Source organism: Xylanibacter ruminicola (genome assembly GCF_900107775.1).
GTDB classification, from domain to species: Bacteria; Bacteroidota; Bacteroidia; order Bacteroidales; family Bacteroidaceae; genus Prevotella; species Prevotella ruminicola_C.
Map to the genome: position 1 here is coordinate 346029 of NZ_FNRF01000001.1, position 57671 is coordinate 403699.

35 protein-coding genes (2 of these 35 cut by a window edge) are annotated in these 57671 nt (G+C 46.1%); 12 read left to right on the forward strand and 23 right to left on the reverse strand.

Going from position 1 to position 57671, the window contains the following annotated elements; genetic code table 11:
* The 5 genes from porV to BLU97_RS01195 form a co-directional block, all read left to right on the forward strand.
* A protein-coding gene (porV, locus tag BLU97_RS01175) for a type IX secretion system outer membrane channel protein PorV (RefSeq protein WP_081352851.1) crosses the window boundary here: on the forward strand, positions 1 to 813 show its 3' portion. 330 nt of this gene lie to the left of the window's left edge; 813 of the gene's 1143 nt are visible here — the last part of the coding sequence; its start codon lies off the left edge, out of view; the stop codon is at positions 811 to 813.
* Positions 814 to 816: 3 nt separating this feature from the next.
* On the forward strand, positions 817 to 1296 hold the full coding sequence (gene ispF / locus BLU97_RS01180; protein ID WP_028906791.1) for a 2-C-methyl-D-erythritol 2,4-cyclodiphosphate synthase: 480 nt from the start codon (positions 817 to 819) through the stop codon (positions 1294 to 1296).
* 423 nt (positions 1297 to 1719) lie between these two features.
* Positions 1720 to 2994: a glycosyltransferase family 4 protein gene (locus BLU97_RS01185; RefSeq protein WP_074760374.1), complete on the forward strand. Its 1275-nt coding sequence runs from the start codon at positions 1720 to 1722 to the stop codon at positions 2992 to 2994.
* Positions 2991 to 3569: a serine acetyltransferase gene (locus tag BLU97_RS01190; protein WP_074759875.1), complete on the forward strand. Its 579-nt coding sequence runs from the start codon at positions 2991 to 2993 to the stop codon at positions 3567 to 3569. Before BLU97_RS01185 ends, BLU97_RS01190 begins: the two co-directional genes overlap by 4 nt.
* A gap of 1 nt (position 3570) precedes the next feature.
* On the forward strand, positions 3571 to 4347 hold the full coding sequence (locus BLU97_RS01195) for a glycosyltransferase family 2 protein (protein ID WP_074759876.1): 777 nt from the start codon (positions 3571 to 3573) through the stop codon (positions 4345 to 4347).
* Positions 4348 to 4351: 4 nt separating this feature from the next.
* Here the strand turns inward: BLU97_RS01195 and BLU97_RS01200 are convergent, their stop codons facing one another.
* The 6 genes from BLU97_RS01200 to BLU97_RS01225 all read right to left on the reverse strand — a co-directional run bounded on the left by BLU97_RS01200 (position 4352) and on the right by BLU97_RS01225 (position 14915).
* The gene (locus BLU97_RS01200) at positions 4352 to 6175 is read right to left on the reverse strand and encodes an alpha-amylase family glycosyl hydrolase (protein ID WP_074759877.1); all 1824 of its coding nucleotides are present in this window, start codon (positions 6173 to 6175) and stop codon (positions 4352 to 4354) included.
* 118 nt (positions 6176 to 6293) lie between these two features.
* Complete coding sequence (locus BLU97_RS01205; protein ID WP_074759878.1) at positions 6294 to 7400, reverse strand: arabinogalactan endo-beta-1,4-galactanase; 1107 nt, start codon at positions 7398 to 7400, stop codon at positions 6294 to 6296.
* A 73-nt stretch (positions 7401 to 7473) separates the two neighbouring features.
* Entirely contained in the window at positions 7474 to 8955 is a 1482-nt protein-coding gene (locus tag BLU97_RS01210) for a DUF5115 domain-containing protein (RefSeq protein WP_175456276.1), read from the reverse strand.
* 20 nt (positions 8956 to 8975) lie between these two features.
* Entirely contained in the window at positions 8976 to 10151 is a 1176-nt protein-coding gene (locus BLU97_RS01215) for a SusF/SusE family outer membrane protein (protein ID WP_074759880.1), read from the reverse strand.
* A 31-nt stretch (positions 10152 to 10182) separates the two neighbouring features.
* Positions 10183 to 11781: a RagB/SusD family nutrient uptake outer membrane protein gene (locus tag BLU97_RS01220; protein ID WP_074759881.1), complete on the reverse strand. Its 1599-nt coding sequence runs from the start codon at positions 11779 to 11781 to the stop codon at positions 10183 to 10185.
* Between the two features lie 26 nt (positions 11782 to 11807).
* A complete protein-coding gene (locus BLU97_RS01225) occupies positions 11808 to 14915 on the reverse strand; it encodes a SusC/RagA family TonB-linked outer membrane protein (protein WP_074759882.1) in 3108 nt (1035 codons plus the stop codon).
* A 232-nt stretch (positions 14916 to 15147) separates the two neighbouring features.
* Here BLU97_RS01225 and BLU97_RS01230 point away from each other — a divergent pair, with 232 nt between their 5' ends.
* Positions 15148 to 16788 carry a glycoside hydrolase 43 family protein gene (locus tag BLU97_RS01230; RefSeq protein ID WP_074759883.1) on the forward strand — a complete coding sequence of 547 codons (1641 nt, stop codon included), beginning with the start codon at positions 15148 to 15150 and terminating at the stop codon, positions 16786 to 16788.
* 104 nt (positions 16789 to 16892) lie between these two features.
* On the opposite strand, the gene BLU97_RS01235 is transcribed toward BLU97_RS01230, so the two are convergent.
* The 4 genes from BLU97_RS01235 to BLU97_RS01250 form a co-directional block, all read right to left on the reverse strand.
* A complete protein-coding gene (locus BLU97_RS01235) occupies positions 16893 to 17690 on the reverse strand; it encodes a hypothetical protein (protein WP_081352803.1) in 798 nt (265 codons plus the stop codon).
* The gene (axe7A, locus tag BLU97_RS01240; RefSeq protein WP_074759885.1) at positions 17666 to 18952 is read right to left on the reverse strand and encodes an acetyl esterase Axe7A; all 1287 of its coding nucleotides are present in this window, start codon (positions 18950 to 18952) and stop codon (positions 17666 to 17668) included. The genes BLU97_RS01235 and axe7A overlap by 25 nt, the downstream gene beginning before the upstream one ends.
* A gap of 143 nt (positions 18953 to 19095) precedes the next feature.
* On the reverse strand, positions 19096 to 20394 hold the full coding sequence (locus BLU97_RS01245) for a pectinesterase family protein (protein WP_074759886.1): 1299 nt from the start codon (positions 20392 to 20394) through the stop codon (positions 19096 to 19098).
* Positions 20395 to 20503: 109 nt separating this feature from the next.
* Complete coding sequence (locus BLU97_RS01250) at positions 20504 to 22888, reverse strand: AraC family transcriptional regulator (RefSeq protein WP_081352804.1); 2385 nt, start codon at positions 22886 to 22888, stop codon at positions 20504 to 20506.
* A 208-nt stretch (positions 22889 to 23096) separates the two neighbouring features.
* Between BLU97_RS01250 and BLU97_RS01255 the strand changes: the two genes are divergently transcribed.
* The 5 genes from BLU97_RS01255 to BLU97_RS01275 are packed head-to-tail and all read left to right on the forward strand — an operon-like array spanning position 23097 to position 34473.
* On the forward strand, positions 23097 to 26306 hold the full coding sequence (locus tag BLU97_RS01255; RefSeq protein WP_074759888.1) for a SusC/RagA family TonB-linked outer membrane protein: 3210 nt from the start codon (positions 23097 to 23099) through the stop codon (positions 26304 to 26306).
* 30 nt (positions 26307 to 26336) lie between these two features.
* Positions 26337 to 28406: a RagB/SusD family nutrient uptake outer membrane protein gene (locus tag BLU97_RS01260; RefSeq protein ID WP_028906777.1), complete on the forward strand. Its 2070-nt coding sequence runs from the start codon at positions 26337 to 26339 to the stop codon at positions 28404 to 28406.
* A 22-nt stretch (positions 28407 to 28428) separates the two neighbouring features.
* Entirely contained in the window at positions 28429 to 30021 is a 1593-nt protein-coding gene (locus BLU97_RS01265; RefSeq protein ID WP_074759889.1) for a DUF5123 domain-containing protein, read from the forward strand.
* A gap of 14 nt (positions 30022 to 30035) precedes the next feature.
* The gene (locus tag BLU97_RS01270; RefSeq protein ID WP_074759890.1) at positions 30036 to 31928 is read left to right on the forward strand and encodes a polysaccharide lyase family protein; all 1893 of its coding nucleotides are present in this window, start codon (positions 30036 to 30038) and stop codon (positions 31926 to 31928) included.
* Between the two features lie 10 nt (positions 31929 to 31938).
* On the forward strand, positions 31939 to 34473 hold the full coding sequence (locus BLU97_RS01275) for a glycosyl hydrolase family 95 catalytic domain-containing protein (protein WP_074759891.1): 2535 nt from the start codon (positions 31939 to 31941) through the stop codon (positions 34471 to 34473).
* On the opposite strand, the gene BLU97_RS01280 is transcribed toward BLU97_RS01275, so the two are convergent.
* On the reverse strand, positions 34463 to 35488 hold the full coding sequence (locus tag BLU97_RS01280) for an arabinogalactan endo-beta-1,4-galactanase (RefSeq protein WP_254771630.1): 1026 nt from the start codon (positions 35486 to 35488) through the stop codon (positions 34463 to 34465). The two genes, BLU97_RS01275 and BLU97_RS01280, sit on opposite strands and share 11 nt — an antisense overlap.
* Positions 35489 to 35624: 136 nt before the next feature.
* Here BLU97_RS01280 and BLU97_RS01285 point away from each other — a divergent pair, with 136 nt between their 5' ends.
* Complete coding sequence (locus tag BLU97_RS01285) at positions 35625 to 36485, forward strand: hypothetical protein (RefSeq protein WP_074759892.1); 861 nt, start codon at positions 35625 to 35627, stop codon at positions 36483 to 36485.
* Here BLU97_RS01285 and BLU97_RS01290 read toward each other — a convergent pair whose 3' ends face one another.
* From BLU97_RS01290 to purL, 12 genes are all read right to left on the reverse strand, one after another.
* Entirely contained in the window at positions 36486 to 38537 is a 2052-nt protein-coding gene (locus BLU97_RS01290) for a glycoside hydrolase 43 family protein (protein WP_074759893.1), read from the reverse strand. It abuts the gene before it with no gap.
* Between the two features lie 105 nt (positions 38538 to 38642).
* Entirely contained in the window at positions 38643 to 39695 is a 1053-nt protein-coding gene (locus BLU97_RS01295) for a family 43 glycosylhydrolase (protein WP_074759894.1), read from the reverse strand.
* Positions 39696 to 39715: 20 nt separating this feature from the next.
* Positions 39716 to 41638, reverse strand: coding sequence for an arabinan endo-1,5-alpha-L-arabinosidase (locus BLU97_RS01300; protein WP_074759895.1), 1923 nt, complete (start codon positions 41636 to 41638; stop codon positions 39716 to 39718).
* Positions 41639 to 41721: 83 nt separating this feature from the next.
* Positions 41722 to 43677, reverse strand: coding sequence for a hypothetical protein (locus BLU97_RS01305; RefSeq protein ID WP_254771631.1), 1956 nt, complete (start codon positions 43675 to 43677; stop codon positions 41722 to 41724).
* A gap of 46 nt (positions 43678 to 43723) precedes the next feature.
* Positions 43724 to 45469: a RagB/SusD family nutrient uptake outer membrane protein gene (locus BLU97_RS01310; protein WP_074759897.1), complete on the reverse strand. Its 1746-nt coding sequence runs from the start codon at positions 45467 to 45469 to the stop codon at positions 43724 to 43726.
* A gap of 41 nt (positions 45470 to 45510) precedes the next feature.
* Positions 45511 to 48726: a SusC/RagA family TonB-linked outer membrane protein gene (locus BLU97_RS01315; RefSeq protein ID WP_074759898.1), complete on the reverse strand. Its 3216-nt coding sequence runs from the start codon at positions 48724 to 48726 to the stop codon at positions 45511 to 45513.
* 184 nt (positions 48727 to 48910) lie between these two features.
* The gene (locus BLU97_RS01320) at positions 48911 to 51832 is read right to left on the reverse strand and encodes a two-component regulator propeller domain-containing protein (protein ID WP_081352806.1); all 2922 of its coding nucleotides are present in this window, start codon (positions 51830 to 51832) and stop codon (positions 48911 to 48913) included.
* A complete protein-coding gene (locus BLU97_RS01325) occupies positions 51829 to 53130 on the reverse strand; it encodes an MFS transporter (protein WP_074759900.1) in 1302 nt (433 codons plus the stop codon). Before BLU97_RS01325 ends, BLU97_RS01320 begins: the two co-directional genes overlap by 4 nt.
* A 23-nt stretch (positions 53131 to 53153) precedes the next feature.
* Positions 53154 to 54179: a LacI family DNA-binding transcriptional regulator gene (locus BLU97_RS01330; protein WP_074759901.1), complete on the reverse strand. Its 1026-nt coding sequence runs from the start codon at positions 54177 to 54179 to the stop codon at positions 53154 to 53156.
* A gap of 72 nt (positions 54180 to 54251) precedes the next feature.
* A complete protein-coding gene (locus tag BLU97_RS01335; protein ID WP_028906765.1) occupies positions 54252 to 54827 on the reverse strand; it encodes a chromate transporter in 576 nt (191 codons plus the stop codon).
* Positions 54824 to 55351: a chromate transporter gene (locus BLU97_RS01340; protein ID WP_074759902.1), complete on the reverse strand. Its 528-nt coding sequence runs from the start codon at positions 55349 to 55351 to the stop codon at positions 54824 to 54826. Before BLU97_RS01340 ends, BLU97_RS01335 begins: the two co-directional genes overlap by 4 nt.
* Positions 55351 to 57671, reverse strand: the 3' portion of a protein-coding gene (purL, locus tag BLU97_RS01345; RefSeq protein ID WP_074759903.1) for a phosphoribosylformylglycinamidine synthase. It continues 1390 nt past the right edge of the window; 2321 of the gene's 3711 nt are visible here — the last part of the coding sequence; its start codon lies off the right edge, out of view; it ends in the stop codon at positions 55351 to 55353. The genes BLU97_RS01340 and purL overlap by 1 nt, the downstream gene beginning before the upstream one ends.

The window sequence follows — 57671 nt, forward strand, 5'->3', positions numbered from 1 at the left end:
CTGCGCTATTTCTCACTTGGCGAGGTGTTTGCCAACGACGGTATGACGGTAAAGCCCTACGAGATGTCGTTTGATGTGGCTTACTCGATGATGCTGAGCGAGAAGTTCTCGTTGGCCGCTGCCATCCGCTGGATTTACAGCGACCTGCGCTACGACTACAGCGAAGACTCGAAACCTGCCTCGGCCTTTGCTGCCGACCTGGCAATGTACTATAACAACTACGTGATGCTGGGCAGCAGAGAGTGCCAGTTGGGTATAGGACTGAACATGTCGAACATCGGTAGCAAAATCAGTTATTATGGCGACGACGAGAGTCAGTTCCTGCCCGCCAACCTGCGCCTTGGTGCCTCGCTCATGGTGCCTATCGACGAGTACAACCGCTTTTCGATAGCCGCCGATGCCAATAAGCTGTTGGTGCCCACCGTGCCCCGACAGGAAGAAGGCGAATCGAACAGCGACTACCAGGACCGTGTGCGCCGCGAGTATAGCGACATCAGTGCCATCAGCGGTATATTCAAGAGTTTTGGCGATGCCCCTGGCGGACTGAGCGAGGAGTTAAAGGAGATACAATGGAGCGTGGGTGCCGAATACGTGTACCACGATCAGTTTGCGCTGCGCGCCGGCTACCACCATCAGGCCGAGTCGAAAGGTAACCTGAAATATTTTACCGTGGGTGGCGGCTTTAAGATGAACGTGTTTTCGCTGGATGTGGGCTACGTGATATCAACAGCACGCAGCAACCCACTCGACCAGACACTGCGTTTCTCATTGACATTTGATATGGACGGCATTAAAGATTTATTTAAAAGATAGAATATGAAGATTAGAGTTGGTATGGGCTTTGATGTCCATCAGTTAGTAGAGGGCCGCGACCTTTGGATGGGCGGTATTAAGTTAGAACATAGTAAGGGATTGTTAGGTCACAGCGATGCCGACGTGCTGCTGCATGCTGTGTGCGATGCACTGTTGGGTGCTGCCAACATGCGTGATATCGGCTACCACTTCCCCGACACCGCTGAGTTTACCGACGGTATGGACAGTAAGGTAATCTTGAAGAAGACCATCGAGCTGATAGCCACCAAAGGCTATAAGCTGGTGAACATTGATGCCACCATTTGCGCCGAGCGCCCCAAAATGAACCCACACATACCCGAAATGAAAGCCTGCATGGCTCAGGTGATTGGTTGCGACGAGGATGATATCTCTATCAAAGCTACCACCACCGAGAAACTCGGCTTTACCGGCCGCGAAGAAGGTATCTCGGCTTATGCTGTGGTGCTGATTGAAAAGGCATAAAAAGAGTGATGCCACAACCCTCACGAGCTGTGGCATCACAAAAGCCTATGTTTAACTAAAAATCCTTTTCGTATAAAAAGAAATTTTCAGCCCACAAGGGCCAAAAATTTGAAAGTTTAAAAGGGAGCTTCACAGCGACCTCCAGTTATCCCACTGTTGAAAACTTTCTTTTACCAATAACTAAAAACCTAAAACTATAAATATTACTACTAACCTAAAACAATCTAATCTATTAACCTTTTGACGGGTGCAAAGGTACGACGTTTTTTCGAATCTCACAAGTTTTTCTGCGTTTTAAGTGTATAATTACACAGTTATCTTGATTTATGTCAAGTCTTGTGCGCGGACACAACATATATTTACGTATTTTCACTTGGTTTTAACAAAAACTTATTGTACCTTTGTGGCGAGAAAATAAAAGGCATGAAGATACTCATAGTAAATACAAGCGAGCGTACAGGCGGGGCAGCTGTAGCAGCCAACCGCTTGATGAAGGCTCTTAATAATAGCGGTGTAAAAGCCAAGATGCTGGTACGCGATAAGGAATCGGATACTCTGACGGTAGCCCAACTCCCCACGTCGCCTATGAAACGCTGGCATTTCCTATGGGAGCGTCTGGTGGTATTCTGCCATCTGCACTTCAACAAGCAGCATCTGTTTGAGATCGATATCGCCAATGCAGGAACCGACATCACCAACATGCGCGAATTCCAGGAAGCCGACATCATCCACCTGCACTGGATTAATCAGGGCATGCTATCGCTCAACAGCATCCGTAAGATTCTGCGTAGCGGCAAACCTGTGGTATGGACCATGCACGATATCTGGCCAGCCACTGGTATCTGTCATTACACCCGAGGTTGCGGCTATTTTAAAACCACCTGCAAGCAATGCCAGCTGTTGCCAGGTGGCGGCTCGGCGAACGACCTTTCGACCGCCATCTGGAACCAGAAACAGAAGATGCTGAGCGAGCACCACATATCGTTTGTAGCCTGCAGCAAGTGGTTAGAGGGCGAGGCCAAGAAGAGTGCCCTGCTACAGGGGCAGCATATCTGCAGCGTACCCAACCCTATTGATACGCACATCTACCACCCCGAAGACAAGCAACAGGCCCGTCAGCATCTGGAACTGCCAACCGATAAGCGCATCATACTATTTGTGTCGCAACGTGTTACCGACGACCGCAAGGGCATGGCCTACTTTACCGATGCCATCAACCGCTTAGCAGAACAGCATCCCGAGACACGCGAGAACACGGTGATTGCCATCTTAGGTGGACACTCAGAGGATGTGGCTCCCCAGTTGGCACTGCCCGTTTATCCATTAGGCTATGTAAACGATGAGAAACGCATTGTGGATGTTTACAATGCAGCCGACGTGTTTGTGCTGCCATCGCTTGAGGACAATCTACCAAACACCATTATGGAAGCCATGGCCTGCGGTGTGCCCTGTGTAGGATTCAGAGTAGGCGGCATTCCCGAGATGATCGATCATCAGAAGAACGGCTATGTGGCCCGTTTCCGCGATGCCGACGATCTGGCAACCGGTATCAACTGGGTGCTCAGCAATACCGACTATGCGCAACTCGCTCAGCAAGCCGTACATCAGGTAAACATGAGCTACTCGCAGCGCAGTGTGGCCTCGAGATATATCGAAGTGTATAATCAGGCGATGGCCTACAAGCATTACAAGATATGAATCCACTGACTCAAGCCGTGATACTCTCGGCCTCAACCCTGCGCATGATTCCACATATTATATTATACATGGCGAATCGCAGCAGGATTGCGCCCGATTTAGAGAAGTACTCTGCCGACGGCAGTGGTATAGGGGCCTTTATCAAAGTGTGCACCCGACAGAAGGTGTTCCGCAACCTGTTTTATTACCGCTTGGGCGAGTATGTATCGGTATTCATCAAATGGATGCTTCCCCCCGACCCTACACTCCACATCTGGTGCCCAAGCATCGGACCTGGCGCCCACTTTGAGCACAACTACGCCACCTACCTGAATGCCGAGCGTATTGGTAGCAATTTCTATTGTCTGCAGCTGGTAACATTAGGCAACGACGGTAAGATGCAGCGCCCCATCATCGGCGACAACGTGAAAATATTTACCGGCGCCACCGTGTTTGGGGGCATCACCATCGGCAACCATGTAACCATCGGTGCCGGCGCCGTAGTTTCCAAGAACGTACCCGACAACTGTACCGTTATCGGCAATCCCGCCTATATCGTTAAGAAAGACGGACAGAACTGTAAAATTGAATTATAACATGAGTGAGATACGAATTACATACGTTACCATAACCTATAATGCAGCCAAGGTGCTGAAACGTACACTCGACAGTATGCTTGAGCAGGACTACCCTAACATCGAGCACCTGATTATAGATGGTGCATCGACGGACGACACGCTGAAAATGGTAAACGACTACATCGCCCAATCGAATGCGGCCGAAAACGGGCATCAGATACAGGTAACATCGGAGCCCGACAAGGGTATCTACGATGCCATGAACAAAGGTCTGAGATGCCTCACAGGCGATTACGTATGTTTTCTGAATGCCGGCGATTTCCTGCCCGGCCCCGATACTGCAAGCAAGATAGCAGAAACTGTCAACTGTCAACTGCCAGCAGTTGCGTACGGCGACACCAACATTGTGGATGACGAGGGAAACTTTCTGCACCATCGCCGACTGTCACCACCTGAGCACCTCACGTGGAAATCGTTCCGCCAGGGCATGCTGGTATGCCATCAGGCATTTTATGCCCGTGCCGATTTCGCCATTGCCACACCTTACGACATGCAGTACCGCTACTCGGCCGATGTTGACTGGTGTATCCGGGTGATGAAAGCTGCCGCCAAGGAGAATGTACCCCTGCAGAACCTGCACATGGTAGTGGCCAACTACACCCAGGAGGGACAAACAACACTCCACCACCGCGAATCGCTATTGGAGCGATATCGAGTGATGGAGCATCATTACGGACGCGTGCAAACCTTGCTACTACACTGTTGGTTTGCCGTCCGTGCGTTTCTCAAATACTAACTAACTATCTTACTATGAACTTCTGCTTATTAACAATATAGATGCCCTTGGCCAGTCCGCTGAGGCCATCACTACCCTTCTTAGCCGTCTTAACCAATCGGCCATCAAGTGTATAAACCTTCTGCTCATCCTGAACATCGGTTTCAATGGCACGGATGCCCGTAGTGCTTACCACACCTTGCAGGCCCTCTTCATCATAATAGCCGCCATTAGTAAAGGCCAAGTCGCCAGTCTGGTTAGTGGTGCCATCGTTAAAGATAATGCCCTCGTTAGTGCTACTCTGGCTCTTGCGATCAGAAGCCTTATACGTCCACTTCCAAACAGTACGCCCCTTACTATCCTCACTCAACTTCTCACAGTTCACGCCAGGCCACTGATTACCAGTATAGTTATACTGCTTGTCCCAACGCCAGCACTTTATCTGGCTGCCCCAGCTCTTAGGTGCAACAAAGAATGCACATGTTTCACCCTCGTTTACTGTACAAAACGATGGTATCTCTACGACCTCCGATGATTCATCCTCCTCAGTGATGGCCTTTACAGACGAGAGATCCACACTTTTTGCAGCATATACCTTATAATTCTTTCCTTCTACAGCCAGCTCGTAGGAAGACATATCCTTATCAGTTGCAGTCACATCTAGCTGACCAAGCAACAAAAGCAAATTACCTTTTGCACCCTTTACCTCCAACACGAATCCATTGCTTTTACTGGTGGCCGCCAGGATTTCACTTTGATTTGAAATTTCAGCAGCCTTCCTAAGAGCAATGAGTCGTTTAAGTGTACCCTTATAAGCTTGCCAATGCTTCAGGAACAAACAGGGCGTACCTGGCATTGTGAGAATATAGGCATTAGCCGCACAGATGTTTGCACCTAGAAAATCTTTTTTCCCCTCATCTCTGCGATAGGTATCGTGGTTATCCACAAATGTCACACTATAACGGGCATAATTGACATCGTTCGACAACTTGGAATTTGACAAGGCGCTCCAATATCCACTACCAAAGGCTGAATTAATCTGATATTTCATAGGGAAATCAAAAGCAGCACTCTGAATAACGCCATTAATCTTAGTGCTATCGATCCAGTCTGTTACCACTTTCTTATTACTATCCCAACACTCACCTACGCTATATGTCGGCTTCGACGAGTCATTATACATACCCGTATATTTACCAGCATATCCCTTTACCATATCATAGCGGAAGCCTGCGTAGCCTAACTCTTTCAACAAAAAGTCGAGATAGGTTTTTACGTTTTTCTGCACAGTGGCATTGGTATGGTCCAAATCGCGATAGCCAGGAAAGTTATCGCCTGTATCCTTGGCACCTGTGGTCTTATAGCCATTACTATTACATTCATCATCCTGACAGATGCCCGAGAAGTTGGTATTATCCCACTCTAGTTTGTAATCACCATAAGTTTCAGCAGGAAAATCGGTCCATGAAGTAAGACCATTCTTGTGATTAATAACCACATCCTCGATAATTCCAGTACCTTTATCCTTAAAGGTCTGTATCATCTTCTTTAACTCATCAGTTGTACCCCAACAAGAGTTATGATCGAGCCAGAAACAAGGGTCGTAACCCATTGTCTGTCGCTTATTATGATAGTAATCCGAAGTTTTTCCACTCTGAGGTACCCAAATCAGATCGAAATACTGCGAGAGCTCATCAGCCTGCTGTTCCAACACAGTCCATTTGGAATCGGCATAGCCGTCCCAATAAAAGCCCTGTAGCATGACGCCTTTGTAATTCTCTGGCCATCCCTGTGCCACAGCAGCAACTACCACCAAGCAGAATACCAATGTGGAGTAAAATCTTCTCATATGCCTTTTAGTTATCTGTATTACTGAATCTGCTGCAAAGATATGAAAAAAGCCGCTTGGTTATTCCCCAAGCGGCTCATTTTATGCAAGTTATCTTGTGCAACCGTTTGCACGAACACTAGGATTTCGTTGAGTGATACCTGAATTCTTTCAACGCAGGAAGAGCCTTGCCTGTATGGTTATCGAACAGGCCACGATTTAACCAGCATGGCAACAAATCATTTCCACACGCATTCTCTTCAGGGAACCACCAGAAGACTCCAGTAACATTCTTATGATTAGATAGTTCATTCATCAACTCTCTAACAAAAGACGCCTGACCTGCAAGTGATATGGGATAAAACTCAGCATACTGGTCAGGTCCTGTAGCCCACTTATCATTTTCATGAGAATAATAGGCCGCTGTTTCAACAATCATCACTTCTTTGCCAGGGAAAGTAGACTCTAAATTATTGAGAGTAGTACCGAGGTTCTTAACAGAATTATGCCACATAGGATAATAGCTTAGTCCTATAATGTCATAATCAAGACAATACTTTTGCAAGTGCATATAAAAGGATCTTGTCATATCCCACTCTCCTGCACGTTCTGTATGGATTACAATTTTGGCTTCAGGACACACCTCACGACAGGCTTTGCACCCTTTACTTAACAATTTGCATAGTACGCTCCAATTATCATCTTTCATAGGATGAATGCGCCCGACAGGCCAAAGCATCCCAAAAGTTATTTCATTGCCGACCTGAATCATATCAGGTACCACGCCCTTTGCTTTAAAAGAGCTTAAGACTCTAGAAGTATAAGCATACACACTATCCGACAAAGATTCTGGTTTTACATTTTCCCACAGATGAGGTATGGTTTGCTTGCTTGGATCAGCCCAGTAATCGCTATAATGAATATCTAAAAGAAGATCAAATCCGGCATCTTTTACACGCTTACTCAGATTTAATGCATATTTTAGATCTTGGCAAACCCCCTCTTCTTTATGCTCTTGGGGGGCATATTCAGGATTTACAAAAAGGCGTACTCGTATGGCATTCCAACCCATCTTCTTAAAGAAGGCTAATGGTTCTATCGGCTTTCCATCGAAATCACGATAAACTGTCCCCGCCTGTTCATAGGATGGCAACAGCGAGATATCTCCACCCAGATATTTCCTAGGTTGACCATTTGCAACCATCGCCAACATCAACAGGAAACAAAATAAACCTTTTTTTCGCATGACTTGTTTCTCTAAATAATCAAGCGGGGCACTTTTTGTAAAGTGCTCCGCCCAATTCTATTTAACTATAATTTTATTCAACTACTTTAGCAATACTCCAATTACCGGTGATGTCGTTCAGATAGAAGTCATAAGTACCAGCAGGTACCTTGATGTTTTCACCACCAGGCTTTAAGTAGTACTTTTCCTCATCAATAGATGCACTACCATCGCCACCCCAGCTTACATCCCATTTGTGGTTCGCACGGAATTTAAGCTCAGTGTCCTCAGCAATGGTGCCACGACCATACCAGTTATGAGGAGCTGTTGCTACCTCGGTGAGCTCAATCTCGCCAGTATCTTTCCAACCGTTGAATCCACCAATAACGGTAATAGCCTCATATTCTGCAGTAGGAGCATCAATGATGGTCCACTCGTAGGTTCTGCTTCCCATATTTACTGTGAAGGTAGCCCATACTTGAGACTCGCTCGGACCAATGGCACCACAACCATCAGCGTCACCACCGAAGATCAGACTACCAGTAGCAGCCGTAGAACCATTTTCGCCACCAAAGACAGCATTCCAGTCGCCGAAGTGCTCTTCCGACCAGAACTTCATGCTCCATTGACTGTTCCATGAAGTAGTGTATGAGAAATTATTGCCACCAAGTGCATACATCAGACACTGCTTGTTTTCTGAGCTCCATCCATTGGGCACACCTACCACATAGTACTTGGTTTCCTTTGGCTCATACTTGAAGTAGAACTTATTCATATCAAGGGTAATCAACCAATCGCCTGCACCTTTGATAACAGGAGTCTTAAAACCGCCAAAACGTGGGTCTCCAGCCCATGCCAGGATATTGGGCGAAGCCCCGTCACCATCTTTTTCACTTCCCATAGCTGCAGCATCGAGAGCGCTCCATTCTGGATTTGCACTTTCAACCCAAGGTGTTGCTGCATAGAACTTATACCAGTTATCACCCTCGCTCGTGGTTGTTACCAAAGCCTGATAAACACCTGGTTCAACCTCCGTCATCTTAATTGGATTAGCCTTATTCCATACTTGGAAGTCACCAAGAAGTACATAACCGTCTGAGCATATCTCTGGAGTAGTAGAGTAAGGAGTCAATTTCACCTCTGTCTCTGCAGATACAGGAACAGCCTCACCTGTAGTCAGGACTGCTGCCCATTCAGTATTTACCTTAACAGCATGAGGAGTAGCAGAACGGTCTAAAGTAGCGATTTCAACAAGTGAGTCCAATTGCGATGTCGTCACAACGATTTTACCATTCTCATATGTATAAGGAAGATTTACACCGTTGATAGTACAACTCTTCAGTGCTATCGAAGCTATGCTTTCGTCAGCTGAAGCAGTTACAATTTCAGCTGTCTTTCCTGCATTGTCCATTACGACAGTTGCCTGACTTCCTGCAACAACAGTAATGCCATAAGCAGCGGCTGGGTCACCTTGAGGATTTGACTGAGGTGCAGCCCAGTCGTTGAAATCCTCGTTACAAGAGGTGAATGCTACTGCACAGAGCAGCATTCCACCTAATAATATATGTTTCTTCATACGAATCATTATTTATTTAATTATTCCACAGAACCAGTATTGTTGTCGAAGTTTACCTTCAGAGTCTTACCTGCAACAGCAATAGAGTACTCCTCACCAACATCATCGCGCCAGTTTCCATTGCAGTTATGCTCTTTGTCACGCCATACGATAGCACCGTCAACAACGGTGAACTCTGTACGCCACCAATCCTCACCAGGAACAACTATGTAAGCACGAAGCTCAGCAGGATCGCCAGAACCAATACTCCAGTTGCTGAACGTAAACTCACCCTTAGCATCAGGAGCAGTCATCTCCTCAGCAGTCCAGCTGCCACCGCCAACGCAGTTACCAATAACACAAGCCTTACCTGGGCCTACAACAACCTTTACATTAATCTTATCACCAACAACCTTAGTAATAAACTCAAGGACATACCAACCGGCCTTACTGAATACAATGTTACCATCGCCTGCAGCAGTAATCTCGAGTCCATCTACCTGATTATCCCACTCATCAATGAGGTCGTATCCGAACCAGTCTTCTGGCTTATAACCCCACTTGAATCCGTCACCTCCATTATATATCATGGTATAGAAACGTCCGTCTTTACTATTACCGGTATCGAATACAGGTGTCAGAGGTTTCCATGTGCTCCATGCATCGGCGATAGAGTTACCACACACATAAATAGCAGTTGGTAATGTAACATCTGACGGAGTATCATAACTCAGTACATTCAGCTGAATTACATTAGAGAACACTTCTCCAAAATGCTCACCTGTTCCTGCAAGGAAGGCGCGAATACGGACATACAGAGGTAATGTTCCCTCAGGATCGGCATCTTCATGGGCTGCACGATACATATCCAAAACAGCTGCATTCAATGTTGCTGCAGGAATACTTATCTGAGTAGAAGTATAAGTATCTTTCATCTCATTCCACTCTCCTTCGGTATTACCGTCAAGAGAGAGTTGAACTGCATAAGTCACAGCAGCAGGCCATCCGCCATAGTTAGGCTGTTCTTTAACTGTCACATTAACAGCTGTAGCAGCTGGCAAGTCGTATACGTTATTTGCTGCGAATTCAGGTGTATTGAGTTCAAATGACTCAGGCACAGTCAGTGTAGGGTTGCTACCATTGTCGTCACTACAAGAAGTGAACAAAGGCAAAGCAGCTACCATCGTTATCAGCAGACTATAATATATCTTTTTCATATTCTTAATCTTTTTGATGTTTGATTATTTATTAATAACCCGCATTCTGCTTCAGATTCGAGTTGTTCAGCAAGTCGTTAACAGGTATGCCAAAGATGTAACGGTATGCTGGAACGTTGAAAGTACCAAAGCGGACCTGATCCATACGATTTCGTCCCTCAAACCAGAACTCTCTAACCCACTCGTCCTGAATTTCAGCAAGAGAATAGTTCGTCTTGGTAGCCGCATGAGCACGCTTGTGAAGCTCATTAATCTTACTTGCAGCATCAGATGTACTTCCGTTCAGGCGAGTTTCTGCCTCAGCATAGTTCAAGTAAGCCTCAGCAATACGCATCAGAGGGAGGTCTGTATCAACTTTAACCTGAGAACTTGTGTTATTACCATCAGAACGAACATTACGGAACTTAACACATCCATAACCATTTACGTTTTCAGAGCGGTCTTCGATATTACGAGTAAATCCTGTAGTATAGAACAAAGCACGATCGTCGCCAGCAGCATCTGTAACGTCCTGAGTCTTTGTAGTAATAGCAGGAGCATCAACACCTTCGCCAAAGAACTTGTCAACAACAAAGCCTGTCAGCTTGCCACACTTACCCCATGAGCAGTCTGTTCCTGAAGGTACACAAATATCCATATCGCTATCTGTTGGCTTGTCGTACATAGACAGCACCAAGAAATGCATAGATCCATGACTCTGTGTATCGATACCATGATTCAGTACTGGATAGATATTCTCGAATTGAGCGCCATTGGTATCATTATCTGCAAGGAACAGCATCTGATAGCCAGAATAAACCTCACCAGTCTTTGGGTTGGTAGCACCTGTAGTGCAAAGGTGGTAATAACCATTATTAATAACCTTATCGGCATACTCCTTAGCTTTTGCCCACTGTGCAGTGCCTGTGTAAACTTCTGCATTCAGATAGAGACGAGAAAGAAGAAGCCATGCAGCAACCTTATCTACACGTCCATAAGTATTCGTTCCTGCAGCAGCAAGATCTCCTTCAATAGCTAACAATTCATCTTCAATAAATTTAAAGTACTGATCACGAGTATAACGTTCACCAGCTGTAGTACTAACGTGCTCTGTGAAAGCAGCATTAGCATAGAAGTCCATTACGTAGTAATACAGAAGAGAACGGATAAATCGAACCTCTGCACGCTTTTGGGTAATCTCTGCTGTTCCATCCTCAGGAATTTGATCGAGGTAATAGTTACACAATGTGATAGAGAAGAACAAACGATAGTAAAGACCAACTGAACTTACATTGTCAGCACCCCAGGTCTGATTAATCAACTCTGGGAGTCCAGTATCATCCCATCTCCATGTTGCCTCACCAGTAGTGAGCTCGTTAAGTTCCCAAGCCTTACGGTATAGGTCAGAACGACCCTCGTCGATATCAAGGATATCTTTCCATGCATCATCATTATCACCAGGACCTTTCTGGCCTGTAAGAGCAAAACAAGAGTAAATCTTGTTAAGCAAAGCATCAGCATCCAACTCGCTGGTTTGTTGCGGATTGATATTCTCCACATCAAGGTCTCCTGTGCATGATGTCGTCATAGTGCCAAACGTCAAAATAGCGACAACTACAGGAATCAATGATTTGATTTTATTCAGTATCATAACTTATAATCTTTAAAATGAATGATTTAGAAATTAAGGGTCAGACCAAGAATTCCAACAAATGGACGTGGATACATGTTGCCATCATAGCCGCCATCGATTTCAGGATCGAGTCCCTTATAATCAGTGATAGTGAATACATTCTGTGCTGTAGCATACAAACGACCACTGGCCTTAAGACCAAAGAGTGTGTCGAAGCTATAACCGACTGTAATGTTGTCACACTTCAAGTAAGAGGCATTCTGGATGTAATAGTCGCTCAAAGCGCCAATAACTGTACCGGTCTGCCAGTTCTTTGGTCGAGCAATATCAATCACATTGTGCCATGAATTACCCAAGAACACATTTGAAAGCACAAGGTTAGAATTACCAGCCTCTACACCATTATATACATAGTTGTTGAAGCTTGCACGAAGAGAGAAACCAAAGTCCCATTTCTTCCACATCAGTTTTGAGGTAAAGCCCATAGTTACATCAGGCGACGACTTCTTGTAGAAGTAGCGGTCGTCATTGTTGATGATGCCATCAGCATTGCGATCTACATATTGTCCCTCAATAGGCTGACCATTTACGTCGTAAACCTGCTGATATACGTAGTATGCTTCAACAGCATGTCCTACCTGCCAAGCTTTCACACCATCGGAACCTGAGTCACCAATAGCCAGGCCACCATGCAAAATCTTATAGCCTTCACCAGAGCTGGCAATCAGTTCGTCAATCTCATTCTTGTTGTATGTGAGGTTATAACCAATTAGCCAATTCCAATCCTTAGTCTGGATAGCACGCCAGTTTGCAGCGAACTCGAAACCAGTATTGTGCAAAGAACCAATATTACTGGTTACTTTATTCTTAAAGTTAGTACCTACAGGAACTGTAACTGTATTAATCAGGTCCTTCGTCTTACGATGATATACATCAAAATTCATAGTCAGACGATTGTTCAGGATTCCGAAATCGATACCAGCATTCCATGTAGTAGTCTTCTCCCAAGTCAATTCTGGATTGTAAGCATCTGGACGATAAGTACGTCCGTCACCAAATATCGGATAGTATGCGCCCTGAGAGTTTGGAGTATAAGTGGCGATATAGGTATAGTCGCCAATACCCTCCTGCTGTCCAGTGATACCCCAGCCCAGACGGAGTTTGAAATCAGAGAGCCATTCAGCTTTCTTCAGGAAAGGTTCTTCGTTAATCTTCCAAGCTAAAGCTAATGATGGGAATACACCCCAACGGTTGTCCTTAGAGAAACGTGAAGAACCATCATCACGAAGTGTGAAAGTCAACATATAACGGTCCATCAGTGAGTAGTTGAAACGACCGAAGAATGAAACGAGGTAATTCTCTGTCTTGTAAAGTGTATTCTCGGAAGGCAAATAATACTTACCAGCTAAGGCATTGCCATTCTCATCAACTTTCTGTGAAGTTGAAGGGTAGATACCATAGTAGAAGTAATCACTCTTCTTATGGAAATGCTGCCACTCATAACCTGCCATGATATCAAAGTGATGGATGTCTAAAACATCTTTCATGTACTGAGCATACATATTAAATGAAAGGTTGTACGTATCCTGCGTATTCCATCCATAGTTACCATAGTAGTATGTACCTGAAGAATAGGTATAAGGACTCTGCGACTTGTTTGTCTTACCTGTGCTGAGATCCATACCCATATTCAGATGAATGTGCAAATCCTCAAAGCCGTGGATTTTATAGTCAGCCTCAATATTACCAATCAGAGCCTTTGATTTACCCTCATCACTATAGTTATTCAGAGCTGCGACTGGGTTACCTGTAGCAAAAGTGTTAACATTAGTATTACCCCATGCAGGATCTTGCCAGTCTGTAGAACCAGGCCACTGCCAGTATCCACCAAAACCATTATTCTTGTTAGAATCATAGATGGGCTTTGTGGGATCCATGTAGATAGCGCCACCAATAGCAGATCCTGCATTAGCATATCTTGTCTTAGAATACATTCCTTTGGCATTGAAGTTAATGTTCAAGTGGTCGTTCAGGAATGAAGGAGACAGGTTTACACTTGCTGTATAACGCTGATAGTTACTAGTCTTAACAATACCATTCTGGTCAGTATATCCGAAAGATACGCGATAAGGCATATTCTTTACACCACCAGAAACTGTAATATTGTGGTCAGTACTTATTGCGGTACGATAAATCTCATTCTGCCAGTCGGTATTGGCAAAAAGATGATTACCATTAGCATCATAATAACCTAAGTTCTTGTAGTAATCGCTGGCCATGTACTGTTCTTCCGTCAGGCCTTTCTCGTTCATTACACGATCCTTGACATATTCCATGAACTGAGGACCGTCCATTACGTCCATAGTCTTTTTAACGGCACTTACAGAGATATTGCCATTATAAGAAATACGTGGTTTAGAGTTCTTCTGACCTTTCTTAGTTGTGATGATAATTACACCGTTAGAAGCACGGCTACCATAAATTGCAGTAGCAGAAGCATCCTTCAATACCGTAAACGACTCGATATCATTCGGGTTTACCAAGTTCAGAGGGTTAGAAGCACCCTGAATACCATAGCTGTCCATTGCCAGTCCATCAATTACAATCAGAGGATTGTTTGAGGCATTCAGTGACGAACCACCACGGATACGGATGGTTGCACCACCACCAGGTTCACCACCGCTGTTAACGATATTTACACCTGCAATCTTACCCTGCAACATATCCTGTGCAGAGGTCTGCAGTCCGTGGTTCATCTCGTCAGGTTTAATAGCTGTTACAGAACCTGTCAAGTCACTTTTCTTAGCACGGCCGTAACCGATAACAACGACGTTCTCAAGTACTTGAGCGTCGTCTTTCAGCGTTACGACAAGATTGGGTGCTGCCTTTACGGTGGCGTTCTGATAGCCTACATAAGAGATGGTAATAGTAGCACCTTCGTTAGCCTTCAGCGTAAAGTTACCGTCGAAATCAGATACGGTAGCGGTCTGAGTGCCGTCAACACGTACTGTTGCGCCGATAATGGGTTCGCCTGTAGCATCTTTCACATGGCCCTTTACATCAATCTGAGCAAAGGCACTTACCGACAGGAACAGACCTAAAATAAGGCCAATTATCCTCATCGGGAATTGAATGTTTACCTGCTTCATCATTACATTTGAATTAGAGTTAATTTGTTATTGTTATATCGTTTTAAGCTTCTTGGGAGCTTGAATTTACAGTTTCATCGGTGCAAAGATAAATCAGATTTCAATACGTTCTTCTTTTTTTTGTTTAAAATTGTTATTTTTACGATGCAAACGTTTGCATAACAATTCAGCTACCATAATCTTGCTTAATTATATATAAATATGTATATTTGCAGCGAAATAAAAAAGCTACCAAATGAAACAGCTACTACTGCTAATGGTCTGCATGCCACTTATGGCATCGGCCCAGAACATATCAAAGGTGTGGAGTCCAGATAATGGCGACGGGACCTACACCAATCCCGTTATTAATGCCGACTATAGCGACCCCGATGTATGCGTGGGTGCCAACGGCGAGGATTATTACATGACGGCATCATCGTTCCAATGCGTACCCGGTCTGCCCATCCTACACTCAAAGGATCTGGTAAACTGGGAGATTATCAATTACGCATTAGGCAATCTGTACGAAGGCGATGAGACTTTGCTCGAGCATTTCAGCACCCCTCGTCATGGCGCAGGTGTATGGGCACCCAGTATCCGCTATCATGCGGGCTGGTACTATATCTATTGGGGCGACCCCGATTTTGGCGTATATATGGTAAAAACACAGGATCCTGCTGGCAAATGGTCTGCTCCACTTTGCGTTATCAAAGGCCAGGGCTATATCGACACTACCCCGCTTTGGGATGAGGATGGACGTTGCTATATGGTTAACGGATGGGCCAACAGTCGCTCTAAATTTGCATCGGTACTTACGGTTCGGGAGATGTCGGCTGATGGCACCCGCCCTATCGGTCAGCCGGTGATTGTGTTCGATGGTAACGGCACCGAGAATCGCACTTGTGAGGGTCCGAAGTTCTACAAGCGAGATGGCTGGTACTGGATTATGTGTCCGGCAGGTGGCGTGCCTACGGGGTTCCAGTTGGCAATGCGCAGCCGCAGTCCATACGGACCATACGAGCACAAAATTGTGTTAGCCCAGGGTAAGACCGCTATCAATGGTCCGCACCAGGGCGGTTGGGTGCATACAAAATATGGCGAAGACTGGTTTCTGCACTTCCAGGACAAGGAGGCTTATGGACGTGTGGTTCATCTCAACCCCGTTGACTGGAGCACCGGTTGGCCCATCATGGGTAAGAAAGGTGAGCCCGTAAGCACTTACAAAAAGCCCAAGAGCGACTCGAAACTGGTAGTGAACCCTGCTGAGAGCGATGAGTTCAACGGTGTAACATTGGGCAAGCAGTGGCAATGGCACGCTAATTACGATGAGAAATTCGGTACTGCCACCGCTTTTGGCACCTATCGCATCTATAATTACAAACTCTCCGATAACTTTGTAAACTTCTGGGAAGTACCGAATTTACTGCTGCAGAAGACACCAGCCGACAAGTTTACGGCTACCACCAAGATTCGCTTTACCTCGAAGGCAGAAGGACAGTTAGGCGGACTCATCATGATGGGGCTCGATTATTCGGCGCTGGTTGTTAAACGTGTGGGAAAACAGTTCCAACTGCTGCAACTTACTTGTAAAGGAGCTGATAAGGGAAATCCACAAGCAGAACAACTCATTGCAACCCTGAAACCCACTGCCGAGGATAGAACCGACTACAAGCCAGCTATCCACATGGATATCTATCTTCGCCTGAATGTAGAGCATTCGAAGTTGAACTTTGCCTACAGTCTGGATGGCAAGAACTTCAAACCCTGCGGTACTGAATTCCAGATGCGCGAAGGCAAATGGATTGGCGCAAAATTCGGTTATGTATCCGTTGATTCTAATCCCAAATCAGATCGCGGAAATCTGGATGCCGATTGGATTAGAATTACGCCATAGGAGAAACTGGTACAAATAACTTGCTAAGCAAGTACAAACAGTAAGCTTAACAGGTACAACGAGCCTATTCATCTATCATTAGGGTATAGGCAAATTGAAATGTACTACAGATGCTTCTTGAAGAATTCGAGCACACGCTGCTGGGCGTTCAGACCACAGCTGTGGGGGATATCCCAGAGTTCGGTTTCCAGTTTATCGTCGGCACCCTGACTTTGCCAGGTGTTATGCATGATGGAAAAGGCCTTTTCGACACCAGGCACAGGGAACAGTTTATCCTGTTTACCATTGATAAAGAGCATGGGTTTAGGGCAGGCGATACTGGCCACATGGGGATAATCCATCCAGCGACGCAGACCAGGGAAACAGTTGGCAAAGCCGCCATTCTCGGTACGATCGTACTTAAACGACAGCTGTTCGTCGGCATCTTTTACAACTGCCGCCTCTTCGCAAGCCAAAGGTCGAATCATCTTTTCCTTACCTATATATAAATGGGCGCCATGATCGTGCAACAGGTTGATGGCTGGGAACGGGCCTTTACCATCGGGAACCAATACATAAGCCGGTACGGTGTAGTATTGCGACAAACGGATTTCAATCTTCTGAGCCTTATAGCCATCGCGCTGTTCCTCGAAGAGCACCTTAGTCTGATAGCCACCGGCAGGTGGTGGCGGTGGCATCAGCATGCAGTCGAACACTTTTTGGCGTGCAATCTTCTTCCACTTCCCAAACTTCTTGATGCCACTATTCTCCCAAGCCAAGGGATAATCGAAATGGGCAATCAGCGAGTCGGCATAAACGGGCAGATTACTCACAAACTCGAATTTTTCGCGTTTCTGCGCTGTAGCATTAAGACAGCTGAACGCCATCAACGCAAGGATTATTTTACTTGTTTTTTGAGCCATAGCATCTGAGTATAATTTGTTTCTGAAGTAGTCCAATGTTCATTGATAGGTGTAATGAGCGATTCCTTGGGTGCTGTTATCAGATTCCAGACAATATAGCTGGTAGTTGGCGGACACACATTATCATTGTATCCCCATGTAAGATAAACCGGACAGGTAATACGACGGGCAAAGTTTACTACATCGTAATAAGCCATAGTGTTAACCTTTTCGGGAGTGAACATATTCTTCAATCGGTTAAAATGAGGATAGCCACCAGCACGGTTATCCAAGTAGCCGGCCATATCACTTAAAGCCGGATGGTTGGCAACACAGGCTGTTACACGAGGATCGAGACCTGCCGTAACGAGCGAAAGGGCCCCACCCTGACTACCGCCTTGTACAAAAACATTCTGACCATCCCAATCGGGGAGTGATGTAAGATAGTCGATAGCACGCACACATGCCACATACACATGCTTCATGTAGTAGTTATCGCGATCGTCGAGCCCATTAGTAAGATACCCGTTTTCGTAATCAAAAGCCGTGGTTATCTCCTTAAACTGCTCGTCGGTCATCTCTGGGTTCAGGCCGTGAATTTCCATCTCCAGACGGATAAAACCATTCTTGGCGTAGAAAGTACTACGCATAGGCTCCTTGATGGTTTTGATGCCAGCGCCTGGAGGACAGAGCACAACGGGGTACTTGCCTGCCATCTTGGGCTTGGTAAGATAGCCATAGACGCTGTGACGACGATCGGTCATGATTTTCAGAAGATAGCAATCAAACTCGTTGGTAGTATACTTATCTACCTTATTACAACTTACCGAGACAGGCGTTTTGCGAGCCTCATTAAGGTTTGCTTTCCAGAAAGCATCAAAGTCCTGAGGATTTTTGGTATAGGGTTTCAGTTGCTCAGGCGAGAAGCCTACCTTTACGTGGTGCTGATACTTGCCATCAACACTCAGCCGCAAATCAAGAAAACCAGGTTTCTTCATCGTGCCCATATCAATCACGGCACGACCATTCTTAAGTGCTACCTTTCCTGATGACGTAGCAGGCATCATATCAGGCCCAATCTCATAAGTCACCTCTACATTCTGTGGCATGCCATATAGGCTGAACGACACTTCGACCTTAGCACGCTCACCAGTCTTATAGAGCCAATCGGCATGATTGGGCACTGTGAGCCACATGTAATCCGAACGATAGGGATAATTCTCAGCCAGAACAGTCGCCAGACTGCCTAACACCAAAAGCAATGTAAATAGTAATTTTCTCATCTCTGTAGTTTGTATGGGTGCAAAATTACACGATTATTTTCAAAATGCAAAAGTTTTATCTTTTTTGTTTCTTCTTTAAAAAAACTTCCTGCTATTTCACAACAACAGGAAGCCATAATACTTACTTCAATTAACTAATCTAACTATAATCCTATATGAATCTCTGTCTTATTACCAATATGACCATAATGATTAATAGTACTAACTGTATATAACTGACTATGCTTCTGTGTTATTATTAGATGGTTATCCTTTACAATACCAACTACTTCGTTTTTATCGTTTGTAACCAGATATCCCTTTGCTCCTTTTACCGATTTCCAATGCAGTACGCCTTTTTTATAATAAAGTTTTTCAGGAGCAGGTAATGATTCCATATAACTGCGGGGATTCCAGCCATCGGCTGCCATAATCATATTCTGATAGTTGTACTTGGCAGCTTCGGATGCTGTGATTGTAGTCTGACTACTGCCCGAATACTTGTTTCCCGTGTTGCGGTCGGTATATGTATAGACGGTTTTACGCTTCCCTGTATTTATTAATTTTCCTTGATTATCATGGCTACGGTATTCAGCAAAAAGATAAGGAATGGTACCCATATCAGTCCAACCTTCAGGGGCAACAGGAATAAGCATCTTGGTGTTAATCCACACGTTTACAGGATTGTTATGCCAAGGACGACCTAATTTCAGTTTTCCATCGGCTGCCTTCTGATTTCCATCCACAATACAGTTTAAGAACGCATAACCATAACGTGCTTTGGTGTGGCATGGTGCGGTAATAATCGATCCGCTACGCACATTGTAAAAGGTAGTTTCTTCAGCAAGAACATCGCCACTACCATAGATGTAGTCAACGGCACCCTCCAGATAGCAGTCCTTAATATAATGGCGATCGGTATCGTTGGTGGTTGTAAACCATGTATCTTGAAACGACAGAAATCTGCAGTTGTAGAATGCCATCCTATCGGCAAACGTTCTGATGGCCAATGCTTGTGGACCAGCCTGTTGGCGGGTTCCCCAACTATTCTCAAGAGTTATATTCTCCATATAGAAGTTACTACCCCAGTTATCCATCACCGCATGATGTTTATAATTTTCTGATTGGGGATTGTTAACCGAGTATTCAAATTGTTGGCTATCCTTACCGCCACAATGCATGGTATGACGGATGATGGTACTTTTTGCATCTTGTCCAATAAGATGTATATAAGTCTTTTCAGCGGGAATATCCACCAGCTCATCATATACACCATTCTTAATAAAAATAAGATACGGGCGCGTAGAATTCGCAGGAGCAGCATTAATAGCCGCCTGTACGCTAGTGTAATTACCACTGCCATCAGAGGCAACAACCATATCAAACACCTTATTGGCTTTATTCTGGCCATAGCCTACTACACTTACCAGTAGCGATAATAAAATTGTTTTAGTACGTTTCATTTTTTGTTTTTAAAGATTTTGATGGCGCAAAGATAGAAAGCCATACAATATTTTAGGGCGATAATCGTCCTAAAGACTGCGTGGCGTATATTTTTCCTCGTTTTCGGGATTATTTTTTACCCTCGGCAAACTCCTTCGGTAAAACTCCTGTTAGTTTCTTAAAGCAGCGGCTAAAATATTTGGGGTCGGAAAAACCGCTCTTATAAGCTACATCCGACACACGCATATCGGTAGTAAGCAAAAGTTTCTTGGCATAGTTTATACGGGTATTGAGCACATAGTTATTGGGCGAGCTATTGAATATATGCTTCATGCGTACGAACAATACTGTACGACTAACATACATAGCCTGTGCAATATCGATAACCGACAGATCAGCATTATCAATATTGTTCTCAACATATTCCTTTATGCGCGAAGCAAACAAACAATCTTCATGGCTTAGTGTTTCATTATCTTCCTTTATCTCCTTTACTTCTTCAGTAATCGGGAGCAACTCTTTGATACGTTCACCCAGCAGTTCTATTTGTTCTTTGCTAGAAAGTTGTACATTTTTCAACTCACGCTTTAATCTTCGTACGTATCTGATTGCCGAAAATCCACCGATCACAAAACATGTAATGAGTAATCCATACAACATCCAAGCCCAAGGTGTTTCGTTAAAATATGCAGAACGGTGCAGAATAATCGTCTGCTCGTTATCAGTCCAAACGCCATCGCCATTGGTTGATTTGATATGCAATGTGTAATCGCCTGGCGCCAATCGGGCATAATTCAGTTCATTACTTCGGGTATATCGCCACTCACTGTCAATGCCATCCAGTTTATATGCATATACAATCTCTTCGTTTTTATTGTAATCTAATGCAGCAAAGCGGATACAAAAATCTTTCTCATCGGGCGACAGAAATACTTCTTGAGCACAATTAAACACAATTCGAGGTACGAAATTACTTTTCTTCATTTCGTTAGGATTGATGGGTAATATACCTAAAGTGGTACTGAATACGAGCGTTCCATTTGGCAGGACTGCAGGTGTTGCCTCAGTAAACAACTCGCCAGCATCCGGAAACAGATTCCAATAGTTAGTGGCTAATCCTGTTTGGGGGTTTAACATGCTTAACGACCCTGCAGACACTATCCACACATTACCATTATTATCTTCGGTCAGCGTTTGGTTCATATCCGACGAGATACCCTCATCAACGGAGAAATGTTGGAAATGTATCGTATCGCAGAGAAGTTTATGGGAAAGTATTAAATCTGTTCCTCCACCTGAAGTCGTAATATAGAATTGACCACTTTTGGTTTTAAGTATCTCGGTAACAAAATTATTACTGATACTATGAACATCGTTAGGTCGACGGTTGTTGATATAGAACACCATCTTTTCGTAGGGATTGTTCAATGATGCCGTGTACAGTCCGTCGTTAGTACCTAACAACAGTGTACCATCAGGCAACACACTCAAGCATCTACTCCTAAGCCCCTTCTGAGGAAACTGTTTCAACAAATTTCCACAATGCATAAAACGGGTTTGGCCGTTTGACAGCTGTTCGGCAATGTTCAGTCCGCCACCAAAGGTTGCAATCACAAGTCTGTTCTTTGCATCCTCAGCAATGTCGTATACCGAATTACAATTGATAGAGAAAACATCCTTAGGGTCATTACAGAAATGCTCCACCTGATAGCCTCCATGATGAGGAGTAAGTTTAAACAGTCCATCAGGTTTGGTGCCTATCCACATCCGTCCTTTGCTATCTTTGTAGATGCAATATGCAGCATAACCAAAAGGTGTGCGACTATTCGAGAGACCACCATCGGCCGTAAGATACTGTGTTTGTTTATTCTTGTTTAGCAGTCGGATGTAGCCGTTCTTATCAGCCACCCACAGGTATCCTTCATCGTCGGCATAAAGGGCACTTACCACCTCTTCTTGCTGACTGTCTTTCAAAGTTGTAATGGGTGCGGATATATCCGAGATACGCTCCAACCCACGATGGGAGTTTACCCAGATACCATTCTGCTGGTCTTCCAACAATATGCTAAACTCAATATTCTGATATTCCTTAATGTTCTGTACCTTTACTTTAACTTTGGGCGAGGGATGAAACAGATGAGGTTTCACCTTTTTATTATATAAGGTGAACTGCGACGTCGCAGGATTGAAAAGATAATATTTATCATTCGACCAGCATACAATCTGATGATCTGGCGTCTCCTCTACATAATTAATACGGTTAGACTCCAGTGGCGAACGATCGCCTGGACGTGCTTTGAAGGTTTCAAACCGATAGCCGTCGTACCGACGCAAGCCATCCCAAGTAGCCAACCATATATATCCGTTGCTATCTTGTATCATGTGTACGACAAGTGCTGATGAAAAACCATCTTCCTCACCAAAGTGCTGAATCTTGGTTTTATGTCCTTGGATGGCAAAAGCACATATAGCCACCAAGCACCACGCCGTTAGTAGTAAAGAGAATCTTTTCATGTTAAAACAGTTATTTGCCGATACAAAAGTACGAAAAATAAATCAGAAAAGTGTATTTTAGTTCTAAATCTGCCGAAATAGGACTTTTTTAACCGTAAAATGTACTTCCTTCACCCTATTGCGTACATAACATGTATAATTTTGCGGTCGATTTTAACTACTAAGTTTTATTTAAATCAATCAATTTTAATAACTAAATCAAAAAAGTATGTTTAAAAGAACTCTCTTTTCTATGATTTTCCTGTTAGCCCAATTAATGGCTTTTGCTCAGGGTGGACAGGTAAAAGGTATTGTAAAAGATTCCAATGGCGAACCTGTTATCGGTGCTACCATTACCGAGGCAGGTAATTCCAGGAATGCAACTGTAACTAATTACGAAGGTAACTTTACGTTGAAACTGTCGCCCAAAGGACGTCAGATTGTGATTTCCTATATAGGAATGAAGACGAAGACCTTACGTGTAACAGCAGGTAAACCTATTAATGTTACACTCGAAGAAGATGCTACCACATTGAGCGAAGTAGAAGTGGTAGCAGTAGGTTATGGACAGGCTCGACGCCGTGACTTAACAGGTTCAATATCGTCGGTAGGCGAAAAAACGCTCAAGAATATCCAGACTACCAATGCTGCTTCGGCAATTACAGGTCGTGTGGCAGGTGTTAACGTTGTTACCACCCAGGGATCGCCCGATGCCGATGTTACCATCCGCGTACGTGGTGGTGGTTCAATCACCCAGAATAACGAACCTCTTTATATTATAGATGGTTTCCAAGCTGGTAGCATCAGTGATATCCCTGTAACAGATATCGAAAGTATCGACGTTTTGAAGGATGCCTCATCTACGGCAATCTACGGTGCCAAGGGTGCCAATGGTGTTGTACTGGTTACCACCAAGAGTGGTCGTGCAGGTAAAACCGAGGTAACCTTTAATGCTTCGATGGGTTTGAACAACTTCTATAACGAGACCGAGGTGCTGTCGCCATACGAGTATGTGTACCTACAGCGCGAGCTTGACAATACCGACAAGGCCAGTTTCTTTGACCGTTACGGACGTTGGGAAGATATCGACATCTACAAATCATATCAGGGAACCGACTGGCAGAAGAAACTGTTTGACCGTACTGGCGTAAAACAGACCTACAATGTGAATATCAATGGTGGTACGAAAGACCTGATTTACAGCATCAGCTATACCCGGGATGACGAGAGCTATATTATGGAGGGCTCTAAATTCAAGCGCGATGCACTGAACACCAAGATAAGCAAGAAGTTCTCGGATAAGTTACGCCTTGACTTTAATGCCAAGATGACCTATCGTGTGATTGACGGTCCGAGTGTGTCGTATGGCAACAAACTGCGTGACTGTGTAAAGTATCCACCCGTTAAGACCTTGATTGACCTTGGTATCGACGATTTGGGTGGCGACGACCTCTCGTACGAAAATATCAGCTATCTGCAGGACCCATTCTATAACATTGCCAACGAGTACAAAAAGCAGAAGAACTTTAATAACTCGTACAACCTGGCACTTACATGGGATATTACCAAGTGGTTGCAGTGGCGCACTGAGGGTACTTATGGCTTTAGCTACAACCGTCAGGACAACATATTCCTGGCCAATACCGGTGAGGCTAACGGCCGTTCAGGTATGCCTGTGGCTAAGCGCCAGTATCAGGAGGGCAACAACTGGACTTTCCGTACCATGCTGAACTTCAAAAAGGATTTTGGCAAACACCACACTGATGCCATGGTTGGTTTCGAAGGTAACAACTCTGAGTCGGACCGCATGAATATTGAGGCCGACTACTTCCCTCTCGACTATACCGTTGACAACATCCTTGCCATGTGGAACAACGGTACATCAGAGCCCACCTGTAGCACTATTAATGAGCCAGGCCGTACGCTGTCGTACTTTGGCCGTGCTAACTACGTATATGGGGGCAAGTACTACTTTACCTTTACACTGCGTTCCGATGGTACCAACGTATTCTCGCCAGGCAACAAGTGGGGTGTATTCCCTGCAGTGGCAGCTGCTTGGCGCATTACCGACGAGAAATTTATGGCAGGAACACGTGATTGGCTCGACAATCTGAAGCTCCGCTTGAGCCATGGTGTATCGGGTAATGCCCGTGTTGGTAGCTACTGGCGCCAGACCTACAGCCCTGTAACAGCTGTTCGCAACCTGTATTTCCAGAATGAGACCGGTCAGAGCAGTCTGCAGCCCTCAACCGTGTTGCGTAACGACAAACTTACTTGGGAAACCAAGCACTCTACTAACGTAGGTATCGACTTTACTATACTTAAGAAGAAACTCGACGTATCGGTTGATTGGTACAACGATGTAACTAAAGACCTGATTATGTCGGTACAGCTGCCCTCAAACTCTGGTTACAACACCCAGTATCAGAACTTAGGTCAGACCACCAACCGCGGTATCGAGTTCACTGTTAATGCAAATATCATCGACACCAAGGACTTCTACCTGGGCGCCAACTTCAACATCTCGTTCAACAAGAACAAAGTTGACCACTTGTATGGTACCGAGAATGACGAGATGATACTTTCGGGCGGTTCGTTCCCCAGCACAGGTAGTGATAACTACCGAGTATTTGTGGGCGATGAGGTAGGACTGATGTATGGCTATGTTTGTGATGGCTATTATAGTTTCGACGACTTTACCTATAACGAGACCACTCAGCGCTGGGTGCTTAACGAAGGCGTTGTAGATGTAACAGGTGTATTGTCGCGTTCAGGCGCTTGGTTCGGTCCTGGCCATTTGAAGTTGAAAGACCTGAATGGTGATGGCAAGGTAGATGCCGACCACGACCGTAAGGTAATTGGTCGCGCACAGCCCAAGCACACAGGTGGTTTTGGTATCAACATGGGTTGGAAGGGCTTAGACCTCACAGCACTCTTCAACTGGTCGTATGGTAACGATGTACTGAATGTGAACAAGATTGATAACACCTCTTACGATCTCTCAAAACGTTATCAGAACATGAGTACCGAGATGTCGTTGGCCAACCGATTCACCGTTATCGACCCTGTTACAGGCTTTAACATCTATAATGGCGAACATGCCGATCCTGCAAAATTACAGGAGTTGAATCAGGGCAAGACCATGTGGCACCCACTGATGAACAACAGTATTACTACCGACTGGGCTGTTGAGGATGGTTCGTTCCTGCGTCTGGGTACACTCACACTTGGCTATTCACTGCCTCAGCAGTTGCTGAAGCACGCCGGTATCAAGCGTCTGAGAGTTTATGCCACAGGCACCAACCTTTTCTGCTGGACAAAATATAGCGGACAGGACCCTGAGGTAAACATTTCATCAAACAACATGGTGATGGGTTACGACCGTTCGGCCTATCCTAAGTCACGCTCTTGGGTGTTCGGTCTTAATGTAACATTCTAAAAATGTAATATCAAACAAAGAATAATGATTATGAAATACAGAACATTAAAATATATGCTCGCTGCAGGCGCACTCTGTGCTCTTACTACTGGTTGCTCCGACTACCTAGACACCGAATCACCTTCGCAGCAAACCAGTCAGGTGATCTACGAGAACGAGGGTATGGCTCGTGCTGCCATCATGGGTGTTTACAGCGATTTGGCAGGAACTTACGTATATGGACAGAAAATGTCGGTAAACTGGCAGGGTGTCAGCGATATCGAGTTGGCCAGCGGTTATAACAACGACCCCTCGAAGGAGTTGACATCCGATACTGGTGCAGCCAATTTTTATAGCGATTGGTATAACCACACCATCCAGTGGCAGTATATCTTCAAGATGGCCGAGCGTGCCTCAACTGCCGTTGAGGGAATCCGCAACTCTGAGGCTTTCAAGAGTGGCAATAAAGCCATGCAACGCTACTTGGGCGAAGCTCTTGTTTTGCGTTCACTTAGCTATTTTGAACTCGTACGCCGCTGGGGCGACATTCCTTACAAGGAGGGAACATCGGCCAGTGACCTCTCGAATGTATATGCCGGCAAGACCGACCGCGACGAAATCTATTCATATCTGGTACGCGACATGCAGGAGGCCATCGACTATTTGCCTTGGCTTGGTGAGGTGTCTGACTACAACTGCGAACGTATTACCAAAGGCTTTGCCAAAGGTTTGTTGGCACGTATCGCCTTATTTGCAGGTGGTTGGAGTGTACGCGACGGTAATCAGTTTGCCGACGACTCGAATGTAGAGCACTATCCTTCAACGGTTCCAGGTATGGGCGAGATGAACGGTTTCTATGTAGGACGTCCTAAGAACTGGCGCGACTACTATGCCATTGCCGAGCAGCAGTGTGCTGAGATTATCGGCGACGAACAGAATCCTCATCATCTCGATCCTGATTATGGCGACATCTGGAAAACGGTTTGTCATCTGGATTACAATGCCTATAACGAAAACATGTTCGAGGTAGCCAATGGTATGGGTTATAGTGGTGATATTGGTACTTTGATGGGACGTGAGATGGATGGAAACTTGTTTGGTGCCACTGGTTGGGGTTCATCGTATGTAAACTCTAACGGCTATTACTTCTACTCATTCACCCCATCCGACACCCGTCGTGACTATGCATGCTACTTCCCCAAGTTTACCAAGGAGAACAACAAACTGACCGAAACCATGAGTGGACGTAACGATATGCTAAACGTTCACTTTGGTAAATGGAGCTATTTCTGGACAAACGATGCCTATAAGGCTCTGGCTCAAACAGCCAGCGGCCGTCCCAGCACTGGTATTAACTGGATTCTGATGCGTTATCCCGATGTACTGCTGATGTTTGCCGAAGCACGTTATCAGTTAGGAGAGGGCGAAGACACAAAGAACACGATTGCCAAGATGTCGGCTCGCGAAGCTCTGGAGCTGGTTCGTGAACGTGCCTTCGGTGCAGGATCGGCAGAAATCAAAAACTACGATAGTGATTTCTTTAATGCCATTGTAAACGAGCGTGCCTGGGAGTTTGGCTGCGAAGGCATTCGTAAACTCGATCTGGTTCGTTGGGGATTACTCGACCAGAAGATTGAGGAGATGAAAGAGGCTCTTGTGAAGATGTATGATGGTACTCAGACAGTAAAGATTTTCGACAAAACATACGAGCCTAAGGACTTCCCTGAGAAGGTTTATTATAAGATGATTTCGAAGGGCATCAGTGGCTATCCTGAGGTTGATATTTCGAGCATCAATTTCTATCGTCAACTCAATGCCAATCCCAATCCCGACCTTTACAAGGAGCTTAACTGGCTGCGTAAGGATAACAGCGAGACTGATGTTGTGAACCGCTCGGTTAGAATTCTGCTTTGTGCCTCTGGTTTGCGCGCCAACTACGACTATAGCGCCCTGCTCAGCCAGTTGCAGTATGGTTCGCAGATTCAGGAAAAACTGCAGACCTACACCATGGGAAATGGTGTATGTAACTATCGACATCTGTACTCTATCTACTACGACGACATCTATAAGTCGAACGGATATCTTAAGAATTCTTATGGTTACGACCACAGTATTAACTAATCCACTCAAAAAAAACTGTTATATGAGAACAATTAATAAGATTGCCTGCATAGCATGTGCTGCTATTGGCCTTGCTGCGTGCAGCGAAGATGCAAACCAGTGGCCTGTAGATGAGAGCTACAGTCACCTGTTCCGTACCACCAACCTATCGTTGGTTGAAACCGAACCAACCTCGGTGGTACTAAGCTTTAATGGTGTTACCAGTGCTACCCAATACGTATTGGAATTTAGTCTCGATAGTCTGGAGTTTAACGAAATCGTCAGGACCGAGGTTATCAAGGCCGACACCTTAACACCCTATAGTACAGGTAAGGTAATGGTACAGAACGAGTACCACAAGCTGATAGAAGACTTGTATGGTACAACTACCTATTCTGTCCGTTTAAAGGCAATGGACGAGACTACTGGCGATGAGTCGGGTTGGTACGGCGTTAGCTTCAAAACACCTGCCGAGCAGATTTTTACCACAGTTACACCAGGTATCAAGGATGTGCAGTTGAACTGGGATCCTGAAAAGACAGCTACAAACATTAAGTTGGGTACCATTGGTGAAAAGGATACCACATGGATATCAAGCCTGAATATTACTGCCGACATGCAGAAAGCAGGTAACAGTATGATTGACGGTCTGAATCCGGGCACTAACTATATCGCACAGATATACAACGACACATTCTTACGCGGCACCTATAAGTTCAAGACGCTGGGTTCTGCAACAGGTCAGACCATTGATGTGGCAGTTGGCGATGATGTTAACGAGTTGCTTGCAGCCGCTACCGATGAGACCGTAACACTGGTATTTAATGGTGGAAATACATACGAGGTTGGAAGAGTCTCACTTCCTGCAACAATCAAGAACGTCTACTTCTCTGGAAAGATGGTTAACGGTGTAAGACCAGAACTGAAGATGCCTGCATTTAGCATCAACAGCAAAACTGAGAATATCAACTTCCAGTATGTTGATATCGATGATGAAATGAAGAATGCTTTCTGGTTCGACATGCGTCGTGCCGATGGCTTCGGCAATATCAACTTCGAAGGCTGTATCATTCGTAACATTCCACGCTCACTTGTGTTTGTAAGCAATGGTAGTGCTGAGGTTAATAGTATCAACATCAACAATTGTGTTATAAATAACGTGGGTACATCGGGCTATGGCATGATTAATATTGGTAGTGCTAAAAGCATCGGCACCATATCTATCACCAACTCAACACTTATGGAGATTGGCGACCAGATGATGGACCTGCGTGCACAAGCAGACATGTTTAAGGTTGACCGTTGCATCTTCTGCAACTATACCACCAAACTGCAAAAGTGGATTCTGGCAACAAAAACACCAAAAGAGGCTCAGGTTACCAATATGATATTCTGTGGACCTAATGGTGGACAGAAGATGAACTCTGGTTATGGCGACTATTCTGGCTGGCTCGATTTCTCAGGTTGTTATCTCACAGCCGACTTCCCAGAGAACAGCAAAAAGTTCACAAACGCTATCCGTTTGGAACTGACAAGCGAAGAACTGTTTGAAGACCCACAGAATGGTGACTTCCATCTTAAGAAGGGTGTTATCTTCAAAGGCAAGAAGGTTGCCGGCGATCCTCGTTGGTGGTAGAGAATAGGATATCTATGAATTTAAAATCATTAATAGTTTGTTGCACCTTTTTTCTGATTAGCGGTGACGTCCTAGCACAGGACGTCACCGTGTCAGTGAGCAGCAACCGTGAAACAAAAATGTCTAACGGCCTCATCAGTATTACCATTGGCAACAACGGGCGAATCAGTCAGATGACTCCCACAAACGGTTCAAATGTCATTGGTAGCAACGGCGTATACTTTGACTACACCTCCGACAAAAATCGCGCACTCAACCCATCGAAGGTAGATATTGTACAGCAAACCGCTGATTATGCCGAGGTGGTATACAGCAACATGGATAACCATCCACATTTGCAGCAGGGATTTATTATACGGCGAGGCGTTTGTGGTGTCTATGTTTATATGGTTGTTAGCGGCACAAACGCTTCATCAGCAGTAAAAATGCGTGAGATGAGAGTTTGCACACGTCTTGCCTCCTCTTTCATCAATGGTTATGTTGACGATCACATGCAAGGACGTATCCCATCCAATAGCGAGATGAAAACGGCCGAGCGAGAAGAGAACAAAGTAGCCGATGCCACTTATAGAATGGCGGATGGAAGTATATATACCAAGTACGACTGGGGACAATACATCGTAAAAGATAGTTTGCATGGTTTAATGTCCGACGACACAGGCGTATGGAATATTGCTTGTAGTCATGAGTGGGTTAATGGTGGACCAATGAAACAAGAGCTGACTGCTCATGCCACATCAAAAACACCTATTACCATCCAAATGTTGCAAGGCGAGCATCTGGGAGCCTCTTCGCATAGTTTCAAGGAGGGAGAGCATAAAATTTACGGTCCTTTTCTGATTTATGTGAATAGGGGAAACCACGAGGAGATGATAGCCAATGCCAAGGCGATGGCACATCAGCAACAGGCAGAGTGGCCATTCCAATGGTTCCAACATGAACTATACCCCACAGAACGTGCTACAGTGACAGGTAGGATTAATGTCAAGACTAACCAAGGGCGCGAAGGTATACAGGTTATTTTAGCAGAGCCTGGTAGCGATCCTTACAGTCAAGGTAAACGTTATATGTTTTGGACAAAAACAGATAACAACGGTTACTTCTCCATCCCTGCTGTACGTCCCGACGACTATACACTCTATGCCTATGCCACACAAGGTGACATAACCGACCAACTGGTAGTTGATCATGTTCAAGTAGAAGCAGGCATATGCGACTTGGGGACAATTGAGTGGGCACCTAAACAATATGAACATTTGTTATGGATGATAGGCGAAAATAACCGTTTGAGCGATGGTTATGCGCTAAGCAACGCATCGCGTTCCTATTTATTACCCGAGACGGTGCCATCCAATCTTACATTCGTGATTGGGGAAAGCAGTCAAAGTACAGACTGGTATTATGCCCAAACAAAGAAAGGAACATGGACGGTAAAGTTTAATTGCACCAAATCGTATACAGGCAATGCCCACCTCACAGCCTCGCTAGCCGCTGTTACCAGCAATCCCACAGTAAAGATATGTCTTAATGGTCATACCCTTACTACATGGAGTTGGAATACCAATGACGGAGCAATCTACCGTAGTGCTACACAGAGTGGGCGACACGATGTAAAGGCACTGGTTTTTGACGCATCCCTGTTGTCACAAGGAGAGAATACTCTCACCTTCAACCTGACAAACGGAACGGGCAGGAACGGCGTGATGTGGGATTGTATCAAACTGGAAACTGGCGATATGACAACCTCTGATATTGGTCAGAATTCTATCGCATCACCAAAAGTAATTGCTATAGAATATTATAATCTGCAAGGAATACGTATGTGCCAAGCCCCAAAAGGCCTCTGCATTGTAAGTACGATAACTGAGGATGGCAGAAGAGAAAATAAGATTGTAAACTACAAATAAAACTATCATTATGGAAAATAAGAAAAAAAGAATGACACTGATGGCGCTCATCTATGTATGTGTGTTGAGTATCTATGCTCACCCACACGTATTGTGGTACGACCGCCCAGCCAAGCATTGGGTTGAGGCTTTGCCATTAGGAAATGGCCGTTTAGGAGCAATGGTTTATGGTGGTATTGAGAGCGATACTATCCAGCTGAACGAAGACACGTTTTGGAGTGGTTCACCGTACAACAACGTAAATCCTAAGGCACTTGGTGTGCTGCAGGACATACGGGCAGCACTTAATCGTGGCGATTATCAGCAAGCCCAGTACCTGTCGATGCACAACATTACTGCCGATAGGAGTATTACTGGTCATGGTATGATTTACGAGTCGGTAGGTAATCTGATTCTTACCTTCCCTGAGCAAAAGGTTAACACCTATCGACGAGAGCTTAGTCTGGATCAGGCTGTAGCCACTACAACCTATCAGGCCGATGGCGTAAGTTACGAACGTCAGGTTATCACCTCATTAACTGATAACGTAACACTCATCAGACTGAAAACGACTCATGCTGGCAAACTGCAGTTCAGTGCATCGTTTGCTGGTCCGTTAAAGAAACAACGTGTGTTGGCCGATGTGAGTCAAGTAGGTAACGATATGCTACGTGTATTCAGCCACCCTACTGCACCCAAAGAAGAGAATGTGCCCAATGGCTTGCACTGCGTATCTTACATCAAGGTGATTCCTATAGGTGGAAAAGCAACTGGTACCAATGGTACTATCCATGTAAGTGGCGCTACCGAGGCGCTTGTTGTGGTTAGCTCCGCAACCAACTTTGTACGTTACGACAATATCACGGCCGATGCCGATGCAAAAGCGATGACAATCCTGAACAACTATCTAAAAAAACACGAGACCTTCGAAAAATCGTTGGCTAATCATGTGGCTCGTTACCAGGAGCAGTTCAACCGTGTCAGCCTGGATTTGGGACATAATCCCGTACAAGAAAAGAAGCCTACCGATGTACGAATCCGCGAGTTCTCAGAAACAAGCGATCCCGGGCTGGTAAGTACTTATTTCCAATTTGGACGTTATCTGCTCAGCGCCTCATCGCAGCGTGGCAGTCAGCCTGCTAATCTACAGGGCATTTGGAATCCTGATGCCGACCAGTATCCTGCATGGGACTCAAAATACACCACTAACATTAATGTAGAGATGAACTACTGGCCTGCCGAGGTAACTAACCTTTCGGAATGCCACGATCCATTCCTGCAGATGGTAAAGGATGTAAGCGTAACAGGTCGCCGCTCAGCCAGCGAGATGTATGGTGCCCGAGGCTGGACACTGCATCATAATACCGACTTATGGCGCTCTACTGGAGCAGTTGATTATCACTCATGCTCCATCTGGCCAACATGCAACGCCTGGTTCTGTTCGCATCTGTGGGAACACTATCTGTATACAGGCGATAAAGATTACTTAAAACATGAAGCATATCCAGTGATGGCCGAGGCTTGCCGATTCTATCTCGATTTCTTGGTGCGCGAACCCAAGACGGGCTATTTGGTAGCCTCGCCCTCCCACTCTCCCGAAAACCATCCAGGTATAGGCAGATATCACGACGACATTTTTAATAACGATCAGTCGCCATCGGTTTTTGCTGGTGTATCTATGGATAACCAGATGATCTATGACTTACTTTACAACACTCGATTGGCAGCCAACGCATTAAGTATTGATCAGAGTTTTGCCGATAGTCTAGACCAGGTTCGCAGTCAGTTGCCACCTATGATGGTAGGCAAATACGGTCAACTGCAGGAGTGGCTCGAGGACTGGGACCGCGAGGTAAGCAACCATCGCCACGTGTCGCATCTCTGGTGCCTCTACCCTGGTCGTCAGGTATCCCCTTATAACAATCCTGTTGCTACAGCTGCTGTCCGCAAGTCGCTCATCGGTCGTGGCGATGCATCGCGAGGTTGGTCGATGGGATGGAAAGTTTGTTTATGGGCCCGACTATTAGACGGCAACCACGCCTACAAACTTATCCAGAATCAGCTAAAACTGAAATCGCCCCAAGCAACCATCAAGGATCAGGATGGCGGCACCTATGCCAACATGTTTGACGCACATCCCCCTTTCCAGATAGATGGTAATTTCGGTTGTTGTGCCGGTATTGCAGAAATGCTGGTGCAAAGTCACGATGGTGCCATAAACCTACTGCCAGCTCTACCTGATGTATGGTCGGATGGCGAGGTAAAAGGTCTGAAAACGCGTGGGGGCTTCATCATAGAGCACATGAAATGGAGAAAGGGCTGCGTAGTATCTCTCACTATCCGTTCTACACTGGGTGGCAATTTGCGCATACGCTCAGCAGTGCCACTCAAAGGTAAGGGTATAAAGAAAGCAAAAGGCATAAATACGAACCAACTTATGCAGGTATATGATATACCCGCCCCGAAGGTCAAAGATTCCTCGAAACTACTGCAAAACAAACTACTATCAACATATCTGTACGATATCAGCACTCAGCCTGATAAAGTAGTACATCTTACTCATTAAAGGCCTCCATGATGGCTGTAGGCGCGGCGTTGCTGTTAAAGGCGCCAAGCTTATAGCCACCAGGCAGGCACTGGGGCTCCCAATAGAACACGCCACGGCAACGGCCATTGGTTTCGTTACGAGCCTCGCGAATCACACGGGTTAGCTGGCGGCGCCCCTCGTCCATCTTTTCTGGGTGCTGCTCATCTACCTCAAAACCCGTTTCTACTATCATCACATCGCAGCCGTATTTTTCGCTACAATGGCGGATGTTGGCCATACAGTCGGTAATAATTCCATCGGGATTCAATTCGGGATGATCCTGCATGGCCCAGTAGGGATAGAGCGACATGCCTATCATATCAAACTTACCACCATACTTCTTCACAATATCCAGATTATAATCGTAAAGGCTCTGCAGGTGGCCGCGATCCAGATGCACAATAACAATGGCTTGAGGGAACACCTTCTTCACAGCATCGTAGCCAGCACGGATAAAACCTGCATACTGCTTGGGATTCTGCTCGATATGTCCCATGGGCCAGAGCAGTCCGTTGGCCGTTTCGTTACCCACCTGCACCCAACGTGACTCTATACCATTGGCTTTGAGCAACGATAGTACATCGATGGTATGTTGGCGCACATCCTTCTTCATCTGCTTGTAACTATGATTTTTCCAAGCCTCGGGGATAGGCTGCTTGGCAGGGTCGGCCCACGAGTCGCTGTAATGAAAGTCGACCATCAGGTCCATACCAAGTGCTTTGGCACGCTTGGCCATAGCCAGCAACTCATACTTATCGTTCATGCCGCCACGTGGGTTCACCCACACTCGCATGCGGATGGCCTTCATCTGGTAGTCGTTCTTCAGCAGTTCCAGACACTCGCGTTCTTTACCATCACAGTCGTGAAATTTCACGCTATGTTTCTCCTGCCCAGTGAGAAATCCCACATCGGCTCCTTTCACAAAATCACTCTGAGCAAAAGCACTCTGCGAAACGAGTGCCATAACCATAGATACAAGTAGTAGTTTCATCATTTTAGTTTATTTATTTCCTGCAAAAATATAACTTTTTCGATAAAATACCAAGCTTTTACTGCAAAAAAAAACATAATTATTCATTGTTTTAAAATAATGTTGTATATTTGCAGCCAGGAAAAATAGAAAATTCACTATGCGAGCTATCTTTAGAATATTTATTTTTGCCCTGCTGATGCTCTGGCAGACAGCGACATTAGCGGCAAACCTTATTAGCAATACCAACGAGAAAGCCGACTCAACACAGCTGGTTATCACAGGCGATGCGGCTTACAAATGGGTGGGCGATCATCTCGATTCGCTGGCAAACTCGTATCTGAATAAGAGTGGTAATATTCTCGACCCCGACAATATTCGCGAGGAGTTGAAATGCATTGGCTACAACGGACTGAACGTTACCGATTATATCATGGCCAGCCGACAGATTGATAGTCTGGTACTCGCCAGACTGCTCGACTGTGCCGAGACCGAAGGCAACAAAACCATCTTTTTTATGATGGGTTCTACAGCTTCAGGCAAATCTACTGCTCTAAGAAACAACCCCAAGTTGAAAGAGTTGGCACATAGTGCAGGTTTGGTATACGATGGCGCTTTTATCAGTATTCCATCGTTCGAGAGTCGCCTGAAAATGGTACAAGACCGCGGTTTTAAAGCCAGCATCGTGTTTGTGCACAACGATCCGGTAACAGGATTCACAAATATGATTAACCGACTTATCAGGTCGAACCGTGCCATGAGTCACTATTACTATGTGTATTGTTACCCGCTCTTTAAGGGGCGCATTGCCTATCTGCAGAAAGAGCATCCCGACATCACGCTCTATTGCTTGGACAACAGTCATAACAAGGGCGGTGTACGTGTTAGCATCGAAGAGGCGTTAACATGGGATTACACCATCACCGAAGAGGTTGAAAACAAACTCAACGACATCATGCAAGAGTTTATCAGCTCAGGCAAACTCACCCCCGCCCAAATCCAAGCCCTCATCGCAAAATAATTACTCCCAACGGAAGACGGCACCGTTGCGACGGGCAGGATCGGCACCTGCGTAGTCCATCGAATAAGGACTACCTGTGGTGGGACTCTTACCGATGTAACGGTGGGTACGCAAGGAAAGGAGCATAAACTCGTGGTTGAGATAGTCCTGCCAAAGGAACACCTCGGCTTTCGACTCATCGGTAGTCAGGCGCACATCGCCAGGAATACCAAAGCCCGAGCACCATACGTAGCGACCATCCTCGCACTGCAGCACTACCTTTCCCTGTCCTTTATCGATGATACGGAAACGTGTTTGTGGACTCTTGTCGGCCTCATCGGTATCGTAAAGCAAGCCATGCTTCTGGGCGATAGCAGGTTTGCCCGTGGCTAAATTAATGATGCGAAACGACTTGCCGTATGGGATATTCTGACTGCGATCTGCCTGCGGTTCTACTACCTTAAAGTTGTCGAACTCGGCATAACCACCCTGTTTGCCCTTATGATTAAAGGCGAAAAGGGCATGGCGCGAGCCCTGGAACGAGATAAGCTGATAGCTAAGAGGCATTTCGCGACCTAACTGCTGATAGGTGTTACCATCGAGCGAATACTCGTAATGAGCCTGATTGTTATCGTAATCACCAACCATGCGCAGCCATAGCTTCCCGGCATTCACTTCTTGATTGATGGTATCGTTGGTGGCTTGCTCGTAGCAACGGAGTGTAAGGGTATTACCATCTTTTACAATGCCTATCCACGAGCAGGGCACGTTGATATTGCCAAGACCTGCCACATCGCCATCTTTAAAACCTTTGGTAAAGAGCTCGACAGTGGTGATAGACGTAGGACCGATGACACGCTGAGTGAGCGAGTTACGTGCCCACATCAGCTGTTCGGCAGGCATCGACTGAAGACGCAAGCGGCCTTTCTTCAACCCCCACTTAGTATCATCGGGGTTGTGATTCCACTGCCATACGTTACCCAGCTTTGCCGAATTAAAATCATCGTTACGAAGATATGAAGCATGTGCTTTTATGTTGGTAGCGATGTTGGGTTTGAACCAGGTACGTGGAGCGCGACCAAGGTTGCCTTCGAGGCCAATCATAGGCCACCCATCCTTCCAGGTAATGGGCGAGAGACATACGGTGCGACCGATGGAGTGGAAGTCCATCATCAACAGCGCCCACCACTGTCCATTCTGGTCCTGCACAATACCACCCTGGTGGATGTTGGTACAAGCGGTAGCATCTTTATCAACTTGAGGTATGCCAAACTTAGTACCATCCACACCAATACGATACTTTTCGCCACGTGGCACTTGTGTTAGAGGTGCGGCATGATAGCCAAAGGTCTCGTCGGCGGTAATGGTAACGGTTTCGTAAGGTCCCCAGATGCTTTTGGAACGACTGCAGAGGGTACGGCCATTAGGCATATAATCGGTTGATATGATATAATACATACCATTTATCTTATACACATGATGCCCCTCGCCAATGGCATTGCCATCGGGGATAATCACACGATCGGTTCCCTCAACAGGACCACTCATATCGGGTTTCAGTTCAGTACAGTGTACCTCACCATATTTATGGATGGCATAAATCTTACCATCGTCATCGAAGAGCACGGAGAGATCGTAGATGTTGCCCTGCATGTTATGATGCTGCCAAGGGCCACGGATATCCTTTGAGGTGTAGCACTGAAGGCCTTTGCCATTGATATTGGTAAACACATAAAACTGGCCGTTGGCATAACGGATGGCAGGTGCCCAAACACCCTGACCGTAGATTTCCTTGTGGTTTTTGAGTGAGAAAGCATCGTCGGCAAAGTCGAATCGATCAAAGCAATACGAGATATTCTCCCAGTTAACCAAGTCCTTAGAGTGCAGAATCACCAAGCCAGGCACGGTATGCATGGTGGTGCCTGCCAGATAATAATCGTCGCCCACACGCAGAATGTCGGGATCGGAAAACTCATCGTAAAACAGCGGATTGGTAAATGTGCCGTTACCGTTATCGGCCGTCCACGACTGGGCGAATGCAGGACTAAACGAAAAGTGAAAAGCGAAAAGCATCAGTATCGCCTTTAACCAAACATTACTGCAAAAAACAATATTTCTAACTAACTTATAACTAACTATGGTGAACATAACTTTCCACTTTATCACTTTTCGCTTTTACTATTTCAAAATAGGCCATCCGTCTGACGTCCAGCTGATAGGGCGCTGGATGAGGATGGATGCACCCCGATGGGCGATGCTATAGCCATGACAGATAAACACGTCCTGACAGTCGATATGGTAAGCAGCACAATGACCAGCAGCCTCGAATGCCTTTTTATCGCCCTCGATGAAGAGGTTGCCGCCACCATAGCGCATATCGATACCATGACGGTCGAGATACGGACCTTCGACGGTTTTGCTACGACCTACCGCTACGCGATAATTACTTTTGCTACCCTGACAACAATAATCCCACGATACAAACAGATAATAGTATCCTGCGTGTTTGAAGATAAATGGAGCTTCGATGGCATTTGGTCCGGCATAGTCGGACGTTGGATTCTTGGGTGGATTAGGATTGATGGGCAGCGCATTCTTGCTGGCCTTATTATCCAAGTTAAACCTGCGGGCGATGGTACGAGTTTTTTCGCCCTTGGCAATATGCATGGTGGTATCGAGACGAGCCAGTTGGATGCCGTCCCAGAAACTGCCCCATACCAGCCAAGGCTGATCCTGGTCGTCGATCACAAAGTTGGGATCAATGGCATTCCAGTTGTCACGACCTTCGCGCGAAGTAACGATACAGCCCTCGTCGTTCCACAAGCCAGAAGCCAGCTTCTGGGTAGAGAGCAGTCCGATGGCCGAGCCATTCTTACCAAAGGTAGAACAGCTATAAGCCAACCACCATTTGCCATGCCACTGGATAACATCGGGTGCCCAGACATGCTGTTGGAAGCCTGGTACGGAATCGTGGGTCCACTGAGGAATGACCAACATGACAGGTTCTGTGTGCACTGTCCAGTTCTTGCGATCGACAGATGTCATCTTCTGGATACCCATGCCGGTGGCAAAGATGTAATAGGTACTATCTTCGTAGGCCATCACAGGATCGTGGACCATGGGTGTGTCGGTAACAAACGATTCGCGTTGCAATCGTTTCCTGTTCTGAGCGTTTGCTCCTTGTATGGTGCTCAACATAAGCACCACAAGGAGTATCATAGCTTTCTTCATAAAATGATTCTTTTACTTAATTATTTCTTCTTACCCCAATAGGTTTTCTGATTAGTAACTCCAGCATACACGATAGTATGCTTGCGAGGAGTGGCCTCCCAGTCGCACTCACGCTGTAACAACAGTTCTACCCCATTGGCTGTAAGTGTGTTGGTGGTAGCATCAAAGCTCCACTTGCCACCTTTCCAAGTTCCTGACGTAATGGTGTGATCGGCAGCAAATACCATCTCAGATGAAGTCTTCTGTTTGGCATAACTATAGGAGAGGTCGATATGTTCCCAAGTGCCAACGATATCTTCTTCGGTAATAGCCACATCAGGCACGGCACCATAACGCTCTGGCATAACCACGGGCCAGCCGTCCTTAGTCCAGCGGATGGAGCGAACGCCACCCATCATGACAGCATTGGGAGCATTGCCTCCTGCTGAGTCGGGGAAGCGCTGCTGAGAAGCATAATACCAGTTACCATTACCATCGTCGAACACGGCACAATGGCTGATTCCTACCCAACCGTAACCGCTACTGAACTTGTAAGGATGGGTCATGATGGGCAAAGCATCACCTCCATTGGTAGTTACGTCGGCGCCACTGATAGTGAAGTAAGGACCATCGATGTTCTGCGAACGAACCACACGGGTGTTATAAGGAACATCAAGCCCGTCGTAAGCCAGGAAAAGATAATAGTATCCATTGCGGTAGATCACCTCGGGAGCCTCAGCCCCCTGCCAACGGCTATTCTTGTCACGGGTATAGACACGCTTCATCACCTTGTTCAACTCAGCCATGGTTGTACAGAACTCAGGCATCTTACTGATAGGCTTACCCGTGTCGGCATTTACCTGTAGAGCAGCAAATCCTGAGTGCCAAGAACCAAAGATGAGCCAATGCTCGCCCGAAGGAGTGATGATGTAGGTGGGGTCGATAGCATTATAATAGAAGTAACCATTCCAGTCCTTTGTACTGCTACGTGCCCAGTTGGTGCCCTTGTCGGACATAGAACTGAGAACAAAACCCTTGTCTTCCCACTTATTCGATGCGGGGTCGCTGGTTTCCATCACACCGATGAAGGCGCGCTCGGTCCAAGACTTATCGAAGTTAGCCTCAGTATTGGCCTTTCCTGTAAGAATATAGTTATCAACCACGATACAATAATACATACGATAAAGACCAGATTTGACTTTTCGAACGCAAGGAGCCCAGTAGCCATAAGACGGATTGTTGATGGCTGGTAAGCCGAAACGAGCTCGACTATTATTCAATGTATCCTTAACCCATGCTGGTGCAGCGGTCATCGTACCTCCCAGATACTCCCAGTCGATGAGATTCTTTGAGCGACGAGCATGAAAATGTCCGCCAGCTGTGTGAGCATTACCATAGGATGCATCCGTTTGATACATATAGAAATAGCCATCATCGGCAAGCATGACAGAAGGGTCGTGGACATTGGCCAGATTCCATTGACTGCGCTGTGCCCAACCAGCTATATTACGATAGTCATCGATATAGTTTGGAGCCACATAGGAATCCAGAGCAGAACCAGAATTCTCTTCAGTTTTAAAACTGGTAACCTCAGAATATGTAGTACCAAGTGCTGATACGGCAAAGGCCTTGACATAATAAGTAGTACCGGCCGATAGTCCGCTTGCCGTTGCCAACATATCGTCGAGCTGGGTAGTTAGCGTCTTGTCTGAAGTTGTTGGATTAGAAGACGTGGAATAGCAGAATCCACGCTTAGTTACATTCAGTCCAGACGAAGCCGTTACCTGAGCTCTGAATTGGGCAGATGTCGTTGAGATATCTGACACTTGTGGAATAGATATAGTTACCGTCCCGGTAGGTGTTGGTGTAGGAGTGGGTTCTGGATCGTCGCTTCCACCACCACAGGCAGCAAAGGCAACTACCATCAACATCAGACACCCCCATTTAGCAAACATATTCTTCATGTTACCTAGATTTTATACATTACTATCTTTATAAAGAAAAGCGGGGCAGGGCAATTAAGCCTGCCTCGCTATTTAGTTACCATTTATTCGAATACCATATGACATCCATCAACTGTCAGACGGAAATAGAGATTATCCGGATCGATGGTGTTGATACCGATGTAGTTCTGAACATATTCGTTGTTATCAGTACCATGCATTACGGCCTTGATGCTGGCTGTACCATCGCCATTGTTGGCTATGGTGAGCTTTACCTTTGCGCCATTCATGGCAGCAAGCCATGCGCCCCAGTCAGTCTGTCCGCCACTTGGTGTGCAAGCAGCATAGCCATCACCCCAACCATAGTTGTCGGCACGTACCACAGCATACTCCTTGGTAACGTCCTTGGCGTTCAGAACAACTACAAAGTTATTCCAGTTGCTGGCACCACTGGTGTAGTTTGTGAAGTTAATCGTGCACACTGTGTGAGATGGAATATGCACATTGGGAGAGTGTGCAGTCCAGAAACCAGAAGAGTTGTCGGCAGCACCAAGCTCGTTGTCGAATACCAGATGACAACCATCGATAGTAAGACGGAAGTACATGTCGTCAGGATTGACAGTGTTGATACCTGTGTACTCCTGAACATACTCATTTCCATCATTACCAATCATAACAGCCTTGATGTTTGCTGTGCCATCACCATTGTTGGTAATGTAAGCAGTAACCTTAGCGCCATTCATAGCAGCACGCCAAGTATCCCAATCAGACTGTCCACCACTATTCTTGGCTGCAGCATATCCATCACCCCAACCAAAGTTATCTGCACGAACAACCGCATACTCTTTAGTGGTAGAGGCATCATTGAGTACGATAACAAAGTTGTTCCAATTGTTCTCGCAAGAAGAGTAGTTGGTGAAGCTTACAACCTTTGTCTCCTTAGGAGCAACCTTAATATTGTTGGTATGAGCAGACCAGAAACCCGACGAGTTGTCGGTAGCACCCAGTACATGCGGTGTGGGAACGACTACGGTCTGAGTAAAGGCAGACAACTCTTTTACGACATCAAACTTCTTAACAGCCACAACTGGAGAAACACAAAGTTCGCCCTTAAATGTCTTGTTATACATAACAACCAGTGTCTTCTGTCCAAGATCGTCCATATTAGGAATGGCCTGGAAGATCAGCTGATCGGCTGTAACATTCTTAGTAACACCCTGCTCGAAAGTAACCACTGCTGTAACCTTGGCCATAGCCTCGGCAAGCTCAGTGCCAACCAGAACCTCGCTGGGCACACCAGTAAGTTCCATCGACAATGGCTGCTTATCCTCCTTCGTGGTGAATCCGCCGATTGGTTCTACGGTAGAACCCAGGAAGCTGATATAAGAACCCTCGGGAACCAGGAATGCGCGGATGGTCTTGTTAGAAGCATCGGCATTCAGGTTGGTCAGCGATGAAGTCTGATTATAAACCTTTGTTACAACACCATTGGTCATAGTAACAACCAGACCACCAGAGGTACGATCAACGGTCAGCGTAACCTTACCACCCAACTTATCAACACCCGTATCGGTATCAGTTTCAAAGGTCAGATCACTTGTAACCAAGCTACGATCGATATATTCACCCCACTCAGAGTTACCGCTGGGCTGATTATCAAAACGGATAGCGCCATACTCCTTATAGTCGCCTGCACCACGATCCTCATCGTTAGTGATAATCATGGCAAAGTTCTTATAGGTGTTGGTTGCATTAGGATTGATGTTCAGGTTGAACTGAGCAATCCACTTCTCACCATCCTTTATCTGATAGTACTTAGAGAACTGAGCCCACCAGCCTGTAGAATAGTCGGTGGCACCAATGGTGTACACATCCTCCTCCATACCTTCGATCACGTCGTCGCCCTGATTCTTGGCCTTTTCGGCAGCAATAGAGTCAGCCTTCGACGAAAGCCAATCTGGTGCATTGATGCTGAATAAATCACCACCTTCGCAACCTGTCAGCGTGAGCAAGCTCAAGGCAGCCGAACAGATGACTGTTGCTAATTTATTGTATTTCATAATCTTATCGTTTTTACTTTTTTACCTTTTTACTTATTACCTTTCACTAGAGCTTCACTACTGGATGAACAGGACCATAGAGCTTATCGGCATTGCTCTCGCTCTTATTGGCCGAGTTACCCTGCAGGTTGGGGTTATCGTTCAGTGTTCCCTGGTAGATGGGGAAGAACTCATGACCCTGAATCCAACTATCGTACGAACTCTTGAGCTCAGGATCGGCACCAACTTCTGAGTAGCTAACAGGCTCCTTCACACGAGTCTTGTCGTTGGTACGACGGAAGGTACCATGCTCCTTAATCTGCTGGAGGCGATCGGCGCTATAGAAGAAGCCCCAGCGAACAAGGTCGAAACCACGGCCGAACTCACAACCAAACTCCTTTGGACGCTCCACGTTGGCAATCTGCTCGAACAACTTATCGGCATTTCCTGAGAAATCGGCAAGTTTCAGATCGGCCAGACCGGCACGGTTACGAACCTGGTTAATCCAGTCGATAGCCTGCTGTGTAGGACCATTTACCTCGTTCTCGCACTCAGCAGCACGCAGCAGTACATCAGAGTAACGCATCATGCGCAGGTTGATACCGCAGTGCAGACCTGTTACCACCTTATCGTAAAGACCTGTGCGCAGGTTGGTATTCTTTGCAATAGGCAGTCCACCATTGTTGTTATTAGTTACCACAGGTGCATCGGCAGTCATAGGCACGGTATAGCAAACGTTTCCATACTCAAATCCGTCCCACTCGGGCTCGTAAGTACCGATTGTCCAATAGAGGCGTGGATCGAGCGAACCAGCGGTGGTCTTCTCGGACTTGAATAGCTGATAGAGCCATGGAGAGGCTGAAAGGTCGGCCCATCCACCCATATCGCCAGGACCAAAGTTACTCTCAATAGCATGACCCTGTGTAGCATTAGGACTGGTGTTTACAGGTGTCCACTCGTCGTCGGTACCCTGTGAACCATAGTCCAGATACTGAATCTCGAACAAGCTCTCGGCATTGTTCTCGTAAGCCGATCCCTCACGGAAGTTATCACCGTAGTTCTTCATCAACTCATAGTGACCATACTTACCTCCAATGATATCCTTCAGCACGGCAAGTGCTTCGGTGTACTTATGGCGCATCATCAGTGCACGGGCATAATAGCCTGCTGCGGCACCATTGGTAGCACGGCCCTGAGCCCACTGACCACCAGTATCGCGACTAGGCAGCAGTGTCATAGCCTCAGCAAAATCCTTCTCTACCTGATCCCAAGCCTCATCGTAGGTACTGTTTGTACCATAAAGGCCATCGAGTGTAGAATAGGTATTATAATCGGTAATCAGAATAGGATTCTGATAATAACCTGTCAGGTTGTAATAAGCCAGACCACGCAGGAACAGCATCTGTCCCTTGATACGTTTCATGGTCTCAGAAAGTACAGAGTTGTCCTCACCACAACGGGAAATGGTGTAGTTACATACGTTGATGGTATAATACCAGTCGCGCCACGACCACTGACCAATCTCGTCGGTGAAAGGTGCATTCAGATCATCGAAAGGCATGTACCATACCTGCGATGAGTTCCACACTTCATCACCACGACATACGTCGAGTGTATAGCCCACACGGGCATAGGTGCCCTCCATACGAATGTGGTTGTAGGCAGCAATCACATTCTCTTCTAATGATTCGACATCGTTGCCGAATGTGGCTGTGGTCTGCTGGTTGGGGTTAGACACATCCAGCTTGCTATCGCAAGATGCAAGTGTGCCAAGACCAACGAGTACAGCCAATGAAATTTTATGCAGTTTCATATACTTCAATTTTTCAATTATTCAATATTTCAATGCTCATCTTAGAAAGTGAAATTCAAACCAGCCATAAAGCTCTTAGCTGTGGGGTACGAACAATAGTTGTAACCTGGGGTGAAGGTACCACCGGCATAATCGACATTGTAACCCTTATAACCAGTGAAGGTAAAGAGGTTCTGTGCCGATACATAAAGGCGTACACCAGTTACATAGTTGGCGAACCACTTGTTTGGCAGGTTGCAGCCAAGTTCAACGTTGGCAATCTTCCAGTAAGCTGCGTTCTGAATCTGACGGCAGCTGAACAGGTCGTTCCAAGCCAGGGTAGCACTGTTTGAAAGATAAGTGCGGGGGATGTTTGACACGTAGGTTCCACCATCCCACTGGTTAGCACCGAGGATGTCAACACTCTTGTTGCCATAGCCATAGCTTGAGTTCAGGGTGTTATAGAGATAATCGGTTACATGGTAGCCAAGTGCACCATAAGTAGAGATACTCAGATCGAAGATCTTGTACTCGAGGTGTGCACTCAAACCAAAGTTAACCTTTGGCAGACCACTACCCAGAACCGTCTGGTCGTCGGCATTAATCTGGCCATCACCATTTACATCGCGATAGTAGCAATCACCCACATTGGCTCCTGGCTGATACTCATTCAGTCCCTGAGCCTGTGCAAGGGCATTCAGCTGGTCGAGCTGCTCCTGGGTACGGATGATACCCTGATAATCCCAACCGTAGAACTTACCTACTTCCTGACCAACCTCGGTGATATAAGCACCAGTGATATATTTCTCGGTACCGAAACCAAGCGATGTTACCTTGTTTTTCAAAGTGCTCAGATTGGCACTGATTTCGTGCTTCAGAGCATGGTCGCGGTTACGATAAGTAAGCGAGAACTCAAATCCACTGTTCTCCATCGAAGCTGCATTCATGGTAACCGAAGTATTGGCTACACCAGCACTGGCAGGTACAGGTACGTTATAGAGCAGATCCTGTGACTTATTCTTATACCACTCGGCAGTAAACTCGATGCGGTTGTTAAAGAAAGCCAGATCAAGACCAACGTTCATCGTCTTTCTCTTCTCCCAAGTCAGGTTCTCGTTCACGAAGGTTGAAACAGCCGAACCTGTGATAGGCTGGTTACCAAAGCTATAAGTCATGTTGTTACGGGCCATGGTAGCCTCGATAGCATAGTCGCCTACAGCAGCCTCGTAACCCAGCTCACCATAACTGGCGCGGAGCTTGAACATGTTAACGATGTCGCGATCGATGGGGAAGAACTTCTCCTTATCGAAACGCCAACCCAGAGATACTGATGTGAAGGTATCCCAACGGATATCCTTTGACAAACGAGAGCTACCATCACGGCGTACGATACCAGAGATGAGGTACTTACCGTCGAAATCATAGTTCAAACGAGCCAGGTAAGAAGCCAGTGTGTGCTTGTACTCATAGCTGTCGGCACTCCAAGAACTGGCATTCTGCAACTGCAGGAAATAAGGTTGCGACAGGTTTACACCAGTGGCCGACTGTGTCTGAGTATTCTCCTCCTGATAAGTCTGACCAACAACGATATTAGCATGATGCAAACCAATGGTACCATCATAGGTAAGTGTATTCTCAATCAGTGCATCGGTGTACTTACGATGAGCCTTAGTCAGACGCTCGTTCTCCTTAGCCAGATATACACGGTTACTCTGTATCCAAGCAGGAATCCAAGTCTTGTCGTTGCATGATGTGGTGCTATAAGACAGGTTAATTCTATATGTGAGCTGATGGTTCTTGCTCTTGATACCAACCATCGACAGCAGATCAACATCGGCCGAAGCTGTACCAACAAAGCGATCGACGATGGTATTACGAGTAAGCATCTTATTGATCAGCAGTGGGTTCATGGCCGAAATATCACCATGTACAGTATCATAGTAAACACCATAGCCATAAGCATCGTACTTGTAGCCACTGGCAGAGCCTACCACATCATCGAGTACCCATGTTGAAGCGTCGTAAGCCTTAATGGTGGGCTGCATATTGAGCACACCACCCAGCACATTACCCAGATTACCATACAAACCCTGTACATACTCATTGGCATTAGATACAGCCAGATTGTCCTGATCAGAGTGAGAATAAACAAGACTGGTACGGAACTTCACGAACTTTGTATCCATCGTGTTGTTAACACGAGCAGTATAACGCTCGAAGTTAGGACCTGCACCCTCAAGGGTACCCTTCTGATTATAGTAATCAAGACTTATATTATAGGTATTATTAATACCACCACCACTCAGGTTCACGCTGTGGTTCTGACGGATACCTGTTTTGAAAGCCTCTGCCAACCAGTCGGTATTAGTATTATCACGGAAGTGATAGTAACCATCGGCACCCAAACTGTAACCACCAGGAACAGGAATACCTGCATTTTCGGCAGCAATACCCAAATAGCGACTATACTGCTCGGCATTGGTCAGATCGTAAACACCTGTTTGGATCTTATCCACACCGAAGTAACCTTTATAATCAACCTTCAGTGGTTGCTCCTTCTTACCGCCCTTTGTAGTGATGATTACCACACCATTAGCAGCACGGCTACCATAGATAGCACCGGCAGAAGCATCCTTGAGAACCTGAATAGTCTCGATATCGTTTGGAGAGAAATCACGAATACTGGTACCAACAGGCACACCATCGACAACGTACAGAGGTGCAGTGCTACCAAAGCTACCGATACCACGAATACGCACCGTTGGGTCGGCACCAGGCTGACCATCGGAGGTAATCTGCACACCAGCAACCTTACCTTCTAGCATTGAAGAAATGTTAGAGTGTGAAACTCGCTTCAACTCGTCGGCATTCACAATTGATACAGAACCAGTAAGGTCGGCTTTCTTCTGTACACCATAACCTACCACTACCACCTGATCGAGCAACATAGCATCACTTTCCATTTCAATAGTTTCAATGATCGCGCGTCCGCGTACAGCTATTTCACGATCTTTGTAACCTACGTAGCTTACCACGAGTGTACCATTGGCGGGTGCATCGATAGTAAACTTTCCGTCGAAGTCGGTAATGACACCATTCTGTGCCCCCTTCAACTTCACTGTAGCACCAATGAGTGGTTCTCCCTCTTGGTCTACAACCTGGCCGCTAACCTTAATAGTTTGCTGTGCCACTAATGCCATGGCAGGCACCGGATAAGCCGACAGGCCGCCCAGCATACCTAACGCAAGCATCGCAGAGAATAATACATGTTTTCTCATTTGCTAATTGTTTTAAGTTTTAATTGAATTAGTTAAAATTTGAAATAATCTGGCGCAAAGATACTGATATATAACAATGCGATGGTGGACAAAACGATTAATAAGGTGGACAAAACGATTTTTGTCCTCCAGTATACATATTTTCCACTTCTTGAGATATATCAAGACCTATCCCTGAGCTAAATCAAGACCAAGAACTAGGATTGACACCATACATCTTAGTGAAGCAACGAGTAAAGTATTTGGGATCATTAAAGCCTACAGCATAGGCAATCTCGGTAATGTTACGGTTAGTGGTTTTAGACGACAACATCTCCTTAGCCATATTCAAGCGGTAATTGCGGATGAACTGTCCGACAGGCAGTCCGGCCTCGGCATTAAGATGCTTACTGGCCACGCTACGACTCATGCCTAAGGCATCGCAGAACTCCTGTACGCCGAATTCTGAGTCCATATAATGTGCTTCCATAATATCCATCACACGTTCCATAAAAGGTCGGGTACTTTTAAGTTGTTCTTCCTTATCGGCCTCAACGCTCTTTGATACGCTCTGCTTGTAGCGTTCCTGATTATCTAAGATATTCTGAATACGTGACTGCAACTGACGCGGGTCGTCGGATTCTTCCAACACCTTACGGATAGGAGTAATGAGCTGCTCGGCCTCACGACGCTTGACAATAGTAGCCCACCTATTATATAAGTACACCATGAGTACTACAAACAGAATGCTTAACAGCAGGCGGAACCACCAGCTGCGCCAGAAGTAGGGTTTCACCACCACCTCGATTGAGATAGTGTCGCCCTCGCCTGCCATCTGTACCGACTTGTATTTTACTTCAAAGGTATAATTACCTGCAGGCAAAACACTATATCGCACAGAATGCTGGCCAGGTTTCAATACTTCCCAATCGTTATCGAGTCCTTTCATACGGTAACTATACACGCCCTGCATCTCATACCCATAGTCAAGTGCCGAGAAATCGATAGAGAAGGAACGATGGCCCTCTTTCAGCCATATGGTGTTAGCCACCGAGATATCTTCTGAAAGATAATCGCTACCTGCGATAGCTTCCTGATTATCAACCATCAGATGCGTAAACGTAAGATGACCGTGGTAATGTGTATCGGAATTATCATCCAACATCTCAATCAAACCAGCCTCACTACCCAGACAAATATTACCTGCAGCATCCTTCACAGCAGAGTTCCAATAGAAATGCGGACTAATAAGACCGTCGTACTGTGAGTAGTTGGTAAATGCCTGCAATTTAGGATCATAAACCGACAAACCATTCTGGGTGGTAATCCACAGGCGCCCATTACGATCCTCAACAATACCTTTCACGCCATTATACACCAGACCATTTTCCTGGGTCAGCACTTCAAAACGCTCATCACCATTCTCATCCTGTACACGTTTATAGAGTCCGTAACCGTTACTACCCAACCACAGCGTACCATCGCTGGTTTCGCAGAACGAGGATATCTTATCAACGATTTTTGATGTAGGATCGGCCAAAAGATGGCGGATATTGCGAGTTGCAAACTGTCCATTCTTCTCTGATTTCAAATCGACGATCACAACACCTTGCATGCAACCCATCCACAAGTTACCATCGCGCGTTACGATCGAACCAATACAACCTCGCACCAACTGGCACTCTTCGAATGGTTCTATCAACTGTTTGTTTTTAAAACTATAGAAGAACAATCCATCGTTACTACCAATCCACATGCCGCCGTTAATGGCATCGTAAGCCATGGCGCCGATATAATTGGTTAACCGGGCCTGTTCAGCAGGCAGCTCAAGACGGACAATGGTTTGAGGATTCTTCATATCAATCCAGCAAACGCCCCCACCCCAAGTACCAATCCATAATCGACCGTAAGCATCGGCAGTTAATGTTGATACACTATTATGTGGTAAGGCCGAGTTGGTCTTGGTATAATGAATAAAACTACGCTCGCCCTTGATTCTGCGGTTCAGCCCACCTTCAACAGTACCCACCCACAGCGTACCATCAGGGGCAGCATACATAGCATTAACCGGATTGGGTGATAGCGAACCGGGATCCTGCGAATGCACACTATTCTGCAGCAGCAACTGTCTGGGAACCAATCGGATAACACCACCAGCCTCGGTACCAACGTATATCAGACCGTCGTTTACCAACAGACAATGAACAAAATCGTTCTTTAATGGCGGTGTGCTGGCCTGTGTCCAAGCCGTAAAGGTGCCCGACTTATCGTCGTATATGTTCACACCGCATAGCGAACCCACCAACAATGTGTTATCTGGCATCAGGGCAAGACTCGACAGGAACTCGTGCGAGAGATGCTGAATGGGTGTCTGATCCAATCGCTGCAGATATGGATCGTAGCGGAAGAGACCATGGTTAGTGGTGAGCCAAATAGTATTACCTCGCTTCAGGATATCGGTAATATAAAGACCATACAAAGGATGGAGCAAGGTGGATATCTCTTCTCTTACCAATTTGCCATTCTTCTCAACCATTCGATAGAGTCCATAATCGATACCTACCCAAGGTTTACCATTACCCTCAACATCACAAATGCATATCTCGGGGGTGTTACCTCGATACTGATATGAGGCAATATGAGCTACGCTACCATCTTCAGCAAAAGTAATGAGATTAACACGCTTATCGGTTATCAGCCATATACGTCCAAGAGCATCGCAATAGGATTTCACACCCGATTGGGACAATAATGCAGCTATATCGGCCTTAGGAGATTTTGGAACGGTGGTAAGCATGGTACGCAGGTCGATGACATTGGTTCCTTCGTCGAAAGTAACCCATAAGCGTTTAAAGCGGTCTTCTGCAATCGACTTGCACGACAAACTCTTCAGACCGAGCATCGGCGACATCATACCATAACCATCGTAACGCACTAATCCGCCACCATATGTTGCTATCCACAAAAAACCATTAGAATCGGTATAGAGCGAACTGACATTGTTGTGCGGCAACCCATTCTCGAGGTTGATATACGACAGATTATACCGCTCAGTTAATATGTTGCCGCTGGCCAACATGGTCAGCGACAACATACAAGAAAGTATAATCGCCGTTAATCGATTCACTTTTTAGTCTTGATATTGAACACGGCACAGGCACCGGCAAACAATAGGACACCTGATACAATCATCATATAGGCCTGGTTGCTACCAACAAGTGTGAGGATAGAGCCACCCAACAAGGCTGCTACAATCTGAGGCACACAAATGGTTCCGTTGAAGAGTCCGAGATAAGCACCCATGTGACCATAGCCCTGGAGGGCATTGGTGACCAGTGTGAACGGACATGCCAACTGGGCAGCCCAAGCACAACCAATAAGCAAGAACGGTACAATCTGCAGGTACTGACCAGGACAGAATGGAATAAGTGCAAAGCCTAAGCCTCCCAACGCCATGCTGACAGCATAAGCCAGTTTGATACTCTTGAAGCGTGGAATAAGAGCAGCCCAAGCTACCGAACTCATGGCCTGAATGGCATAAAGCACACCCGTCCAGTTACCAGCCACCTGATAAGCCTCGCTAGCAGAATCGGCAGTATCCCAAACCGTAATCGACACGGCATCAACCACATATGTCCACATATAAAGGAAAGCAGCCCAGCTGAAGAACTGTACCAAGCCGATACGCCAGAATGCCGTAGGAGCATTCTTAAGCAATACGAACCAGTTGCCAGAATCTTCTTTCTCGTTAGATACAGGATTGTATTCGGCATACTCCTCAGGCGACCACTCCTTGACTTTGAGCGTAGTATAGATAACGCAGAGAATAAGAATGGCAGCACCAATATAGAACGACCAAATAACCGTATCGGGCACAACGCCTTCGGGAGCCACATTATTCAGACCAATCCATGCAAATATAAACGGGAACAGGAAGCCCACTACACTACCCGCGTTACACAGGAACGACTGGATAGAGTAAGCTTTACCCTTTTGCTCTTCATTTACCATGTCGCCCACCATCATCTTAAATGGCTGCATGGCCATATTGATACTAGTATCGAGCAACATCAGCATGAGCAAACCGAATATCATTACCATCGAAATGCTAAGGCCTAACGAACCAGCATTTGGTAACAGACACATCACAGCCACAGCCGTCAGGGCACCAATAAACAGATAAGGTATACGACGACCGAAACGAGTCCAAGTTCTATCACTCAGTGTACCCACGATAGGCTGCACCAGAATACCCATCAACGGGGGTAATATCCAGAAGAAACTCAGAGAGTGAGGATCGGCACCTAACGTGCGGAAGATACGTGAAATATTAGCACTCTGCAGAGCATAAGCAATCTGCACGCCAAAGAATCCGAAACTCAGATTCCACAATTTCCAAAAAGACAAATCAGGTTTTTGTTTCATATCTCTTAATTCTTAGTTCTCAATTATTTGGTTGTTCCTCGTACAACGAGACGGGTTTTAACCACGCGTTTCTCAATCTTCTCGAGCGGCGACAGGCCTTCGACCTTATCCATCAGAATGGTAGCTGCTTCCTCGCCCACACGATGACCACGCTGTTCGACGGTAGTCAGCATCGGATCGCAGGCCACTGCACGCTGGCCATTTGTAAAGCCACATATCTGCACGTCATCTGGCACTCTGAATCCTGCATGCTTTACAGTATAGAGTACACCGATGGCCGTATCGTCATTCACTGCAAAATAGCCATCCGGCGGATTTTCCATCGCCATCAGTTTTGGCGTAAGTTCCTCGGCTTCGGCACGGTTATCGCACACCTGCACAATACTCTCATCAATCTGCATACCATGACTCAACAAGGCATCCTTATAACCGTTAAATCGGTTCTTGGATATCTCGAGCTGCAGCGGACCACCATAGAAAGCAATACGTTTGCAGCCCGACTCTATCAGGTAACTAACGGCGTTCATGGCACCCATATAGTCATCTACCACCACACGACTGGCGTTTACACCCGTACATATTCTATCGTAGAACACGATGGGCACACCAGCATCAATCAACTTTTGATAGTGATCGTAGTTCTTGGTATCCTTGGCTTGCGACACAATAACACCGCACACCTTAAAGCGATGGAAGTTATCACATATCTGTGCCTCACGCTCGTACTGTTCGCCACTAAGCGCCACCATAATACGATAGCCACGGGCAGCAGCAGCCTCCTCGATACCTGTAAGGATGGACGAGAAATAATAATGCGTGAACTCTGGTACGATTACACCAATAATACGCTGAGGCATAACACGACTATGTCGAAGAGCCTCGCCAATGGCATTGGGATAGAAATTATGCTCGCGTGCAAACTGCTGGATAGCCCTGCGACGTTCTTCACTGATACGGGGCGAATCCTTGAGTGCACGCGACACGGTTGCCACGGAAATACCAAACTCCCGTGCGATATCCTTCATTGTCATTGGCGCCTTTTCTTCCATCGGTTTCCAATTATTCCGTGTGCAAAGATAATAAATCTTTGCGAAAAGCATCCTAAAATATCAAAAAAAATATCAGTACAGCAGCAATAACCCCGCAAACGCAGCATAGCAGATCATGCGGATGGGATTGATTTTAAGATAGCCTGTACCAAAAGCGGTAGCTACAAAAAGGGCGCAACTGATACCAAACTGCCAGGGATTCTCGATAGGTGTAGAGAAGTTCTCGGTGTTACAAAGCAACAGGGTGGCAGCAGCCAACAGACCTACAACAGCTGGGCGCAAACCAGTAAAAATCGACTGTACCAGCGGGGTGTTCATGTACTTCATAAACATCTTGCTGATAAGTATCATCAGGATAAGCGATGGCAACACCAAGGCAAAGGTAGCTGTAGCAGAACCCAGAATAGACACCAGATGGCCATAACCCGCATTATGGATGGCGGTATAACCACAGTAAGTGGCCGAGTTGATGCCGATAGGACCAGGCGTCATCTGAGAGATGGCTACGATATCGGTAAATTCTGATGTTGAGAGCCAATGATGCGCCTCGACCGTTTCGTGCTGAATGAGTGAAAGCATACCATAACCTCCACCAAAGCCAAAAAGACCTATCTCAAAAAATGTGATAAATAAACTAACGAAAATCATAACCTACCATAAATATAGCCTCCAACAGCAGCTATCATAATAATATAAATAGGAGAAACACCTAAAGCCCAGATAGCCAGGGCGCAGGCGATGGGAATCCAAATGGTGTACCTGTTAAGTTTGGCACGCTGGCCTAAACGGAAAGTAGGCACAGCAATCAAAGCCACCACTGCCGGACGGATACCACGGAACATAGCTGCCACCACCTTATTATCCTTAAACTGGCTGAAGAACATGGCAATCGCCAGAATAATCAGGAACGAAGGCAAAGCCGTTCCAAGCGTGGTACAGATGGCACCACGTGTTTTGCGCAGCTTATAACCAATAAAGGTCGCGATGTTGATGGCAAACACGCCAGGACAACTCTGGGCGATAGCTATCAAATCTAGCATATCGTCCTTGGTTACCCACTTCTTCTTGTTCACAACTTCTTCCTCTATCAAAGGTATCATGGCATATCCACCGCCAAGGGTGAATATGCCAATGTGAAAGAAGGTCTTAAAAGAATCCCAATATATATTCATTACTTGTGAGCCTCCACCCATTTACGTGCATTGACGAAGGCCTCAATCCATGGAGTAACCTCGTCCTGACGACGATCGGCAGGATACCAGGCATTCTGCCATGGGAATACGGCTCGCTCTAAGTGAGGCATCATGCAGAGATGACGACCATCGGCTGAGCAGATACCAGCTACATTATAGTCGGATCCGTTAGGATTAGCGGGATAGCCAGCATAGTTGTACTTAGCAATCACATTGTAAGCGCTCTCAGCCTCGGGCAGTGAGAACTTACCCTCGCCATGAGCTACCCACAAACCGAGTTTGTTGCCACTCAATGAGCCGAACATCACGCTGTTGTTCTGAGGAATGCTCAGGCTGATGAACTCACTCTCGAACTTATGAGAGTCGTTGTGCAGCATCTTAGCACCCTTAGCACCTGTGAGACCGAGTTCTACCATCAACTGACAACCGTTACAGATACCCAGCGACAGAGTGTCCTCGCGAGCATAGAACTTATCGAGAGCCTCCTTAGCCTTAGGATTGAAGAGGAAAGCACCAGCCCAACCCTTAGCCGAACCAAGTACGTCGGAGTTAGAGAAACCGCCACAGAACACAATCATATTGATATCCTCGAGTGTCTCGCGACCAGAAATCAAGTCGGTCATCATCACATCCTTTACATCAAAACCAGCCAGATACAGGCAGTAAGCCATCTCACGCTCACCGTTGGTACCCTTTTCACGGATGATGGCAGCCTTGATGCCAGAAGCCTGACGACGATCGGCAGAGATTCCATACTGAGCCAACTTACCAGTGAAGTCTTTGTTAAACTGCATCTCGATAGGCTGATTCTTATAGTTAGCGAAGCGCTCAGCAGCCTTGCCATTGAAGCTCTGCTTGCGATCGAGCAAATAAGAAGTCTTATACCATGTATCACGGAGAGCATCGATGTCGAATGTCTGCTCTACATCACCAGCCTTCACAACGATGGTGCGGACATCCTCAACAGGATAACCAATCTTAGCATAACCAACGCCCTGCTCCTCCATGAAGTCCTTGAACTCCTGCTTGTAGTCATCGCTTACCTCGATTACAACACCTGGGTTCTCAGCGAAGAGAGTCTTAACGACATCGCCATCGGCACAAATGTCGTGCAGGTTGATATGCATACCACCCTTAGTGTTGGCAAAGCACATCTCGAGCAGAGTGGTAATCAAACCACCGGCTGAGATATCGTGACCAGCCATAATCCAACCACGATTAATCATCTCCTGAACGGCCATGAAGGCATCGGCAAAATACTCGGCATTCTTAACTGTAGGAACATCGTCGCCTACCTTACCTAAGCTCTGGGCAAAGGCCGAACCACCAAGGCGCTGCTCGTCGAACGAGAAGTCGATATGATAGAGTGATGCATTCTTATCGTTAACCAATACAGGCGATACAACTTTCTTAATGTCAGAAACCTCACCACCAGCTGATACAATCACTGTTCCTGGAGAGATGATCTTCTCGCCATTAGGATACTGCTGAGAGAGTGACAGCGAGTCCTTACCTGTTGGTACGTTGATGTGCAGGTCGCAGCAGAAATCGCTCAGAGCCTTAACACCAGCATACAAGCGGGCATCCTCACCCACCTGAGAACGGCAAGGCCACATCCAGTTAGCTGAGAGTGAGAGTGAATCCATACCCTCGGCCAATGGAGCCCAAACAATGTTAGTGAGAGCCTCAGCTACAGAGAGTACTGAACCTGCAGCAGGATCAGCCAGACCAGCCTGAGGTGCATGACCAAGTGCTGTGGCGATACCCTTAACACCACGATAGTCGAGGGCTACAACACCACAATCGCTCAGAGGCAACTGAATCTCACCCTGACACTGCTGACGTGCAATCTTACCTGTAACTGAACGGTCAACCTTGTTAGTCAACCAGTCCTTACAAGCCACAGCCTCCAGCTGAAGCACGCGGTCGAGATACTCGTTAATCTTATCCTGACTGTAGGTTACGTCAGCATAGTGGCGTTCTACAGTATTATCCTTCATAATAGTCTTTGGCGAGTGACCAAACATCTGAGCCACATCCAAATCGAATGGCTTCACACCATCGCCCTGCTTGAACGAGAAGTGAGCATCGCCAGTAGTTTCACCTACTACATACAGTGGAGCACGCTCGCGCTCAGCAATCTTACGTACATGTTCGATATGCTTCTCGTCGATGAGCAGTCCCATACGCTCCTGACTCTCGTTAGCAATGATCTCCTTAGAACTCAGAGTCTTGTCGCCAATAGGCAGTTTAGTCATATCAATCTCACCACCGCACTCCTCAACAAGCTCAGAGAGAC

Coding starts and splice junctions, on each gene's coding strand:
- ispF (WP_028906791.1), top strand. CDS start 817: ATGAAGATTAGAGTTGGTATGGGCTTTGATGTCCATCAGTTAGTAGAG.
- BLU97_RS01185 (WP_074760374.1), top strand. CDS start 1,720: ATGAAGATACTCATAGTAAATACAAGCGAGCGTACAGGCGGGGCAGCT.
- BLU97_RS01190 (WP_074759875.1), top strand. CDS start 2,991: ATGAATCCACTGACTCAAGCCGTGATACTCTCGGCCTCAACCCTGCGC.
- BLU97_RS01195 (WP_074759876.1), top strand. CDS start 3,571: ATGAGTGAGATACGAATTACATACGTTACCATAACCTATAATGCAGCC.
- BLU97_RS01200 (WP_074759877.1), bottom strand. CDS start 6,175: ATGAGAAGATTTTACTCCACATTGGTATTCTGCTTGGTGGTAGTTGCT.
- BLU97_RS01205 (WP_074759878.1), bottom strand. CDS start 7,400: ATGCGAAAAAAAGGTTTATTTTGTTTCCTGTTGATGTTGGCGATGGTT.
- BLU97_RS01210 (WP_175456276.1), bottom strand. CDS start 8,955: ATGAAGAAACATATATTATTAGGTGGAATGCTGCTCTGTGCAGTAGCA.
- BLU97_RS01215 (WP_074759880.1), bottom strand. CDS start 10,151: ATGAAAAAGATATATTATAGTCTGCTGATAACGATGGTAGCTGCTTTG.
- BLU97_RS01220 (WP_074759881.1), bottom strand. CDS start 11,781: ATGATACTGAATAAAATCAAATCATTGATTCCTGTAGTTGTCGCTATT.
- BLU97_RS01225 (WP_074759882.1), bottom strand. CDS start 14,915: ATGATGAAGCAGGTAAACATTCAATTCCCGATGAGGATAATTGGCCTT.
- BLU97_RS01230 (WP_074759883.1), top strand. CDS start 15,148: ATGAAACAGCTACTACTGCTAATGGTCTGCATGCCACTTATGGCATCG.
- BLU97_RS01235 (WP_081352803.1), bottom strand. CDS start 17,690: ATGGCTCAAAAAACAAGTAAAATAATCCTTGCGTTGATGGCGTTCAGC.
- axe7A (WP_074759885.1), bottom strand. CDS start 18,952: ATGAGAAAATTACTATTTACATTGCTTTTGGTGTTAGGCAGTCTGGCG.
- BLU97_RS01245 (WP_074759886.1), bottom strand. CDS start 20,394: ATGAAACGTACTAAAACAATTTTATTATCGCTACTGGTAAGTGTAGTA.
- BLU97_RS01250 (WP_081352804.1), bottom strand. CDS start 22,888: ATGAAAAGATTCTCTTTACTACTAACGGCGTGGTGCTTGGTGGCTATA.
- BLU97_RS01255 (WP_074759888.1), top strand. CDS start 23,097: ATGTTTAAAAGAACTCTCTTTTCTATGATTTTCCTGTTAGCCCAATTA.
- BLU97_RS01260 (WP_028906777.1), top strand. CDS start 26,337: ATGAAATACAGAACATTAAAATATATGCTCGCTGCAGGCGCACTCTGT.
- BLU97_RS01265 (WP_074759889.1), top strand. CDS start 28,429: ATGAGAACAATTAATAAGATTGCCTGCATAGCATGTGCTGCTATTGGC.
- BLU97_RS01270 (WP_074759890.1), top strand. CDS start 30,036: ATGAATTTAAAATCATTAATAGTTTGTTGCACCTTTTTTCTGATTAGC.
- BLU97_RS01275 (WP_074759891.1), top strand. CDS start 31,939: ATGGAAAATAAGAAAAAAAGAATGACACTGATGGCGCTCATCTATGTA.
- BLU97_RS01280 (WP_254771630.1), bottom strand. CDS start 35,488: ATGATGAAACTACTACTTGTATCTATGGTTATGGCACTCGTTTCGCAG.
- BLU97_RS01285 (WP_074759892.1), top strand. CDS start 35,625: ATGCGAGCTATCTTTAGAATATTTATTTTTGCCCTGCTGATGCTCTGG.
- BLU97_RS01290 (WP_074759893.1), bottom strand. CDS start 38,537: ATGCTTTTCGCTTTTCACTTTTCGTTTAGTCCTGCATTCGCCCAGTCG.
- BLU97_RS01295 (WP_074759894.1), bottom strand. CDS start 39,695: ATGAAGAAAGCTATGATACTCCTTGTGGTGCTTATGTTGAGCACCATA.
- BLU97_RS01300 (WP_074759895.1), bottom strand. CDS start 41,638: ATGAAGAATATGTTTGCTAAATGGGGGTGTCTGATGTTGATGGTAGTT.
- BLU97_RS01305 (WP_254771631.1), bottom strand. CDS start 43,677: ATGAAATACAATAAATTAGCAACAGTCATCTGTTCGGCTGCCTTGAGC.
- BLU97_RS01310 (WP_074759897.1), bottom strand. CDS start 45,469: ATGAAACTGCATAAAATTTCATTGGCTGTACTCGTTGGTCTTGGCACA.
- BLU97_RS01315 (WP_074759898.1), bottom strand. CDS start 48,726: ATGAGAAAACATGTATTATTCTCTGCGATGCTTGCGTTAGGTATGCTG.
- BLU97_RS01325 (WP_074759900.1), bottom strand. CDS start 53,130: ATGAAACAAAAACCTGATTTGTCTTTTTGGAAATTGTGGAATCTGAGT.
- BLU97_RS01330 (WP_074759901.1), bottom strand. CDS start 54,179: ATGGAAGAAAAGGCGCCAATGACAATGAAGGATATCGCACGGGAGTTT.
- BLU97_RS01335 (WP_028906765.1), bottom strand. CDS start 54,827: ATGATTTTCGTTAGTTTATTTATCACATTTTTTGAGATAGGTCTTTTT.
- BLU97_RS01340 (WP_074759902.1), bottom strand. CDS start 55,351: ATGAATATATATTGGGATTCTTTTAAGACCTTCTTTCACATTGGCATA.